Here is a 57,671-nt window from a genome sequence, read left to right as displayed (position 1 = left end):
GTACCTGTCGGTGTCGCGGCGTTTGCCACTGCCTTCGCCAACAGCACGGAAGGCTATTTCCCGCAACCGGCCCAGCTCACGCAAGAGCGGCGCATCCTCCTGCCCCTGACGCTGCCAGAGATAAATGATTTTTCCGTCGGGGGTGCGCCCAAGGCACTCGGCTCGTGTCAGCTCCCGGCGCAGCATGGCCCGGTCTTCCGGTCGGGCGATCGCACTCTCGGTTTTAAACAGGCCTGGCGCTTTTTTGCCCAGTCGACGCACGTGCTTGCGACATCTGTCCGCCACATCGCGGGCGGAGAGTGAGGGGGATTGCCAGCTGTCCCAGGGAATACGCTGACCAATGGTGATGGGCAGCGTGGTTCCGCGGCGGCGAAACATTTGTTGCACCAGCAAAAGCAGCGGCAGCGTGTCCGAGAGCAGTGCGGTGCCATAGAAAAGGGGGCTGTTGCGGGCGTTGATCCAGATGGGAAGCAGCGGTGTGCGGAATTTTTTCGCCAGTTTAACGAAGCCTGGATGCCATTTGCCGTCGCGGATGCCTTTGCGGGTCAGCCGTGACACTTCCCCGGCCGGGAAGAAAATCAAGACGCCACCCCGTTGCAGCTGGTTTTCCATCTGTTGCAGTGAAGTTTTTCGCGTGCGGCCGCCCATGTTGTCCACGGGAATAAACAAGGAGCTGAGAGGTTCCAGATGACAGAGCATCCGGTTGGTTACCACTTTGACATCGCGGCGGACCCGGGAAACAGCATACAGCAGTGCCAGTCCGTCCAGTGTGCCGGTGGGATGGTTGGCCACAATCACCAGTGGGCCTTGCTCGGGGATCTGTTCGATGTCATGAGCGGGGAGGGTACAGTGGATCTGCAGATGCTCCAGGACCTGCTCAACCATGTCCAGCCCTTTAAGATGAGGGTGGCTGGCGGCAAACTGTTGAAACTCTTTTTCGTATACCAGGCGTCTTAGCAGATTTTTTTGCCAGGGGGCGGGTTTGGCCTGGGGCCAGAGGTCATCAAGCACACTATCGAGACTAAACATGGTCACTCCTCCTGCCGTCTTGCGATGACAGTAGAAGTTACGGATGACACTTACATTTCAGCTTTGTGAATTAATGGCAACGCAGGAAAGGGGAGAGAGGTAGCCCGGCAGACACCGCCGGGCCTGATGACTTACAAAATCTTACGTTCAGCGAGGTCGAGGGCGAAGTAGCTGAAGATTAAATCGGCACCAGCACGTTTGATTGCTCCAAGGCTTTCCAGAATCACCTTATCTTCATCAATAGCGCCAGCCCTGGCGGCAAATTTGATCATCGCATACTCGCCGCTGACCTGATAAGCCCCCAGAGGTAAAGCGGTACGTTCACGAATATCACGCAGGATATCGAGATAAGCACCGGCCGGTTTTACCATCAGGCAGTCCGCGCCTTGCGCTTCATCAAGCAGCGACTCACGAATGGCCTCGCGGCGGTTCATGGGGTTCATCTGATAGGTTTTACGATCGCCTTTCAGCGCAGTCCCGGCGGCTTCCCGGAACGGGCCATAGAAGGAAGAAGCAAATTTAGTGGAGTAGGACATGATGGCGGTGTCGGTAAAGCCCGCTGCATCCAGAGCCTGACGAATAGCCTGTACCTGGCCGTCCATTGCCGCTGAAGGTGCGATAAAGTCGGCACCGGCTGCTGCCGCGACGACGGCTTGTTTGCCAAGATTGAGCAGGGTTGCATCGTTGTCGACGCCATGATCGCAGAGTACGCCGCAGTGACCGTGAGAAGTGTATTCACAGAAGCAGGTGTCAGACATCACGATCATCTCCGGTACTGCATCTTTGGCAATACGTGACATGCGCGCCACCAGACCATTTTCCTGCCAGGCATCACTACCGGTTGCGTCCGTGTGGTGAGAGATGCCAAAGGTCATGACCGAGCGGATACCCGCGCTGGCGATACGTTCAATTTCACGAGCAAGGTACTTTTCAGGAATGCGCATCACGCCGGGCATGGCGGTAATCGCTTTGTAATCATCAATCTCTTCTTCAACAAAGATGGGCAACACCAGGTCGTTCAGGCTAAGTGTTGTCTCTTCAAACATGGCGCGAAGCGAGGCAGATTTGCGCAGGCGGCGCGGGCGGGTGATTAAGTCAGTCATGATGTGCCTGAAGTCTTAGGAAACGTGGGGGATAGTGTATCTGAAAAAAGAAGGGTGTGTTTTACCAAAATCGTCTTTAACGGCGAGAAGGCCCGACGGAGTCTACATTGGCATAATCATTAGTTGGTGTGATATTTCTTTTTTGAATTTATAGAGGCATTTTATTGGTTTTATAAATTGCATTTGTGTGTTGAATATTCGTTGGTTTTAATAGGCTTTGCTCTGATGTGTATTTCGTTTTAAACCGTTTCATAAAAGAGAATGTTTTCTTTTTTATCTGGATGAAAAGTATGGCTTTTGCTATTTAATCCCCAGGTGTTAGTGATTGAGAAAAGTAATTTATCCGAATTCGGACTTTACGTGAACTTTAATTGAACCATTTGGTTTATGTACGGCATAATTTTCTCCGCAACGAAACTTGATTGTATTTGATGCATTAATAATTGATGGACCAACGATAATATCCCTGAGGAGGGATGACAAATGCACTCCTGGAAAAAGAAACTTGTAGTATCGCAACTGGCATTAGCCTGCACTTTGGCAATCGCTTCTCAGGCAAATGCGGCGACTTATGATACCTGGAATTACGTTGATAATCCTAAGACAGCGCTGGACTGGAGCGATATGGATGCGCCAGGTACGGTTGATGGCAACTATGTGAATTATAGCGGTTTTGTTTACCACAATAATGCGAACGGCGACTTTGATCAAACATTTAACGGTGATACCGTTAACGGTACGATTTCCACCTATTATCTGAACCATGATTATACTAATGGTGTTGATGGCTCAGATAACATATTGAACATCAATAATTCAATTATCCACGGCTCTATTACCTCTCATCTGCCTATTGGCGTTGGTACTGATGGGCATGCATATCAATATCATGAATACGGTACTGACCGCGTAATCGATAATAACTGGCATGATGGCGATGTGTTCACACTGAACATTTCAAACTCCATCATTGATGACGATTATGAAGCATTATATTTCACTGACTCCTACCTGGACGGTGACGTAACCAAACAAACTCATGAAACCTTTACCACGGCAGCAGGTGAAGGCAAACCATATGGCGCAGGCCTTGGCCTTGCCGTAAATCTTGATGTTGAAAGCAATATCAATATTTCGAATAACTCTCGTGTCGCGGGTATCAGCCTGACTCAGGGCAATACGGCTAACAATACCTACACCACTGAGTCCCACACCTGGGATAATAACATCAACGTTTCCAATTCTACCGTCACATCTGGTTCAGTGACTTCTCTTGAGACTTCTGGCTTCTATGGCCACTCTGCTGAACCAAGTGATTATACCGGTAATGGCGGCGACAACGATGTAGCATTGTATTTCAGCGATAGTGCAGCATCTAACTATTCAATGAAAAACAATGTCAACTTTAACAACTCTACTCTGCTTGGCGATGTTGTTTTCAACAGTACCTGGAATGCGAATTTCTATCCTCATGGTTATGATAGCAACGCTGATGGCGCAAAAGACACCAACGGCGGCTGGGCTGATGATGCGTTAAACGTTGATGAGCTGAACATCACCCTGGATAACGGCTCTAAATGGACGGGTTCTGCAAGTTCCAGTTATGAAGCAATTGCCTCTACCGACTGGTATGACGTAACAGATAATAGTATTTATCCTGGCTCTGTCATCGAAGGGAATGCCTGGAACCGAGTCATTGACGATAAAGTTTTCCAGAGCGGCGTATTTAACGTAGCGTTAAATAATGGTTCTGTCTGGAATACTGTAAATGATTCTAATATTGACACTTTGACTGTGAACAACGGTTCAAAAGTTAATGTTGCTCAATCCAGCCTGCTTTCTGACACCATCGCACTGACTAACAGTTCTTCTTTGAACATTGGTGATGAAGGTTATGTAGCAACCGATCATTTGACCGTAAACAGCTACAGTACAGTTAACGTGTCCAGCGATGATACGACAGATTCTTATGGTGGTTACACTCCGTCTCTGTACGCTAACACCATCACTGTCACAAACGGCGGTCTGCTGAATGTGGATGTTGATGAATTTGATATCAACCCCTTCAAAACAGATACCCTGGAGCTGACCAGTGGAAATATTGCTGACAGCAAAGGTCATGTAGTTTCAGGTGTATTCAATATCAATAGCAGCAACTATGTTCTTGATGCTGACCTGGTCAATGACCGCACCAACGATAAAACCAAAGCTAATTATGGCTATGGTGTCATTGCAATGAACTCCGATGGTCACCTGACTATCAACGGCAACGGCGATATCAATGGTGGTAATGAACTGGATAACAGTTCTACTGATGACGTAACCGCAGCCAAAGGTAACTACAAAGTTCGCGTTGACGACTCAACCGGTGCTGGCCGTATCGCTGACTACAAAGGTAAAGAACTTATCTATGTTAACGATAAGAACACCGCAGCAACCTTTACTGCAGCTAACAAAGCCGATCTGGGTGCTTACACCTACGAGGCTCAGCAGAAAGGCAACACCGTTGTTCTGCGTCAGCGTGAACTGACCGACTATGCCAACATGGCGCTGAGCATTCCTTCTGCGAATACCAACATCTGGAACCAGCAGCAGGATACTCTGTCTACCCGTCTGACCAACGGTCGTCATGGACTGGCAGATAACGGTGGCGCATGGGTTAACTACTTCGGTGGTAGCTTCAACGGTGACAACGGCGTTATCGAATACGATCAAGATATCAGCGGCATCATGGTCGGTGTTGATACCTTCGTTGAAGGTAATAACGCGAAATGGACCGTCGGTGCGGCGGCTGGTTTTGCTAAAGGCGATGTAAGCGATCGTTCTGGCAAAGTCGATCAGGATAGCCAGTCTGCGTACATCTACTCTTCTGCACGTTTCGACAACAACGTCTTCGTTGATGGTAACCTGAGCTACAGCCGTTTCAGCAATGACCTGTCTGCAACCATGTCTAACGGTCAGTATGTTGACGGTGATTCTACTACGGATGCATGGGGCTTTGGTCTGAAAGCCGGTTACGACTGGAAAGTGAACGACAACGGCTATGTTACTCCGTATGCTGCTATCTCTGGTCTGTTCCAGTCCGGTGATAACTACCGTCTGAGCAACAACATGAAAGCGGGCGATCAGGATTACGATAGCCTGCGTTATGAACTGGGCGTGGATGCAGGTTACACCTTCTCCTACGGCAGCGATCAGGCTCTGACCCCGTACTTCAAACTGGCTTACGTCTACGATGACTCCAATAACACGGCGAAAGTGAATGGTGACTCTATCGACAATGGCGTTGAAGGTTCTGCGGTTCGTGTTGGTCTGGGTACGCAGTTCAGCTTCACCAAAAACTTCAGTGCTTACACTGATGCAACCTATCTGGGCGGCGGCGACGTTGAACAGGATTGGGGTGCTAAAGTTGGCGTGAAATACACCTGGTAATAAAACTGGCAGGGAAGATATCTTCCCTGCTATTTTGATTTATACAAATTCCCGCTATGGATTGGTGGGAATTTTTACATACAAGGACAGTTAATGATTTCACTGAATAAACCGCTTGCGGAATATTATTTACTAGATCAATGTTTTTCACCTCACGGTACGTTTTTCGAACTGCCAGAAAATACGCTTCTCACTTTCAAAAACATAAATCCTAATGAGGTGGCTATTTTTCTTCAGCAGGGTGAAATTGCTATCAGCCGAAAATATAATGATGTTCTGCTGGGGATTGCCCAGGGGCCTTTTATAAACGGCCTCAGTACAAGCATGATTGCCCGCCCTGTGGAGTACGTTTACACCACACAAAGCATATGTACGGGTTATTATTTACCTTCTGAAAAGGTATTAACCATACTTGAAGATAATCAACTCTGGCGTGAAGCCTTTGCCTGGTTGACCTGGTGGCACCGGCTTGCTGAAAGCCGCGACAGTCAGCTTATAGGAAGTAGCACTTATGATCAGATTCGTTCAACGCTACTAACCATGGCAGACTGGGATGAAACGCTACGCTCACGAATAGGCGTGATGTATTACATTCAACGGCGAACGGGTATTTCCCGCTCGGTGATTGCCGAGGTCCTTTCTGCATTGCGTAAGGGTAATTACATTGAAATGTATAAAGGCAAGCTATTAAAAGTTAATCGCTTGCCCTACGAATATTAAATGAACGGGAATGATATCAGGAGGATGGCACGATGATGGGCTTATTACTGCTCATTTCACTGACCAACTCGTTCACCCCATCACTCATGTTAGTAAATTTCGTTAACGGCGAGCGAGTGACGACAACAAATACCCCGACATTACTTTGTGGAATCATTGCCATATAGGTGATAAAACCGCCGCCGCCGCCTGTTTTTTGAATAATACCCGGGCGCCCCTCTTTGGGTGCCATATAGACCCATCCCATGCCCAAAGCATCAGCTCTGCCTGGCACATCCATACCGATAACACGGGTAAGCTGGTTGCGTTGATAAATCAATGTCTGCATCCGATCGGCCTGGTTATTTCGATGATAGAAATCCGACGAAAGGAACTGCTGCATCCAACGCATCATATCGCCTGGCGTGGAGTAAACCCCGCCACTGCCAATGGCAGCGAGCGTGTTATTACACGGACTGGCTCCCTTCTCGGCGATCATCAGTCGCTTGCATTGATCGGGTGAGGGGGTGAACGTCGTATCTTTCATGCCAAGCGGGCGGGTGATCTGCTCTTCGAAAAGCTGCGGATAAGGTTTACCTGCTGCTCTCGCCAGCGCATCTGCCAACAGATCAAACGCCAGATTGGAATAGGCGGCCTGCGTACCGGGGCCAGCTTTAAGTTTAGCCGTAGAGAGCCAGTTCCATCGTTGTTGCTGGGTAGGCCAGACAAAAACGTCTCTGTGCGCGGCTCCCCCGGGTTGTTCACGAGGCAGGGCACTCGTATGGGTGGCCAGATTCAGTAACGTAATCGGCGATCCCTGCCATGTCGGCACGACAGCGCCAGGCGGGGCATACTTACTCAGGGGATCGTTCAGTTTAACTATCCCCTGATCGTACATTTTCACCAGCATTTCACTGGTCATCAGTTTGGAAATCGACGCGATACGGATAACGGAATCGAGTTGAGGGCGTACGTTGGTGCCCGGGCGCGTTTCACCAAAGCTTCTGAAAACGCGCTGATTGCCATCAATGGCTACCAGAGCCATCCCCGTCGCGCCGCTGCCATAAAAAATATGGTTAGCGTAACGATCAACGATATCAGACGCAAAAGCCGGGTCGGGTGACGTCTGAGCTGCATGGGCTGGTGCCAACGTGAAGGCGTACAGCGCCGCAGAAAAAAGCAAACAACGTTTCAACGAAAGCATCCGTATATGAAAGAAGTGGATAGTGCGTATTTATACTATCTGGCGGGGTATTTCAAAGCACAGAAAAAGGCATAATTTCTGAAATTTACGTAACGATGCGTAAACATGAACTTTTTTCCTGAACCCCAAAGGAATAAAGGGCTGTGGTACCCTCACTTATTAGCAATGATAGCCAGTGATGAGGGGGGATGATGTCGGGCAGACGGATAGTGATGGTAGTGGATATGCAGCAAGGGGTATTCGCCACCCCGCGCTTTCAACGAGAAGAGTGTGTGCGGCAGATAAACCGGCTCATACATGCTGCGGACACGGTGATTTTTATCCAGCACTGTGAGGCGGGTGGCCTCGAGGAGGGCAGTGAAGGGTTCCAGTTACTTCCAGAACTTTACCAGCCGGACCATGCGCTCTATGTCATGAAAACAGCCTGTGACAGTTTCTATCAAACGCGACTGGAAGCGGTGCTCACTGAACATCACATTACACACTTCGTGATGTGCGGTTGCGCCACCGATTATTGTGTCGACACTACGCTGAAAAATGGGGCCAGTCGGGGGTATGCCATCACCGTTGCAGGCGATGCCCACACCACTGCGCATCGACCGGCAGCCAGAGCGGATACGCTCATCGCCCATTATAACGAGGTGTGGCGTACCCTCATACTTCCCGGTAATCCCGTTTTCGTGAAATCCGTCGAAACAATTCTTAACGAGTGGCAGGCGAACTAAGGCGCTACCCTCAGGTCTGATTATCCGCTCTGTAACACCTACCCCGGAAATTCTATATCCGGGGTGAGCTGTGTCGTGTAAGCAATGCAAAAAATAAGAAAGCGCAGGAGAGTATAATGTTTAAGTCTTTTTTCCCAACGCCGAAGTTATTTTTCCTCTCGGCGTTTATTTGGGCATTGATCGCCGTGATATTCTGGCAGGCCGGCGGGGAAGCCTGGCTGTTGAGAATGACCGGCGCCTCATCCGAAGTTCCAATCAGTGCCGCCCGTTTCTGGTCGCTCAATTTTCTTCTTTTTTATGCTTACTACGCCTTCTGTACCGGCATTTTTGCGCTGGCCTGGTTTTTCCTCTCGCCCCATCGCTGGCAGCGCTGGTCTATTCTGGGAACGGCGCTGATTATTTTCGTCACCTGGTTTTTGGTTGAAGTGAACGTTGCGATAAACGCCTGGTACGCCCCGTTCTATGATCTTATTCAGACTGCGCTCAGTGCCCCCAACAAAGTCAGCATCAGCCAGCTTTATCATGAGATTGGCACTTTTCTGTGGATTGCACTGATCGCCGTCTCCGTGGCGGTATTAAACAACTTCTTCGTGAGTCATTATGTTTTCCGCTGGCGTACGGCGATGAACGAATATTATATGGCGCACTGGGAACAGCTCCGCCACATCGAGGGTGCCGCCCAGCGTGTGCAGGAAGACACGATGCGTTTTGCCAGCACTCTGGAGGACATGGGGGTAAGCTTTATTAATGCCATCATGACCCTGATTGCCTTTTTGCCGGTGCTGGTTGCGTTATCGCCTCATGTCCCGGAACTGCCGTTGGTTGGGCATATTCCTTATGGCCTGGTGATTGCTGCGATCGCATGGTCTCTTTTGGGCACGTTTTTACTGGCAGCGGTGGGGATCAAACTTCCTGGCCTGGAGTTTAAAAACCAGCGCGTGGAAGCGGCTTACCGCAAAGAGCTGGTTTACGGTGAGGATGACGCAGAGCGGGCAAAACCAAATACCATGCGCGAACTGTTTGCCGCCGTTCGCCGTAACTATTTCCGTCTCTACTTCCACTATATGTATTTCAACATCGCACGTATTTTGTATCTTCAGGTGGATGTGGTTTTCGGTTTGATTGTGCTGTTTCCGACCATTGCTGCGGGTGCGATCACCTTTGGGTTGATGCGTCAAATCACCAACGTCTTTGAACAGGTTCGTAGCTCATTCCAGTATCTTATTGCTTCCTGGACTACGCTGGTTGAACTGATGTCTATCTATAAACGTTTGCGCAGTTTTGAACACGAACTGGACGGGCAGCCGCTAACGCAAATGACCAACCACTTTAGCTAACGCAAGGAACATTATGTCAGTTTGCGCGCCGCGTCTTTTCGCGACCACAATGACCCTGCTGGCGGGATGCATTCTCGCTGGCTGTACCACCGGCAAGAACACCACGGCGACCAGAACTGCTGGCCCGGCGGCCGTGTCTGAAGCAGAAAAACCACAGGATGTGGAGAGCGTTGTCCGACGCAAAATGCCCGCCAGTGTAAAAGACAGAGATGAATGGGCAAAAGCACTGGCTACGACCTTCTCAAGCCAGGGGCTGGACCCGACGCTGGAAAATATCTGTTCCGTGCTCGCTGTAGCGCAGCAGGAGTCGAATTATCAGGCCGATCCTGCGGTTGCCGGGCTGAATAAGATTGCCTGGAAAGAGATTGACCGACGGGCTGCACGCCTGCATATCCCTGAGATCCTCGTCCACACCGCGCTGAAAATTAACTCGCCGAACGGTAAGAGTTACAGCGAGCGCCTGGATAACGTCCGTACGGAAAAACAGCTGAGTGAAATTTTTGATGACTTCATTGGTACGGTGCCGATGGGGCTGACGTTATTCGGCTCTTATAACCCGGTGCGCACCGGCGGTCCGATGCAAATCAGTATTGCGTTTGCTGAGCAGCATACGGATGGCTACCCGTGGAAAATGGCGGGTACGGTACGTCAGGAAGTCTTTACCCGGCGTGGCGGCTTATGGTTTGGAACCTATCACTTGCTCAACTACCCGGCTAACTACAGCGCACCTCTCTACCGTTTTGCCGATTTCAATGCGGGATGGTACGCCAGTCGTAACGCTGCTTTCCAGAATGCAGTCAGCAAAGCGACAGGGGTGAAGCTGGCGTTGGATGGTGATGTTATTCTCTATAACAGTAGCGAGGCGGGCAGCACGGAACGCGCAGTACAAAAACTGGGGCCAGCGTTAGGGATGAGCGATCGGGATATTCATCGTCAGCTGGCCACGGGCGACAGCATAGCTTTCGAAAAAACTGCCTTGTATCGGGAGGTTTATCGCCTGGCAGAGCAGAAAACCGGTAAAAGCTTGCCCAGAGAAATCCTGCCGGGTATCCAGCTTGAAAGCCCGAAAATCACGCGCAACCTCACCACCGCATGGTTTGCGAAGCGCGTCGACGATCGTCGGGCTCAGTGTATGCGCGGTCAGTGATGACGTCGCCAGCGCAGTATAAGGCCAATAACGCCTAAAATTGCACTACCCACCAGAAACGGCACCAGACCAAAGAGGGTGCCGACGCCGAAGCCGATTTCAACCTGAGGTCGGTTTGCATCCTGCACCTGTACCAGATGTTCAAACACCCCCGGTGCATGGACCAGCAGATTCAGTAGCTGTGCCCCGGCCCAAAAGCAGAGAAGCACAAATACCGCATAGGCAATATTTCCTGGCGTGGAGGCGTCGCGGGTTTTCTTCCCGGTAAAGGGTTTCGACAGTGTAAAGTCAGCCATAGAGACCTCCGCTTGATTCAGTTTTCCGGCAAAAAGCCAGTGACACTGAGTGATTTTGACAGCAGGATGAAATTGTCAACATCGGAATGGTGATAATTTCATTGCGGGAAGGTTTCCAGTTGGGTAAATTTTGTCGATGCTCACATTTTTGTAATATTTTGGTTACGTAATTAACATTTAAGAATTTCCGCATAGGCCACAGACGGGATAACGGGAATATGCGAGGATATATTTTTTATTGCCGGAGTTGTCATGAAGCTGCCCACGAAAATACGCCGTGACTGGCATTATTATGCGTTTGCGATTGGTTTGATTTTTATTCTGAATGGAGTGGTGGGGCTATTGGGTTTTGAGGCCAAAGGCTGGCAGGAATATGCCGTCGGTCTGGTCACCTGGGTTATCAGTTTTTGGCTCGCCGGGCTCATTATTCGCCGCCGCCCTGAGGATGAGCCTGAAGCGACGGCGAAAAACGAGGAAGAAAAGCCGCTGGATTAACGTCCCATTGAGGACTTGAGTGCGCTATCTGCCTGATGGCGCGCCAGCGCCAGTTCAATAAGCTGCGTGATCAAATCGGTGTAGCCGATACCACTGGCCTCCCACAATTTGGGGTACATGCTGATATTGGTGAAGCCCGGCAGCGTATTGATTTCGTTAATAATGACTTCATTTTCTGGCGTGAGGAATACATCGACACGCGCCATCCCCGCGCACCCCAGTGTCTGATAAGCCTGAACGGCAATCTCGCGAATACGGTCATTCACTTCCGGGGTAATATCGGCAGGTACAACGACCTGTGCGCCATTATCATCAATATATTTGGTGTCATAGGCGTAGAAATCGCTGTTTAATACAATTTCACCGCAGGTACTGGCTCTCGGACGATCGTTCCCAAGTACCGCACACTCAATTTCACGCCCTTTTATGCCCGTCTCAACCACCACTTTATGGTCGAACTCAAAGGCCAGGCTGACGGCCGCAGCGTATTGCGCTTCGCTGGTGACTTTACTGACGCCGACCGATGAACCCTGGTTTGCCGGTTTAACAAACAGCGGCAGCCCAAGCTTTTCCTGAACCTCGTGGAAAGCGAAACGATCGCGGTTGCCGCGCGTCAGGGTGATAAAAGGCGCGATGGCAAGCCCGGCATCACGCAGCAGACGTTTGGTGACGTCTTTGTCCATGCAGGCTGCAGAGCCCAGCACATCAGAACCGACAAAGGGCAACCCGGCCATACGCAACAAGCCCTGGAGTGTGCCGTCTTCACCCTGGGTACCGTGAACGATAGGAAAGATAACATCCACCGGTGCCAGGGGGAGGCCGTCGTGAGCATTAATCAGTTGCCCGGACAACTGGCCCGGCACCAGGGCGACGGTTTCTTCTGAAGGGTTGAGGGCAATGCGCGCCGGATCGCTGGCATTTTGCAGGTAATTATTCGCATCATTACAGTGCCACTGTCCCTGCTTATCTATTCCCAGCAGGACGACCTCGAAACGCGATTTATCCATTGCATCAACAATATTTTTTGCCGATTGCAGCGACACTTCATGTTCAGCCGATTTACCGCCAAACACGACTCCTACCCGCAGTTTTGCCATCACACCTTTCACTCACATCAATCAGAAAGCACATACCATATCACTTCTGCCATACTGTTTTCAGTGATAAATGGAGGGGATACGTGAAAGGGAAAAGCCTGTTAGTTCTTGGTATTTTGGTGGCAGCAGGCGGGGCGGGATACCGCTATCTGCCATCTTATTACAACCCCTTTGCTCCGCTTACGCTGCGCGATCCGCCGGGGCGAATAACGCAATATAAATTACGTCACCTTTCGCCTGAACAGTGTTCAGCTCTCCTTGTGCAGGCTAATCAGCAAAAGTTAATCTCCGCATCGCCGGTTGCTGACAGCCAGGGCGAGTGTCCTTTAACCAACGTGGTACGGGTTCGCGACTTTGGTGCGGTGAAGTTGAGCAGCAGTTTTTTAGCCAGTTGTCCGCTGGCGCTGAGTTCGGCACTTTTCGTTGAACAGCAGGCGCGTCCGCTCACCCGGCAGTTCACCAACCAGGCACTGGTGCGTATTGATCATCTGGGCAGCTATGCCTGCCGTAATATTTATAACCGGGCAGAAGGACGGCGCAGCGAACACGCCACCGCGGATGCGTTAGATATCAGCGGGTTCAGGCTGGCAAATGGTGAAGTGGTAACGGTATTGCGTGGCTGGCCGGCGCCTGCCACACAACCCTGGCTGCGCGCGATGTTGAGCGCAAGCTGCCACTATTACGGCAATGGACTCGGCCCGGAATACAACGCCGCGCACGCCAACCATTTCCATCTCGGCATGCGTGGGTTCGGACTTTGCCGGTAAGTATAAACTGCGGATATTATTCGCGTTCTTGCTGTCCTCTGCCGCCAGCGCTGATTGTCAGGGGATAAAACACTAAAATAGGGGTAAAAGCACCACGGGTAGCTCTTCGCTCCGGCCTTCTTGTTACTCTGTGTCTAATTTGTCAAAAAATGAATCATTACTGCTATCTATGGAATCCTGGAAGGTCAATCTCATCTCGGTCTGGTTCGGCTGCTTCTTTACCGGCCTGGCAATCAGCCAGATCTTACCGTTTTTGCCGCTCTATGTTGCTGAACTCGGTGTCACGTCGCACGAGGCGCTGTCGCTATGGTCAGGGCTGACCTTTAGCATTACCTTTCTCGTTTCTGCTATTGTTTCGCCCCTCTGGGGCAGTCTTGCTGACAGAAAAGGGCGCAAATTAATGTTGCTGCGCGCGTCCCTCGGCATGGCGGTGGCTATCCTGCTTCAGGCATTTGCCACGAACGTCTGGCAACTGCTTATCCTGCGTGGCGTGATGGGGCTGACCTCAGGTTACATCCCCAATGCGATGGCGCTTGTGGCGTCGCAAGCGCCACGGGAGCGAAGTGGCTGGGCGTTGAGTACACTCTCTACTGCGCAAATTAGCGGCGTCATTGGCGGGCCGCTGATGGGAGGCTTCCTGGCCGATCATTTTGGTTTGCGAACGGTCTTCTTTATCACGGCTATTTTACTGGTTATTAGTTTCCTGGTGACCCTGTTTCTTATCAAAGAGGGGGGACGTCCCAAAATTACTAAGGCGCAGCGGTTAAGCGGCAGGGCCGTATTCTCGACGCTGCCTTACCCGGGACTGGTCATTAGCTTGTTTGTGACCACAATGGTCATCCAGTTATGTAATGGTTCGGTGGGGCCGATTCTGGCGCTTTTCATCCAGTCCATGACCCCTGACAGCAGCAACGTTGCGTTTCTTAGTGGCCTGATTGCGGCTGTTCCCGGTGTCTCTGCACTCATGTCTGCGCCCCGGCTCGGTAAACTTGGCGACCGTATCGGCACCGCGCGCATTTTAATGGCCACGCTGGTGTGTGCCGTGGTTCTGTTTTTTGCCATGTCCTTCGTAACCACACCCTTTCAACTGGGGGTACTGCGCTTTCTGCTGGGGTTTGCCGATGGCGCAATGTTACCCGCCGTGCAAACGCTGCTGCTCAAGTACGCGAGCGATCAGGTGACGGGACGTATATTTGGCTATAACCAGTCGTTTATGTATCTGGGAAACGTCGCAGGGCCGCTGATGGGGGCTTCGGTATCGGCAATGGCTGGATTCCGATGGGTCTTTGCCGCGACGGCGCTGGTTGTGTTGTGCAATATCTGGCAACTTGCCATCGCGCTTCGTAAGGTAAAAAAATAAACAGATGACTTGTCACGGGTCTATTACCCAGGCAGTTCGATAAGTTTTTTTATATAAAAGGTCGGTTTTTAGCCGTTATTTTTTCAGCGTTGAGTTGGCCATTGTACGCTTTTGTAGCAGAGAAACGTTTCGCTAATACGCTTTTAATATTATGAGTTGCAAGTCACGGATTTTGACTAAAAATAGTAGTTGCATCTGCTTTGCAACTACTAATGAGAATGCTAACTTCAGCGGATCTCACATAAGGAAATAGCACTATGAAAAATCTCATTGCAGAATTATTAGTGAAACTTGCCCAAAAGGAAGAAGAGTCCAAAGAACTGGTTGCGCAGGTGGAGGCGCTTGAGATCGTCGTAACGGCACTGTTACGACAGATGGCGCAACCGGAGCAGCAGGCGCTTATCGACAGCATCGAAGGTGCAATGGATGATATTTCGCCGGATTCAGAGGTTCCCCCGCAGGATAGGGAGTTACTTCAACAATACTTAAAAAAGCTTTTAAGGCACCCGCGCAACCAGGTTGGTAAGGAAGGTCAGATTGTCATCTGACTGTCATGCGCGCTGCCTATAGTCGCTCTGTTTTTTATTTCTTTTAAGTATTTTTACACGGAGAAAATAAATTGAAACAGAGCGCATTATTCCTTGCCTTATTTCCGATGCTGTTTACCCCTGTTATTTATGCTGAGACCTCTTCGACGGCAGTATTGGAAACGCGTGCCGCGCAAGGCGATATTACGGCCCAGGGCGGCGCTCGCCGTTTAAGTGGCGATCAGACCGATGCTATTCGCGCTTCACTGAATGATAAGCCCGCTAAAAATATCATTTTGCTCATTGGCGATGGGATGGGCGACTCCGAAATTACCGCTGCACGAAATTATGCTGAAGGTGCGGGTGGCTATTTCAAAGGTATAGATGCCCTACCGCTGACGGGGCAATATACGCACTATGCGCTCGATAAAAAAACGGGCAAACCTGATTATGTTACCGACTCGGCCGCGTCTGCGACCGCATGGTCTACCGGCGTGAAGACCTACAATGGCGCGCTGGGTGTCGATATCCATGAAAAAGATCATATGACGATTCTGGAAATGGCAAAGGCCGCAGGCCTGGCAACCGGCAACGTCTCGACAGCGGAGTTACAGGACGCCACCCCCGCAGCCCTGGTTTCCCATGTTATTTCGCGTAAATGCTACGGCCCGAGCGTGACCAGCGAAAAATGCGCTGCTAACGCACTGGAAAAAGGTGGCAAAGGATCAATTACGGAACAACTGCTCAACGCCCGTGCGGACGTCACGCTGGGTGGCGGCGCAAAAACTTTCAGCGAAGCGGCCACGGCAGGTGAATGGAAAGGTAAGACACTGCGTGAGCAGGCGCAGGCGCGCGGCTACCAACTGGTAGGCGATGCTGCTGGCCTTGCCGCCATTACTGATGCCAGTCAGGATAAACCGCTGTTGGGTCTGTTCTCTGAAGGCAATATGCCGGTACGCTGGGAAGGACCAAAAGCCTCTTTGCACGGCAATACCGATAAACCCGCCGTAACCTGTACGCCGAATGCTAAACGCAACGACACCATTCCGACTCTGGCGCAAATGACCGATAAGGCCCTTGAGCTGCTGAGCAAAAATGAGAAAGGCTTCTTCCTGCAGGTCGAAGGTGCTTCCATTGACAAACAGGATCACGCTGCCAATCCATGTGGTCAGATAGGTGAAACGGTCGATCTTGACGAAGCGGTACAAAAAGCACTCGCGTTCGCGAAAAAAAAGGGCAACACGCTGGTTATCGTAACCGCTGACCATGCGCATGCCAGCCAGATCATCCCTGCTGATACCAAAGCGCCGGGCCTGAGCCAGTTGCTCAATACCAAAGACGGCACGGTGATGGCGATGACATATGGCAACTCTGAAGAAGAGTCTATGGAACATACCGGCACGCAGATACGTATTGCTGCCTATGGTCCTCATGCCGCCAACGTGGTTGGCCTCACCGATCAGACTGACCTGTTCTTCACTATGAAAGCAGCGCTTGGTCTGAAATAAGAGCCGCCCGGCGGGAATTTCTTCCGTCGGGTGGTTTTTTTACCCGTACAGACCATTCTTAAGAAGCAAACTTCAAGAAGGATGGTGCTATGAAAATAACCTTACTGGTCACGCTCCTGTTCGGTCTTGTGTTCGTCACGGCGCTTAGCGCTGCTGAAAAACCTCTTACTCCTCAACAACAACGAATGACCCTGTGTAATCAACAAGCGAACGTCCAGACGCTCTCCGGCGATGCCCGCAAGCAATACATGAGTGACTGCCTGAAAAATACCCACACTGAACCTGGTCAAAAAAGCCTGTCACCGCAGCAGCAAAAGATGCGCGAGTGCAATTCACAGGCCACTCAGCAATCGCTTAAAGGTGAAGATCGCAGCAAGTTCATGAGTGCCTGTCTGAAAAAAACCGGCTAAGCCGAACGGGTGAGCGGCATCCTTCGCTCACCCGAAATTTCATACTTTCTCCCCACACCCCCTCTCTATAATTTGGGAAATTGTTTCAGAATGTTCCCAAAAATTATGAGTGATAATAGCTTTTATACCGACGAAGAGGCGGGCAAGGAGGGCAACGTCAAGCGTCGCGACGAGGATCGTTACAGCGACGGTCTGCATTTCGCGCGACGGGAGAGATTGCCTCGTGCCGTAGGGCTTGCATGTCTGTTCTTCCCGCTGGCCGCCGAACTGGTATCCAGGCCGACGGCGGGAGGCTGGTGGGTACTACTGGTGCTCTGGACGTTCGTCTGGCCCCATCTGGCCTGGCAGCTTTCCTCGCGATCCAGCGATCCGCTCACCAGCGAAATACACAACCTGAAGGCAGATGCCATCTTCGCAGGGGTCTGGATGGCGTTAACCGGCCTGAACCTGATGCCGTCGCTGGCGCTCGCCATCATGGTCATCACCACCACCATGTGCGCGGGGGGCACGCGTCTTTGTATCGCAGCCGTGATTCTGACTTTGGTATCTGGTCTGACAACGCTCAAACTCACCGGTGTGGCCGTCAACCCGGTCAGTTCGCCATTTACCGTCTGGCTGACTGTGCCAGTCCTGCTTATCTATCCGCTGCTCTTTTCCTGGGTGAGCTACCGGACTATGGCGCGCATGGAGGAGCACCGGCGACGGCTTCAGGAGATGAGCATCCGTGATGGCATGACAGGGGTTTATAACCGGCGTCATTGGGAAACGTTACTGCGCAGCGAGTATGATCACTCCAGACGGCACCAGCGCGTCGCAACGCTGTTACTTATCGACGTTGATCATTTTAAGTTGATCAATGATACCCACGGTCACGATATTGGCGATGAAGCGATCATTGCGATCACGCGTCATCTCCAGCTCAGCCTGCGGGGAAGTGATGTGATTGGTCGTTTTGGCGGCGACGAGTTTGCCATCATTATGGGCGGCACTTCCTCCGAAAATGCTATCGCAGCCATGGCGCGGGTGCACGATCGCCTGGCGACCTTCCGCCTTACCAGTGTCCCCCAGCTTGAACTGCACATCAGCGTAGGCATTGCCTCGCTGACCGAAGAGATGACCCATCATCGTGAATGGCTAAAATCTGCCGATCTGGCCCTTTATAAAGCGAAAAAAGCGGGGCGCAATCGTACTGAAGTGGCTGCCTGAAACCTCCCGTCTTGTTGCTCAACGTCTAATCTCTGCCAGGCTTAAAGCGTCACCATTACCTTTTGTGTGTCTTTATTTTTCCTCGTGGTGTGCGCTGTCTGGCGTTACGACCCTTTTCCCACACTGGTACGAGAGCACTGTTATGAGCTATCAATTTGTAACTGAAATCAATAAATTACCCGAAGGTCAGCCGGTAAAATTTGAAGTATCTGGTACCTCGATTATCCTCATTCGTACTCTGGCCCAGGTGCGGGCGTTTCAAAGTAAATGCCCGCATGCAGGCGCGCCGCTGGAGCAAGGGGCGGTATGTGAAGGTCGCCTTGTCTGCCCGTGGCATAAGGCAGAGTTTGACATCCGAAACGGACAGTGGCTGGAGCCGTTAGCCCTCTCCAGCCTGAAACAGTACCCGGTTCTGATTGAGGAAAATCGGGTGATGGTCAACCCGCGCCCGATGTCTCCTGCACGTTTTCCCCAGATCCGTGGCGATGAAGAAGAGACCACCGTTATTGTGGGAACGGGGGCGGCTGGCAGTGCGGCAGCCATCACCCTGCAGGATGAAGGTTATAAGGGGCGGCTGATCCTGATTGATAAAGAGGATGATGCACCTTATGACCGTACAGCACTGAGCAAATTTGTCCCGGCGGGAAAGATGAAGATCGGCGAAGTGCCGCATATTCTGGATGAAGCCTTTTATCATCAGCCTGGCGTTGAAAGCGTGCGTGGGGAGGTCACCCAGCTCAACAGCCGCGAGCACCTGCTGACATTGAGCAGTGGCAATACTATCCGTTATGACAAGCTTCTGCTGGCGACGGGCGGGCAGCCCGTGTGGCCTGAAACCGAAGGCAGAGAGCTGGGCGGCGTGCATGTCCTGCGTGATATACACCAGGCGGAGCAGTTGTTAAATGACGTTGAGCGTGAGCAACAGCTGGTGATTATCGGTAACAGCTTTATTGCTATGGAACTGGCGGCAGCATTACGTAATCAGGACATAAATGTCACCGTCGTCTCCCGCCATGAACTCCCTTTTGTTCCGCAGTTTGGCGAGGAAATGGGGCGTCACTTCTTTGAACTGCACAAACAAAATGGTGTGAAATTCGTGACCGGTGAGCCTGCTGCTCTGCAGGGGAACGGGCAGGTGCATAGCGTGGTGCTTAAAAATGGCCGCACCCTGCCTGCGCATGTGGTGGTATTTGCCACGGGCGTTACTCCCTCTACGGCGTTCGTCCATGATCTTCATCGTGAAGAGGATGGCAGCCTGACTGTCGATGAAATGCTTACGGCTGCGCCGGACGTTTGGGCCGTAGGGGACATTGCGAGCTATCCTGCTCCCGAAGGGCGTCGGCGCATTGAACACTGGCGTGTTGCGCAGCAGCAGGGCCATCTGGCGGCGCTGAATATGATGGGCGCGCAGCACCGCTTTACTCAGGTGCCCTTTTTCTGGACGACCCACTTTGGCACCCGATTTGAGTACCTGGGCTACGCCGCAGACTGGGACAGCACAAAAATGCTCGGCTCCTTCGACAGCAAGCGCTTTGCGGTGCTTTACGGCGAGGAGGGGATATTAAAAGCTGTGCTGAGCAGCGGAGAGTACACGCAAACCGCGGCACTGCTGCTGAAGATGCAGCGGCCGCTCAGCCTTGACGCGGCCAGCGAAATGTTTGCCTGAGGAGAGGCGCCACCGGTGAACCTGCCTGTGGCGCACTCCTTTATTTGCTCAGTGCTTCAGACTTCGCCATACAGGCCTGCATGGCATCCATGATGGCCGCGCGAAAACCTTTCTCTTCCAGCACTTTTACCGCTTCAATGGTCGTTCCTCCTGGCGAGCAGACCATATCTTTAAGCTCGCCGGGGTGCTTACCGGTTTCCAGCACCATTTTTGCCGATCCCATGACCGCCTGCGCCGCAAAGCGGTAAGCTTGCGCACGGGGCATACCGCCAAGCACGGCGGCATCGGCCATCGCTTCAATGAACATAAACACGTAGGCAGGGGCGGAACCACTGACGCCCACCACCGGGTGGATCATGGATTCAGAAACGACTTCCGCTTCGCCAAAACTTCGGAATATGCTCAGTACATCGGCGATATCTGCATCAGTCACCAGCGCGTTGGCGGTGACGGAGGTCATGCCAGCATTCACCAGCGAAGGGGTATTTGGCATGGTGCGGATGATTTTGCGATCGTGGCCGAGCGCGCGCGCCAGTTGATCCAGCGTGACGCCGGCAGCAATGGAGACAACCAGGGTCTCTTTATTCAGGCTGGACGCCACATCGCTGAGGACTTTAATCATGATGTTAGGTTTGACCGCACCGAAGACGATATCCGCAACCTGGGCCACTTCCTGCGCGCTCTGGGCAGCGTTAATCCCATATTCATCATGCAGAGCCGCAACCTTGTCCGGCGACGGGGTGTAGACCCAGATCTGTCCAGGCTGTACCTGACCACTGGCAATAAGCCCACCCAGAATCGCTTTACCCATATTGCCGCAGCCGATAAAACCGATTTTTTTCTCCATTCCCTCTGTCTCTCCGCTGATAGTGTGTTGTGGGCTATAGCTTAACGCATGACGGTGATGCAGGGCTAAATCTTAACGTTATGCTTTGCGTGCCCTGGATTTAACGCCACAATGAACGCAACTAACTGAGAGGTCAGCATGGTGATTTGGGTTGATGCGGACGCCTGTCCGAATGTAATTAAAGAGATTCTTTTTCGTGCCGCCGAGCGCACGCAAACGCCGCTAACATTGGTGGCAAACCAGAATATCCGCGTTCCACCGTCCCGTTTTATACGTTCAGTGAGGGTCGCGGCGGGTTTTGACGTCGCTGATAACGAAATCGTCCGTCTCTGCGGACAAGGGGATCTGGTTATCACCGCCGACATTCCTCTCGCGGCGGAGGTCCTGGCAAAAGGGGGCGAAGCGCTTAATCCACGTGGCGAGCGCTATACCGAGGCGACCATAAAAGAGAGGCTGACCATGCGCGATTTTATGGACACCCTGCGTGCCAGCGGTATTCAGACCGGCGGCCCGGACAGCCTGACCCAGCGCGATCGTCAGCAATTTGCCGCGCAACTGGATAAATGGTTACTGGAGCGGCAACGTCGTCAGGGATAGCCTTCACATTATGACTGTCATGTGAATATGTTACGCTTACTTCGCCCGTAGCCTTGTCAACCGTCATGAGTTTAAGTAAGGTTATCGCTACACGGGTTGCATTAAAATCTTTACGCTCAAACCAGGCGTCGTTTCTGGATTTAGTCGGAGCGGGATGCAAATAATACTTTCATATGTAAAGATTAATTTACGACCGCAAGACACCACGCGGGGTGATCAATCACTTTCATTTTTCATGCACCTTGCAACATCTGAGGGAACATCAGTTCATGACGCTACCCATCTTTCTCATTGGCGCACGCGGCTGCGGAAAAACCACCATCGGTCATGCGCTTTCGCAGTTACAGTCCTGTAAGTTTGTTGACACCGACCACTGGCTGCAGGAACAGGCGCAGATGACCGTTGCGCAGTTGGTTTGTCAGGAAGGCTGGCAGGGCTTTCGGGCCAGAGAGACGCAAGCGCTGGAGGCGGTCACGGCACCTGCTCATGTGGTTGCGACGGGCGGGGGGATCGTTCTGAGCGAATATAATCGTCAGTTCATGCGTGAAAAAGGGCTGGTCTTTTATCTGCACGCCCCGGTTTCGGTGTTGGTGGATCGTCTGGAAGCTTATCCACACGAGAGCCAGCGCCCGACGCTCACCGGTAAGCCGATTCGCGAAGAGGTCAGTGAGGTGCTGGCCGGGCGGGATGCACTCTACCGTGAGACTGCGCATCACGTTGTCGATGCTTCGGCGAGCCTTGATGAGGTTATTGCTGAAATTCGTCACGCGATCGGTATGGCCCGCGCCAGTTAGCGAAACGATTGTCTATACTTAAAGCCTGACTGAAATAAAAGGAAAAGTCATGGCCAGTAAACCACCCTATCCAAGAGAAGCCCGTGTCGTTACCATCGAAAAAGGCGCGACCGGGCAGACTGTTACCTGGTATCAGCTCCGTGCCGATCACCCTAAACCTGATGCCTTGATAAGTGAACATCCTACGGAGCAGGAAGCCCTTGATGCAAAACGTCGCTATGAGGACCCGGAAAAAAGTTGATGCCTGAGGTGCTCCTACTGCTGTTCCGTAAAGGCTGAAAAAGAGGTTTTCGTCACATTATTCACCCTGGTAAAGTGGATGATGACCGATAATAATCAAACGTTATTAAATCATTCTGGAAACTTCCGGAAACTGGAAGAGAGGTGGTTATCCGACGCGAATGCACGGGATGCCACTCAGTTGTACTTCCGGTTTCCGCCGAAGCCTGAATAAACGTGCAGTGTTGCAAGGCGGATATACAATGAGTGCGACCCTGGCAATCCTCACCATCGGTGTGGTGCCTGTAAAAGAGATCTTACCGCTGTTGACCGAACATATTTCTGAACAGCAAATTACCCATGTTAGCTTGCTCGGCAACATGGAACCAGAAGAGGTCCAAAAGGAATATTACCTTGAGCCAGGGCAAACCCCCCTGCCAACCCGGCTGAGTGACGAGAACATCGTCAGTGTTTCACGCGAGAAAGTGGAACGCGATCTGCAAAGTGTCATTGAAGTGCTTGATAACCAGGGCTACGACGTCATTTTGCTGATGAGCACTGCGCCGATTCGTGGCCTGAGTGCGAGAAATGCCATTCTTATCGAACCGCAACGCATTATTCCGCCGCTGGTCGCCTCTATTGTTGACGGACACCAGGTCGGGGTTATTGTGCCTATTCCGGAGCTGATGGCTCAACAGAGACAAAAGTGGGCGCTGCTTGAGAACGAACCCTACTATGAACTGGCCCACCCCTTCCAGGCGACGGAATATGAGCTGGTAGAAGCAGGAAAAAGCCTGATCGACCAGGGGGCCGATGTTTTAATGCTTAATTGCCTTGGCTTTCATCAATGGCACCGCGATTTATTCCAGAAAGCCCTCGATGTGCCGGTATTACTCTCTAACGTGCTGGTGGCGCGGCTGGCGTCGGAACTGCTGGTATAGGTCTTTTTCGCGTGACAGAGATGAAGTCTGGCCTCTATAGTGGTTTTCCATACGTTTTCTTAAAATAAAAGGGCCAGTACATGCTTCAGAGTAATGAATACTTTTCCGGTAAAGTGAAATCCATTGGTTTTACCAGCAGCAGTACGGGTCGTGCCAGCGTTGGCGTGATGGCTGAAGGGGAATATACCTTTGGGACCGCACAACCTGAAGAGATGACGGTGGTAAGTGGTGCGTTACATGTCCTGCTGCCAGGCGAAACTGAGTGGAAAACTTATGCTGCCGGAGAGGTGTTCCATGTGCCGGGCCACAGTGAATTTCATCTGCAGATTGCAGAGCCTTCTTCCTATCTCTGCCGCTACCTGTAAGCCAGATTCAAAAAAATGCCCGGACAGACCGGGCTTTTTTTATGCAGAGTCAGCGGTCAGCGCTGGGCTTCGCCGCCAAGCCCTTCCACCAGACTATGAATCAGCGTCGAGAGTTCACCGGTCATCAGAATAAAGTCAGCATCGAAACGCTGAGCCACGTCATCCCGGTCAATGTCCTGATTCTGGTCACGAATTTCATCGCCAAATTTCAGCCGTTTGATAGATCCATCGTCGCAGACAACAAACTGCACGCGCTGTTGCCAGTCGAGGGCCAGTTTCGTCACTACTTTTCCGGCTTCGATGTGCACGGCGATTTCGTCACTGACCAGCTCCTGCTTTTTACAGCGAATCACGCCGCCATCTTCCAGCATCGCCTTAAGCTCTGCTTCATCAAGCAGCTGGAAACCCTGGGCAACGGTGCCGGAGCGTACCCATTCAGTCAGCGTCAGTTCAATGGGATTTTCCATAGTGAGCGGAACCACCGGCAGGGAGCCAAGGCTTTTACGCAGCAATGCCAGCGTATCTTCAGCCTTTTTCGCGCTTGCGCTGTCGACCATAATCAGCCCGTTGACCGTATCAATCCACATCATGGTCTGGCTGAAACGGCTGAAAGCGCGAGGCAGCAAAGAGTGCAGCACTTCGTCTTTCAGCGAGTCTTTTTCAGTTTTCTTCAGTTTGCGGCCCTGATCGGCTTCCAGGCGGGAAATTTTTGCTTCCAGCGCCTGTTTCACCACCGGAGAAGGGAGAATTTTTTCTTCTTTGCGGGCGCAAATAATAATCTGGCCGTTGGCAGTGTGGGTCAGCGCATCACTGTGTGAACCCATCGGTGGAACCCACCCGGTTTTCGCCATATCCTGACTACCGCATGGGGTAAACGATAGTGGGGCAAGCTGTTTTTCCATCTCTTCCGCCTGCAACGCAACATCGCGGCTGAGACGGTATACCATTAAATTTTTAAACCACAGCATGATTTTTTCCACGGCCTTGTCGTTAAATGCAGCGGGCATGATACCCAATTGTCGCCACGCTTGCATGTGAATGCGTTGTCCAACTATGAGGAGCATTGTGTGCGTATTGGTATTGATTTAGGTGGCACGAAGACAGAAATTATCGCGCTGAGCGACGGCGGGGAGGAGTTGTTTCGCCACCGCCAGGCAACCCCGCGTGATTATCATCAAACCATTGAACTGATTGCTTCTCTTGTTTTTCTTACCGAAAAAGAGACCGGCCAAACCGGCACGGTGGGAATGGGCATTCCGGGCTCAATTTCCCCTTATACCGGCGTGGTGAAGAATGCCAATTCGACCTGGCTGAACGGTAAACCTTTTGATAAAGATCTGAGCCAGCGTCTGAATCGCGAGGTGCGACTGGCAAACGATGCCAACTGCCTGGCGGTGTCAGAAGCCGTGGACGGCGCAGCGGCAGGGGCGCAAACCGTCTTTGCGGTGATCATTGGCACGGGGTGCGGATCGGGCGTGGCTCTCAGCGGCCGATCCCATATCGGCGGCAACGGCACGGCCGGAGAGTGGGGCCATAATCCCCTGCCGTGGATGGATGAAGATGAGCTGCGCTATCGTGCCGAGGTTCCCTGTTATTGTGGCAAACAGGGCTGCATTGAAACCTTTATTTCCGGCACCGGCTTTGGCACCGACTACCAGCGTTTAAGTGGTAAATCACTCAAAGGGAACGAGATAGTTCGTCTGGTAGAGGAACAGGACCCGGTTGCTGAACTGGCGTTAAGCCGTTACGAGTTGCGTCTGGCCAAGTCGCTGGCCCATGTGGTGAATATTCTTGACCCGGATGTCATTGTGCTCGGCGGTGGCATGAGCAACGTTGAGCGTCTCTATAAAACAGTACCTGGTCTGATAAAGCATTGGGTCTTTGGCGGGGAGTGTGAAACGCCGATTCGCAAAGCGCTTCATGGTGACTCCAGCGGCGTTCGCGGCGCCGCCTGGCTGTGGCCACAGGCGTAGCGCAAAGCATGTACCCGGCGATCGTCACACCGCCGGGTACATGCGTCATTTCTCTACCGCAAAAACCTTATCCAGCTTGCTGTACCCCAGCCCGTTGATTTTTCGCACTTTGATCTGCACCGGGATCCGCTCCTTCATGGCCTCGACGTGGCTGATGACCCCAATGGTCTTCCCGGTCGCGTTCAGCGCATCGAGGGCATCCAGTGCCGTATCCAGCGTTTCGCTGTCGAGGGTGCCAAAACCTTCATCAAGGAACAGCGAATCGATACGGGTTTTATGACTGACCAGGTCCGAGAGCGCCAGCGCCAGCGCCAGACTGACAAGAAAACTTTCCCCGCCGGAAAGCGTTCGTGTATCACGCACTGCATCTGCCTGCCAGGTATCGATCACCTCCAGTTCGAGGGCTTCACTCGCTTTACGTTTAAGCAGATAACGTCCATGCAGGCGGTTAAGCTGGTTATTGGCGAGCCAGACCAGGTTATCAAGCGTTAACCCCTGGGCGAACTTACGGAATTTATCGCCATCCCTGGAGCCGATAAGCTGGGAAAGATGGCTCCAGTCCTCGCAGCGGGCCGAGATGTGATGGATCTCCTGCATCAGCGACTGCAGGCGCTGGCGATTATCCGCATCCTGTTTGATCTGCTGGCGAAGCGCGCCCTGACGGGTAGTGTTTTCGCGAAGCTCACCGGCAAGCACCGTCTGCGCCTGCTGACTTTTCTCCCTGGTGGCGTCCTCATCCAGTCCGGCGGGTGGCCGGGCAGTATGCATATCCAGAGCCTGAGCGGCGCTGGAGACCAGCGTCCGGGTTTGCTGAAGGTCGCTCTCCAGCCGCTGGCGTAACTGCTCCAGCCGCAGACGCTCGGCATCATCCAGCAGGGCGGCAAGGAACGACTGCTCATCAACAAACTCACTGTCTGCCAGCGCACCGGCAAACTGTTTTTCCAGCGCGCTCAGGCGCTCTGCTTCCTGGGCGAGTTGCTGTTGCAGGGTCTGCCACTGGCTTTGCAGTGAGACGCACTCGTTATGCACCTGCTGCCAGTTCTCCAGCGGGGCGGTCGTAGTGGCGTCGTCGCAGGCCTCGTCCGGCAGCGTATCGATAACCGGCGCGAGTCGGGCAATATTTTCATGCAGGGCGGTAAACGCCGCCTGTTTCTCCTGCCATTCTTCCGCTTCCCGGGTGCGTTCGGCCAGCCATGCTGTTGCTTCTCCTTCAGCTGGCAGGGTCAGCCCCAGTGGCTCCAGCAAGGCTGCCAGCGTGGCGCGACGGGCATCCGCGCTCTCCTGATACTGTGCCACCTGCTGACGAAGCTCGTTTATCTGAGTCTGTAACGACTGGCGCTGACCGAGCTGATAGAGCTGATGTTCATACGCATCCTGCGCGGCCTGCCAACTGGTAAGATCGTGCCGGGGCGGCATGTCAATGTTCAGCGCCGCGCAGAGGGTTGCCCACTCCTCACGCAGCGTCTGCTCATCCTGCTGCAAAATTTTGGCTTCACGCTCCTCTTTTTCATACCGCTCCGCCAGTCCCTTGAGGCGTTCGCTGAGGGCCACGCCCTCTTCCTTTATTGTGCGGACTTCACTGTCCAGCGCATCGCGGCGAGCCTGATTGACGCCTGGCACAATGGCCTGATAGTCGGCAATAGCCGGGTGGCTGGTCGAGCCGCAAAGCGGGCAGGGAGTATCGGGCTGCAGCCGGGCACGTTCATTTTCCAGACGATGGATACGTTCCTCAAGTTCGCAAAGGGTACGAATGTCGGTCAGGAGCTGATTTTTTTCTTTATATTGCGCCCGTTTTTGCGCCAGTTCTTCCTCATACTTTTTACGCTGCGCATCCAGTTCAGTAAGGCTTTGCTGCCGCCGGGAGAGATGGTTTTGCAATGGTGCAAAGCGGGCGTGAAGCGCGTGCAGACGCTGGCGCAATGGGCGCTGTTGTGCGCTGTGTGACATCGCAGCAGCCACCTCTTCCGCGGTCATTTCCAGCGAAACAGTCGTCAGCGTGCGTAACTTCTCTTCATTTTGCGTGAGTCGGGATTGCAGGGCCTGCCAGGGTTTTTTATCCTCTTCCTGCTGACTGAGCATGGCGCGCCAGCCTGCCAGCTCATTCTGCCAGCGCTGGAAACGGGCGTTATCGGCAAGCCAGGTTTTTAGGGATATCTGGGATGCCATTAACTGTGCATGCTGGTGCACCGCTGTCGCGCGAATGCGCCCACGCAGCGTGCGACTGGCATGTAAGCGAGTGTTCACTTCTTCGCTCTGACGATGGCCGTTTTGCCACTGCAGACGCTGTTCCTGAAGGCGAGACCAGACCGGTTGTAGCGCCAGCGCGGGCTGGGCGCGGCTGAGCAGGGCCAGTTGAGGCTGGGCATCGGTGTAAGCCTGGGTAGCCTGCGCGTTTGCAGCCTGCGCCCGATGCAGATCGGTTTGCAATTCATGGCTGCGGTTAAGCCAGTTCAGCTGCGTCTGCGCGGCCTGCTGTCTCGTCAGCAGACGCGCTTCCTCGTCAGTGAGCGCCTGCAAACCTGTGGTGAGCGCCTGACGTTGCTCCTCATTGAGCAGCACAACGCCTTCGGCCTGTGCCTGGTACTTTTCCAGTTCCGTTCTGGCGAGTTTGTGTTTTTCAAACACGCTCGCGGAAATCTGCCCGTAAATCTCAGTGCCCGTCAGTTCTTCCAGCAACTCCGCCCGCTCTTTGGGTCTGGCGTTGAGAAACGCAGCAAATTGCCCCTGCGAAAGCAGCATTGAACGGGTAAAGCGGCCATAGTCCAGACCGGTCAGGGAGGCGGTGAGCTCCAGCTTGTCTTTGACTTTATCGGCGAGGATCCGGCCATCAGCACATTGCGCCAGCTCGACACGCGGCACCTGCAAATTACCGTCCGGCTGATTGCGGGCACGGGTCTGGCTCCAGAAAGCGCGATAGGCTATGCCTTTCACCTCAAATTCCACTTCCGCAAGACAGTCAGCGGTGTCACGGGTCATCAAGTCATTCTGCGACTGTGAAACGTTATTCAGGCGCGGTGTTTCGTGATACAGCGCGAGACAAATGGCATCCAGCAGAGTGGTTTTCCCGGCCCCCGTCGCCCCGGTAATGGCAAACAACCCATTGCTGGCAAAAGGCTCGGCGGTGAAATCAATCTTCCACTCCCCTTTCAGGGAGTTGAGGTTTTTCAGGCGCAGGCTAAGAATTTTCATGCATCATGCTCCTGATGTAATTCATGCAGTGTTTCGCTAAACAGCGCCTGTAATCTGCTCTGCTGCGATGCATCAAGCTCTTCCAGTGCCAGGCGACGGGCAAAGACATCCTCAACGTTCAGTTCGCTCAGCGTTTCGCGTAGCTCGCCTGCGAGAATGCGATCCCTCTGTTCCCGACTGCGGCGGACCAGCAGCACCTCGACGGGCAATTCGGCCGTCAGCTGTTGAATTTTGCGCTGCATATCGCCGAGGTAGTCGTCGGTGGCAATTTCAATATCAAGCCAGACAGGACGCGCAGCATCATGATGCCGCCACTGTTCAAGCTGCTGCCGGATGGCATCAAGATCGCCCTTGATGACGCCAAGTGACTGAGTCACTGGTACTTCCAGGGGAGTCACCTCGCTCAGTGTTCCCTCGCTGAAGGTCACCAGATTGACATATTTGTTTTTGCCGGTTTCATCAAAGCTGAGGGCGATAGGGGATCCGCAGTAACGGATATGCTCATGTCCGCCAATTTTTTGTGGCCGGTGAATATGGCCTAATGCGATGTAATCGGCAGGGGGGAAATTCTGTGCGGGGAAGGCGTCAAGGGTACCTATGTAGATCTCGCGCACGGCATCGCTCTTGCTGGCCCCGACGGTGGTGAGATGGCCGCTGGCAATAATGGGAATGGCTTTATCACCGCGAAGTACGCAGGCTGCATCATGTTGTTGCTGATAATAATCGGTAATGGCCCTTAACAGCTGCTGCTGCTTTTGCTGCCCCGATAGCCCTGCCTGGCTGGTGACGATATCGCGCGGACGTAAAAACGGTACCGGGCAGAACACCGCACCAGGCGTACCATCGCGCAGCGGTAAATAGAATGGGGCGCTTCCCGCACTGGCCACGACGGTGGTTTTCAGCCAGGCCAGAATATCTTTTGATTCATTGAGGGTGGCAACTGAATCGTGATTACCTGCCAGCACCACCAGCCGGCAGCCGGTACTCTGCAGCTTCACCACAAACTGGTTGTAGAGTTCGCGCGCATAACTGGGGGGCGAGCCGGTATCAAAGATGTCACCTGCGACAATAATCGCGTCGACCTGATGTTCTTCCGCGGTGATCAGGAGCCAGGAGAGAAAAGCGTCGTGCTCTGCGGCACGGCTTTTACTGTAAAAGTTCTGACCGAGGTGCCAGTCCGAGGTATGAATGATGCGCATAGCGGTTCCGTGGCAAAAAAGCGTAAACGGGATTATAACATTCAAGGGCCTATGAGCCGCCAGCGAAAGCGCTTAGCTGCTGTCATATAACGAAATGATGCGTCATCTGTTGGTCATTTGTTTCATAAATCTGTCACAAAAGTGACGCATACTGGCGCCGCGATTGACTGATGACTTTAATTAAACAGGGCAAATTATGGCAAGACGCATTCTGGTCGTAGAAGATGAAGCTCCCATTCGTGAGATGGTCTGTTTCGTGCTTGAGCAAAACGGCTTTCAACCTGTCGAAGCGGAAGATTATGACAGCGCGGTGAACCAACTGAATGAACCCTGGCCAGACCTGATTTTGCTGGACTGGATGTTGCCAGGCGGCTCTGGCATCCAGTTTATTAAACACCTCAAGCGTGAGGCCATGACCCGGGAAATACCGGTGATGATGCTGACCGCGCGTGGCGAAGAAGAAGACCGTGTGCGTGGCCTGGAAACCGGTGCCGACGATTACATCACCAAACCCTTTTCCCCTAAAGAGCTGGTCGCGCGTATCAAAGCGGTCATGCGCCGTATCTCGCCGATGGCGGTAGAAGAAGTTATCGAAATGCAGGGGCTGAGCCTCGACCCGAGTTCGCATCGCGTGATGACCGGTGAAAATCCGCTGGACATGGGGCCGACGGAGTTTAAGCTGTTGCACTTCTTTATGACCCATCCCGAACGCGTCTACAGCCGCGAGCAACTGCTCAACCACGTCTGGGGTACCAATGTGTACGTAGAAGATCGCACGGTGGACGTGCATATTCGCCGCTTGCGAAAAGCGCTGGAAACCAGCGGCCACGATCGTATGGTGCAGACCGTTCGCGGCACGGGTTATCGGTTCTCGACCCGTTTCTGAAATCTGACAGGAGTGTGACGCGTGCTCGAACGGCTGTCATGGAAAAGGCTGGTACTCGAACTCATCCTATGTTGTCTACCTGCTGCGCTGCTTGGCGCATTCTTCGGTTATCTGCCCTGGTTTTTACTGGTGGCCGTTACCGGCTTACTGGCCTGGCATTTCTGGAATTTAATGCGTCTGTCCTGGTGGTTATGGGTCGATAAAAGCATGACCCCGCCGCCGGGCACCGGAAGCTGGGAGCCACTGCTTTATGGTCTGCATCAGATGCAGATGCGTAATAAAAAACGGCGCCGTGAGCTGGGTAATCTCATTAAGCGTTTTCGCAGCGGTGCGGAGTCATTACCGGATGCCGTGGTGCTCACCACGGAGGAAGGCGCCATTTTTTGGTGTAACGGTCTTGCCCAACAGCTTCTCAATTTACGCTGGCCGGATGATAACGGGCAAAACATCCTCAACCTCCTGCGTTACCCGGAATTTACCCGCTATTACAAAGCAAAACAGTTCGATCGCCCATTGAACCTGGTGCTGAACAATGGCCGTCATCTCGAAATGCGCATGATGCCTTACAGCGAGCAGCAGCTGCTGATGGTGGCGCGTGATGTAACGCAGATGCATCAGCTTGAAGGGGCGCGACGTAATTTCTTTGCTAACGTCAGCCATGAACTGCGCACGCCGTTAACGGTTTTACAGGGCTATCTGGAAATGATGCAGGAGCAGACGCTGGAAGGGCTGCCGCGTGAAAAAGCGCTGCATACCATGCGGGAGCAAACCTCGCGGATGGAAGGTCTGGTAAAGCAATTGCTAACGCTTTCAAAAATCGAAGCCGCGCCAATTACGCCGCCCAATGAAATCATTGATGTGCCGATGATGCTACGGGTGGTAGAGAGAGAAGCGCAAACCTTAAGCCACAATAAGCACGAACTGGAATTTGTGGTCGATGGCGCCCTCAAAGTGCTGGGCAACGATGAGCAACTGCGAAGTGCAATATCAAACCTGGTTTATAACGCGGTGAACCACACGCCGCCTGGTACACATATTACGGTGCGCTGGCATCGGGTGGCGCAGGGCGCGCAGTTTAGTGTGGAAGATACCGGGCCGGGAATTGCCGCTGAGCACATTCCACGCCTGACGGAGCGGTTTTACCGTGTGGATAAAGCCCGTTCCCGACAGACCGGCGGCAGTGGTCTGGGTCTGGCGATTGTGAAGCATGCGGTCAGCCACCACGACAGCAAACTCGCCATTGAAAGTACGCCGGGTAAAGGCACTCGCTTTAGCTTTACGCTGCCGGAACGACTGGTGAAGAACGCAGGCTGACACTAAGGTGTCAGCTTTTCTTTCCATTCCTCTCTGCGGGGGTTCATTTTTCACTCCCCCTTTCCATCTATTCATCCACAGAATATGGCTTCGCTGCTTTTTTGTTCGCATGATTAGCCATCCGTTTTTCTTATATACAGCATCATCCTCTGGACTTTTTTTTAGATCTGGAATAACCATCTGGTTTTGCGATCCCTTATTGCCTTTAAACGTTATAAGCGTTTAAATTGCGCCCCGGTGGTCGTCAGACCCACTGTATTTGCGTGGTAAATCGAAAAACTATTCTCCGCCACGTGATGAGGGAAGTATTTCCCGCTTCGTTTCAGGACCTTGCCGCTGTAATGTTCCGCACGACAAGGCGAAAATTTCAACATTTGCATCACCACATCCACAGGCAGTAAACGTTTATGACCCATCATTTAAAACCACGAGACATTGTTGCTCTGGGCTTTATGACCTTTGCGTTGTTTGTCGGCGCAGGCAATATCATTTTTCCTCCCATGGTCGGTTTGCAGGCAGGCGAGCACGTCTGGACTGCATCAATTGGCTTTTTGATTACTGCCGTAGGTCTGCCGGTGCTGACCGTGATAGCGCTGGCCAAAGTCGGCGGCGGAGTGGACAGCCTCAGCACGCCTATCGGTAAAGTTGCGGGCGTACTGCTGGCGACGGTGTGCTATCTGGCCGTTGGGCCATTGTTTGCCACGCCGCGCACGGCGACCGTCTCGTTTGAAGTCGGCATTGCACCGCTGACCGGTGAAGGCCCTCTGCCTTTGCTTATCTACAGCGTTATCTATTTTGCGCTGGTGATTCTGGTGTCGCTCTATCCGGGCAAGCTGCTGGATACCGTAGGTAACTTCCTGGCACCGCTGAAAATTATTGCGCTGGTGATCCTCTCTGTTGCGGCGATTGTCTGGCCGGCAGGCCCGATCAGCCACGCGATGGAGGCATACCAGCATGCGGCCTTCTCCAATGGCTTCGTCAATGGTTACCTGACGATGGACACCCTGGGGGCAATGGTATTCGGTATTGTGATTGTTAACGCCGCCCGTTCTCGCGGTGTCACCGAAGCGCGTCTGTTGACCCGTTATACCGTCTGGGCTGGTCTGATGGCCGGTGTGGGCCTGACGCTGCTCTATCTGGCCCTGTTCCGCCTGGGTTCAGATAGCTCTTCACTGGTGGATCAGTCTGCTAACGGCGCAGCCATTCTGCATGCCTATGTTGCTCACACCTTTGGTGGCGCAGGTAGCTTCCTGCTGGCGGCGCTGATCTTTATTGCCTGCCTGGTAACGGCAGTTGGCCTCACCTGTGCCTGCGCGGAGTTCTTTGCTCAGTACCTGCCGCTCTCCTATCGCGCGCTGGTGTTTATCCTCGGTATCTTCTCAATGGCGGTGTCGAATCTGGGTCTGAGCCATCTGATTCAGATCTCTATTCCGGTACTGACAATGATCTATCCGCCCTGTATCGTCCTCGTCGTGTTGAGCTTCACCCGCTCGTGGTGGCATAATTCGTCCCGCGTCATTGCTCCGGCGATGTTTATCAGCCTGCTGTTTGGCGTGCTGGACGGCATTAAAGCTTCTGCATTCAGCGATATGCTGCCGGCCTGGACCCAGCGTTTGCCGTTGGCAGAGCAGGGACTCGCCTGGTTGATGCCAACGCTGGTGATGGTGGTTCTGGCCGCAGGCTGGGATCGTGCAGCCGGTCGTCGGGTGACCTCCTCCGCACATTAATCAGCGCGGCATGGTTTGCTAACCACGGGACTTCTGGTCCCGTGGTTTTTTGTTTTTTTAAATCCTGGAACGGGAAACGATGGAAAGTACGAACAAACTAAAGCGAGGGTTGAGTACCCGACACATCCGCTTTATGGCCCTTGGGTCGGCGATTGGCACCGGGCTGTTTTACGGCTCGGCAGATGCTATCAAGATGGCGGGGCCGAGCGTCCTGCTGGCTTACATGATTGGTGGCGTCGCAGCCTATATCATCATGCGCGCGCTGGGCGAGATGTCCGTGCACAATCCTTCCGCCAGTTCGTTCTCCCGTTATGCCCAGGAAAACCTGGGGCCGCTGGCCGGTTATATCACCGGCTGGACCTACTGCTTTGAAATTCTGATTGTTGCCATCGCTGATGTGACGGCCTTTGGGATTTATATGGGAGTCTGGTTCCCGACGGTGCCGCACTGGATATGGGTACTTAGCGTGGTGCTTATCATCTGCGCCATCAACCTGATGAGTGTCAAAGTGTTCGGCGAGCTGGAATTCTGGTTCTCCTTCTTCAAAGTCGCCACCATTATCATCATGATTGCTGCCGGATTTGGCATCATCATCTGGGGTATCGGGAACGGCGGTCAGCCCACCGGGATCAGCAATTTGTGGACTAACGGCGGCTTCTTCAGCAATGGCTGGATGGGCATGGTGATGTCGCTGCAGATGGTCATGTTTGCCTACGGCGGCATTGAGATCATCGGTATCACCGCCGGCGAAGCGAAAGACCCGGAGAAGTCCATTCCCCGCGCCATTAACTCCGTGCCGATGCGTATTCTGGTGTTCTATGTCGGCACACTGTTTGTGATCATGTCTATTTACCCGTGGAACCAGGTGGGCACTAACGGGAGCCCCTTTGTGCTGACTTTCCAGCATCTCGGCATTACCTTTGCTGCCAGTATCCTGAACTTCGTGGTACTGACCGCATCGCTGTCGGCCATTAACAGCGATGTCTTTGGCGTGGGGCGTATGCTGCACGGCATGGCAGAGCAGGGCAGTGCGCCGAAAATCTTCGCTAAAACATCGAGCAAGGGCATTCCTTGGGTGACGGTACTGGTGATGACGCTGGCGCTGCTGTCGGCGGTATATCTCAATTACATCATGCCGGAAAATGTCTTCCTGGTGATCGCCTCGCTGGCAACCTTTGCCACCGTCTGGGTCTGGATAATGATCCTGCTTTCGCAGGTGGCCTTCCGCCGCCGTCTCTCTGCCGATGAAGTTAACGCCCTGAAATTTAAAGTCCCCGGCGGCGTGGCGACCACGATAGCGGGTCTGCTTTTCCTGGTCTTTATTATCGCGCTGATTGGCTGGCACCCGGAGACGCGCATCTCGCTGTACGTGGGTTGCGCCTGGATTGTACTGTTGCTGGTTGGCTGGATGTTTGTACGCAAGAAGCTCGCATAGCATGCGATCCCATGCCCGGTGCGCCTGTTCGCGCCGGGCATAGAGAGTAAAGAGTTAACACGACGGTGAGGGGCCACCTCATGTCCCTGCTTTGCCACTTACCTTACCTTTCCTGAACTTACTGCGTGCCTGACCTGTGCACCAGCAGGCTCCTGTCTGCGAACGACGGTTATGCCTCGCGCTCTGCGCCCTGGCCCTCACCCCCATAAAAAAACAGAAAAGATGAGTCTGCAAGACTACATTTGTGCAAGAGTGACGCCATTTTTGACGAAGGGGAAAGTCGATGTTGCATGCCTGGCATTTGCCTGTTGCGCCGTTTGTGAAGCAGAACAAAGATCAACTGGTCATTACCCTCTGGCTCACCGGAAATACACTCCCGGCCCGCGTCACACTTCGGGCAGATGTTGATAACGAAGAGACATCATTCATCATGCGCCGGGTGCGTATCGCCCCGAAACCGGGCGTAACGGCGTGGCGGGCAACCCTCTCACTGGAGAGTGGTCAGCCACGTCGCCGCTACAGCTTTAAGCTGCTGTGGGAGGACCGCCAGATGTGGTTCGGCCCGCAGGGGCTGACGCGCTTCCCGCCGGCACGACTGGAACAGTTTGCAGTGGACTGCCCGGATTTGGGGCCGCAGTGGGTGGCAGAACAGGTATTTTATCAGATCTTTCCGGATCGTTTTGCCCGCAGCGAGAAGGGCAACGATCAGCACGATAAGGTCTATTTTCACCATGCGGCGAAACAGGAGATTGTGCTTCGTGAGTGGGATGAGCCGCTGACGGGAGAAGCCGGAGGATCCACCTTTTATGGCGGCTGCCTTGAAGGCATCAGCGAAAAGCTGCCTTATCTGCGCAAACTCGGAGTGACCGCACTCTACCTTAACCCCATTTTTGTTGCCCCCAGTGTGCATAAGTACGATACGGAAGATTACCGTAGGGTCGACCCGCGCTTTGGTGGCGATCAGGCGCTGCTTCGTCTGCGCCGCAATACCCACAAACTCGGGATGCGGCTGGTGCTGGACGGCGTGTTTAACCACAGCGGCGACTCTCACGCCTGGTTTGACCGGCATAACCGGGGCACTACCGGGGCATGCCATAACCCGGCCTCGACCTGGCGTGAGTGGTACAGTTTCCACGAGGATGGCCGCGCCCGCGACTGGCTCGGCTACCCCAGTCTGCCCAAGCTGGATTATCAGGCGCAAACGCTGGTAGAGGAAATTTATCAGGGTGAAGACAGTATTGTTCGCCACTGGCTGAAAGCCCCGTGGAACATGGATGGCTGGCGACTGGATGTGGTGCATATGCTCGGTGAAGCAGGGGGGGCGCGCAACAATTTGCAGCATGTTGCGGGCATTACCAGAGCGGCGAAAGAGACGCAGCCGCAGGCCTATATTGTGGGTGAGCATTTTGGTGACGCACGGCAGTGGCTACAGGCGGATGTGGAAGATGCCGCCATGAACTACCGGGGATTCACCTTTCCGGTCTGGGCGTTCCTTGCCAGTACCGACATCTCTATGGATCCGCAACGCATCGATGCCCAGACCTGCATGGCATGGATGGATAACTACCGGGCCGGGCTCTCCCATGAGCAGCAGATTCGCATGTTCAATCAGCTCGACAGCCATGATACGCCGCGTTTCAAAACCGTACTGGGTAAAGAGGTGGCGCGCCTGCCGCTGGCGGTGATCTGGCTGTTTACCTGGCCTGGCGTACCCTGCATCTATTATGGTGATGAAGTGGGGCTGGACGGCGCGAACGATCCTTTCTGCCGCAAACCTTTCCCCTGGGACAAAGCAAAGCAGGATAGTGTCCTGCTGGCCTTATACCAACGCATGACGAAGCTTCGGCGGCGAAGCCAGGCGCTGTGTTACGGAGGGTGTCAGGTCGTGTACGCAGAGGAGAATGTGGTGGTATTCCTTCGTCTCTGGCAGCAGGAAAGGGTGCTGGTTGCCATCAACCGGGGCGAACCCTGTGAGGTTGTGCTGGCTGACTCTCCACTGTTAGATGCCAGAAGCTGGCACGGTAAAGAGGGCAAAGGCACGCTGACCGATGGGGTGTTGTCACTTCCCGCGGTGTCGGCAACCGTCTGGCAGGGGAATTAATCACTATGGCCTTAACCAGGCCATATTTATTTCTTGAATAGAACAATCAATTATATTTTCATCAGTGATGAAAATAGCGGGGGTTCACTATTGTTAATACTTTAATCTGCATTTTATGCCGCCAGCGACGTATACTCTCCTTCCCTTGAGGATGTTATATGTTCAATTAAAAGGATTTTGAACGGCATGGAGGCTGTTAATGCTAAAGCATTTATTTTTATTCCTTATTTTAATTTCCAATGTGGCCTTTGCGAATACCGTAGCCTGTTCTGCAGACAGCGGTTTACCCGAAAGAACGATTCATGTGCCGCTCGGCGATATTAAAGCTTCAGCTTCAATGTCGCTGTACAATCAACCGATCTACATTGCCCTCTATACCTACCGTGCGTATTTCATTGGCAATACTACGCTGAACTGTAGTTCATCAAACGGGCAGCCTGTCCCTGCTTCGCGCCAGGTGTATATTTCACCGCCAACAGAAGCAACCCACGGTGTGGCTATTAATTCAGCTGGATATCCGAGTTATGTTTTTCCAACCTCAGTTCGTGGCATTGGTGTTTCATTCGATTATTCTTCCGGCGCATCGGGGATCCCTGATAAATCAGCCTCATTAACCCTGGCCCCCTCTTTTGATATTAATCAGGGTTATTCCGGTGTTGACAGAGTTGATATTACTTTGTGGGCAACGCCAGAGTTTAAAAATAATAATAATGCTGACGGCAGGTATCAGCTAAATGATTCATTTACGTTTACCCATGCCATAACTTTAAACAATGGCGGTGATAATTTTAGTTCAGTGCCTTATCCGGACTCCTCCATTGCTAATGGCTGGGCAATGAATCGCGTTAAGCTGAATCTCAACGGGGTCATGGAAGTGCAAAATGGCACCTGCAATTTTCAGAGCAAAACGGTGCCGATGGGCAATCATCCAGTGGAGAGTGGTGCGCAACCTTCAGCATGGCGGGATGCCAGCTTTACGGTAACCTGCCCCGCAGCCTGGGGGCGGGGAGCGATTGCTGACTATAACGATAGTCATGGCTATATCGGAACCGCGGAAAAATTCAATGAATGGGGATTTAGCGTCATGGTCATCCCGCGAACGGACGTTATCGACAATAGCAGAGGCATTATAGGATTAAAAAATGGCGGTGCTTCGGGGTACGGTATCCAGCTTGCCTGGGGAAAACCCTCGGCACAACTCACCTCGGGCGAGCCTGCTAATCCGGTCGCATTCAACGCCTTAATCTATGGCATGTTTATCCCTGATATTGGTTTTCCCATGTTTGATTTTGGCGCAACGCCACAGCAGGAATTTGCGCTTTCGGCTCGCTATGTTCGATTACCCGTCGGGGTGGCTGCACCCGGCGCTGCCGACGCCAGTATTGAGGTGATTGTCACCTACCTTTAAGCCATACTGTCCTTGATGATCATGGATAAACTGAAAGGGACTCAACATCTGAGTCCCTTTCTTTTATTTTGATCGTGCGTCGGTAAATTTTTGTGCCAAAGTATAAGCACGCTACGAAATGAAGGTGAGATCATGGATGAACTGGTGCTGTTAGCCTGTGCCGTGCTTTTTATGTTGCTGGTGGTCTGTCCGGCCCTGGCGGTGATTGCATATCGAAGAAGTTCTGCTGCTCAAGATGAGCTGTGGCAGTTGCGCCAGCGGGTGGTGGCACTTGAACAACGTCTGACTGCTGAGCCGGCAACACCGTTGCCAGAGCCCCGGGCTGCGGCGCCTGCTGCTGTTCACACCGCCACTGAACCAGAGCCCCAGGCTGTTCACACAGCCACTGAACCAGAGCCTCAGGCTGTTCACACTCCCATTGAGCCAGAGCCTCTCCCGGAACCTGAGAAACCCGTTGTGGTTGAACCGGCACCTGCTAACGTCTGGGCCAGGGGGACACCGGTGACGGCGAAGCCTGTTAAGGTTTCTGCGCCCGCCACGGATGCGGCGAAAACCGCAGGCTCATCAGGCGGCATGGTTACCTCGCTGGTGCGCTGGTTTATGCAGGGCAATCCGCTGGCAAAACTGGGGATTGTGCTGCTTTTCCTCGGGCTGGGATTCCTCTTTCGCTACAGCGTTGAAAATGCGCTCTTCCCGTTATCTCTGCGCCTGATTTTTGCCGCAGTGGCGTCGATGGTATTGCTGTTTGTTGGCTGGCGGTTACGGCGTAAACAGCTGGTCTTTGCATTAATCCTGCAAGGCGGTGCCACGGGTGCGCTTTATATGACAGTGTTCGGTGCCTTCCGGCTCTGGCAGATGTTACCGATGCCCCTGGCGTTCGGTCTGTTGCTGATTATCTGTGCGGCAAGCGTTGGCCTGGCGGTGCTGCAGCGTGCACTGAGCCTGGCGATGCTGGCAAGCCTGGGAGGGTATGCGGCACCGCTGTTACTCTCTACGGGTGGCGGTAGTCACATCGCGCTCTTTTCATTCTATCTTCTGCTCTCCGTTGGCATTCTGGTCATCAGCATCTGGCAACACTGGCGCGAACTTAATCTGCTGGGGATGTTGTTTACCTTCGGTGTGGCGGGTATCTGGGGCGTTGCCGACTATCGCCCGGACTATTACCTGAGTTGCCAGCTGTTCCTGATAGCGAACCTTCTCATTTTTGGCGTCCTGAGCGTGGCGTTGTCTTTGCGGGCGCAGAAGCGTGGCGAGCGGATTGTGGACGGCGTCCTGCTGTTTGCTCCTCCGCTGATTGGCTTTGGTATGCAATATGCCATCACGCAGCATCTGACCTATGGCCCGGCGTTTAGTGCGCTGGGTTTCGGTGCCTTCTATCTGCTGCTGGCATTTGGCGCGCTGAAACGTTTTCCCTCTGCGGGCAGACCGCTGGTGCTGGCAGCGCTGGCGCTGGGGGCGGCTTTCGTCACTCTCGCTATTCCGCTGGCGCTGTCCGCCCGTTGGACCGCAATGGCATGGGCGCTGGAAGGGCTTGGCATTCTCTGGCTTGGCGTCATGCAGGGCCAACGACGCATGAGCTACAGCGGCACGGGCCTGCTGGTGCTGGCGCTGGCCAGCGCGCTGTGGGCGCTTACTGCTTCCCTGACGGCGCTTTCCCTGTTTGTCATTTTCACCGTGCTCAGCGGGACCTGGCTTGCCGCTGCCTGGCTGTGGCGTGGTATTCAACGTATCGGCAGCGAGGTGTTGCTCGCCGGTGGGATTATCTACTGGCTTATTGCGCTGTGGGGATTGTCCTGGCTTGCGCAGCCGCTCGGTGTCGAAAAGGCCTTTGGTACGCTTGCACTGCTGAGCCTGACGGTCTGGATCTGGCGTGGCGCCAGCCAGCGATTGGGCTGGCAGGCGCTCCATATTGCCGTGTGGTTATTATGGCCTGCCATGATGGTTCTTCTGTTCTGGATGCTGGCGAATGCGTCCCATCTGCTGGCCGCGGGCTGGCAAAATCTGGCCTGGTGCCTGGTTCTGCCTTCGGCGCTGTTGCTGCTGCATCGGGATCAGAAATCCTTACCGGCACCGCTCGCGGGGGGATTACATCTTTCCCTTGCGTGGATGGTGCTGCTGGCAGTCAGTTCAGAACTGTACTGGTATGTTGACGAACTCCCCTGGGGGATGGAGGCGTGGCGTAGCGGCGTGCTGATGGCGGCAGGTGGTGGCGTGATACTCCTCCTCCTTGCGGGGATTCGCCGTGCCATCTGGCCACTGCGGGTATGGCCTGCACTTTATGGCACTCTGGTGCTCCTGCCGCTTATTCCGCTGCTCGCCCTCCTGCTGGTGATGGCGAATCTCCAGGACGCACGCGCGGTTAATCTGTTCTATCTGCCACTGATTAATCCGCTCGAAGAGGGGGCTGCTTTTGCTCTCGTGGGATTATGGGCCTGGGCGCGGTTTAGTATGCCGCGGTTGACGCCTTATCTGCCCTCGGCCCCGCGCGCTATTCCGATGGCAGTGGCGGCACTGAGTTTCTGGTGGATTAATGGTCTGCTGCTGCGGGCGCTGGCAAATTATGCGGGCATAGACTGGGATAGCGAGGCGCTCTGGCATTCCCGCTTAATTCAGACCACCTTCGCGCTGTTCTGGATGCTGGGGGCACTGGTCATCATGTTGATGGCCAGCCGCCGTGGTTCCCGGCGCGGCTGGTTTTGCGGTGCAGCACTACTGGGTGTGGTCATCATCAAACTTATGCTGGTGGACAGCGCAGGTGGAGGAGGCCTGGCGCGTGCCGTGGCCTTTATTGGCGTGGCGGTGCTGGTACTGATAGTGGGCTATTTTTCGCCCTTACCACCAAAAAAGACAACAGGGTTCAATGAGGAAGAAAAACCATGAAATGGATGAGATATATTGCCGTTGGCGCACTCCTCAGCGTGGCATCAAGTGGATTCGCCCGCACGGAAGACACGCCTGAAACGCCTCAGGATTATGGCTGGGGTAAGGCGCTGGCGACGACCGAATCTTCTCCCTGGTATCGCGTAAACCTGCCTGTAGAGGTTTATGAACAAAGCGCATGGCCCGATCTTCGTGATGTGCGAGTGTTCAATCATCAGGGTGAGCGCGTCCCTTTCTCACTCGAAAAGCAGAAACTGGCACCGGCGAACGCTAAGACCACCGAACTTCGCATCTTTCCGCTCACCACCTCTCCTGTTGAGTCTGTAGAGAGCGAGGGGGCAAAGGGTGAACGGATCTGGTTACGTTCGCCAAATGGCTATGAAATCACGCTGGAAGGCGAGCGTGTTGAGGGCATCGGCAAAAGCTATCTTCTGGCGTTACCCGATAGTACCGATGATCCCTTCACTGTTTCACAGCTGCGGCTTGGCTGGGATAAACCGACGGTGAACTGGCAGGGAAAAGCCTCAGTCTACAGCAGTAGCAATATGCAGGAGTGGGTGACGATGAAGTACGATGTTCCGTTAATGGACATCGCCAGCGGGGATGACCGTCTCGCGCTGGATAAAATCAACCTTGACCTTCGCATGGGGGGCGACAGCCCGCGCTATTTGCTGGTGGTGTTTGATAAGCCGCAGCTTCCTTTCACCCTGACCCAGGCATCGGTTGTTGAAGAGCAGTTGCAGGAGAAGCCCGCGCAGGTCAGTTTACCGGGCTGGGCGACGAAAGTTTCGGCCGATGAGGTGCACTATCAGTGGACACAGCCGCAGCCGCTGACGGCGCTATCCGTCAGACTGGATTATGAAGGTGTGTTACCCGTGGCGATTGCATGGCGCCCCACGGCACAGGATGCGTGGCGGCCTCTAAAGAAAGAGCTGATTTTTAATCTTAACAATCAGGTTTCAGATGACATTGTCCTTCCCGGCCAACCGGTACAGGCAATACGCCTGACGACAGTAAATGCGCATCTCCCCGAAGCACTGCCGCAGGTGGAGGGGCTACGCGAAAGGCAGGATCTTATTTTCAACGCGCAGGGCAACGGGCCCTTTATTCTGGCCTGGGGTAATAAAGCGGCAACAGAGGCCGCTTTACCGCTCGATAGCCTGATTCCCGCCCGCCTGCGTTCACAACATGCGCCGGATACGTTGCCACAGGCTATGGGGCGCGAAGCGGTCAAACTGGGAGGCGAATCTCGTCTTAGCGCAGTGTCGCCAGCGGAAAGAGAGAGTCAGTGGTACAGGTTTTTAGTCTGGGGTGTGCTGGTGTTTGGCGCACTGGCCCTGGGCTGGATGGCGCTGCGGATCTGGCGTGACGTCCAGAAAGACAAGGCGTCCTGAGTCAGAGCGTGCGGGCTTTTGCCTGCGCCATCATGCGCGGGTAAAACTGCCAGAACAGCTGTTCCAGCGCCGCATAGTGGTCATCCAAATCCTGCCAGGAGTCGCGCAAGGCATCAAGCTTAGGGCGACGACTGGCCATACCGTTTAGTACCCGCTGAATAAACGCCATCTCCCGGTAGCGCTCCAGCCAGCGTTCAGACCATAAGTAGTCGTTAAGGTTAACAAAGCGGGGCGGGGCGTCCGGGAGGATGACACTCACCTGGGCCTGGGCATAGGCAACAAACTCAGCGAGTGGCGTTTGCGGCGAAATTTCAGCCCAGTGACGCGAGAGGAAGTGATCCCACATTACGTCGAGCGTAATCGGGGCCACACGGCGAGTGTGCGGTCGAAACCATTGGCGTGCTGCTTTCACTTCCGGCAGGTTGTCGGTCAGGACGTCTATACGTCGGTGCATGTGAATGCCTGCGACCACGTCCGCCGGGTAGAGCGCGTCGGGGTTTCCGCGCACAAAATCAGCCAGTAAATTGCCGGACAGGGAGCTGTTGGCAAGGTGAGCCAGGTGCAGGTGAGCCAGAAAATTCATTTAATTACTCGTTATAATTCCAGTTGCAGATACGCTGGCTTCTTTCGTTCTTACCGGTCACGAGGTTAATTAACGTTCCCGTTATTCTCTGGGTTACCGCGGTTCTGCAACGCGAATTATTTAGAGTATATGAACTATCCAGAGGGGTAAAGGTTGCAGGGAGAACGCCCCGGCACTAGACTACCCGCCTCTTAATTATGTCTCGAGTTAGTGTCATGCGCGTTGCCGATTTTTCCTTTGAGTTGCCAGAATCCCTGATTGCCCACTATCCCCAGCCTGAGCGCAGCAGCTGTCGCTTGCTGTCACTGGATGGGCCAACGGGCGCGCTGACGCACGGTACGTTCACCGATTTGCTCGATAAGCTCAACCCCGGCGATCTGCTGGTCTTTAACAATACCCGCGTGATCCCGGCCCGTCTGTTTGGCCGTAAAGCCAGCGGTGGCAAGATCGAAGTGCTGGTGGAGCGTATGCTCGACGATAAGCGTATTCTGGCACACATTCGTGCGTCCAAAGCGCCGAAGCCGGGAGCGGAACTGCTGCTGGGCGATGACGAGAGTATCAATGCCACGATGGTGGCGCGTCATGACGCGCTGTTTGAAGTTGAATTCAATGATGAACGTCCGGTTCTCGATATCCTCAACGCCATCGGCCATATGCCGCTGCCGCCCTACATAGACAGGCCGGACGAAGAGGCTGACCGTGAGCTTTATCAGACCGTTTACAGTCAGAAGCCGGGCGCGGTGGCCGCGCCGACCGCCGGTCTGCACTTTGATGAACCGTTGCTTGCACGCCTGCGTGAAAAAGGCATTGAGATGGCCTTCGTCACGCTGCACGTGGGGGCAGGGACCTTCCAGCCGGTGCGCGTAGATAGCATCGAAGATCACATCATGCACTCCGAATATGCCGAAGTACCGCAAGAGGTCGTCGACGCCGTACTGGCTGCAAAAGCGCGAGGTAATCGTGTTATTGCGGTCGGCACCACCTCGGTACGCTCGCTGGAGAGTGCGGCGCAGGCCGCGCAAAACGCGCTGATTGCCCCCTTCTTTGGCGACACGCAAATCTTTATCTATCCGGGTTATCAGTACAACGTCATTGATGCGCTGGTCACCAACTTCCACCTGCCGGAATCGACCCTGATCATGCTGGTTTCTGCCTTTGCCGGTTATAAACACACCATGCACGCCTATCAGGAAGCGGTTGCGCACAAATATCGCTTTTTTAGTTACGGTGACGCGATGTTTATCACGTACAATCCGCAGGCTATTTTTGAGCAACCATAAGAAGGCTATCTTATTTGCCATTTTGTCGCCGGGTTGTGCTCGCCATCCTCACGTACGATGTGTACGCGCCGGTGACAGCGCGCTGACCGAGCCAAACTGGCAGCGCCGGTAACGCCTTTAAGAATCTATTCGCTATGGAATTACGCCGTAGCGGGGTGTTAAACGTCAGACTGTTTTTCTGACGCGGGAGAAAACATGAAATTTGAACTGGATACCACCGATGGGCGCGCCCGCCGCGGCCGCCTGGTGTTTGATCGTGGCGTAGTGGAAACGCCTGCTTTTATGCCTGTCGGTACCTATGGCACCGTAAAAGGGATGACGCCGGAAGAAGTTGAAGCAACTGGCGCACAGATCATCCTCGGTAATACCTTCCATTTATGGCTGCGCCCTGGCCAGGAAATCATGAAACTGCATGGCGATCTGCATGATTTTATGCAGTGGAAAGGTCCTATTCTGACCGACTCCGGCGGCTTTCAGGTCTTCAGCCTGGGGGATATCCGTAAGATCACCGAAGCGGGCGTCCATTTCCGCAATCCGATCAACGGCGATCCCATTTTCCTCGATCCTGAAAAGTCGATGGAGATTCAATACGATCTCGGTTCCGATATCGTCATGATCTTTGACGAATGTACCCCTTACCCGGCTGATTGGGATTATGCTAAGCGCTCGATGGAAATGTCGCTGCGCTGGGCAAAACGTAGTCGTGACCGCTTTGATTCGCTGGAAAACCCGAATGCGCTTTTTGGCATCATTCAGGGCAGTGTTTACGAAGATTTACGTGATATCTCCGTCAAAGGTCTGGTAGAGATTGGCTTTGATGGCTACGCTGTCGGCGGTTTGGCTGTTGGCGAGCCTAAAGCAGATATGCACCGTATTCTGGAACATGTTTGCCCGCAAATTCCGGCAGATAAACCACGATACCTGATGGGCGTGGGTAAACCAGAAGATCTGGTGGAAGGGGTGCGTCGTGGTATCGATATGTTCGACTGTGTCATGCCAACCCGTAACGCCCGTAATGGTCATCTGTTTGTGACTAACGGCGTGGTGAAAATCCGTAACGCGAAATATAAGAGTGATACTGGCCCGCTCGATGCTGAGTGCGATTGCTACACCTGCCGCCATTATTCTCTCGCTTACCTCCATCACCTTGACCGTTGCAATGAGATATTGGGCGCGCGGCTTAATACCATTCATAACCTGCGTTATTACCAGCGCTTGATGGCGGGTTTACGTAAGGCTATTGAAGAGGGTAAATTAGAGAGCTTCGTGACTGATTTTTACCAACGTCAGGGACGGGATGTTCCGGCTTTGAACGTTGATTAATATAATTAATGAGGGAATTTGAATGAGCTTTTTTATTTCTGATGCGGTAGCAGCAGGCGGCGCACCGGCGCAGGGCAGCCCGATGTCTCTGATCCTGATGCTGGTGGTGTTTGGTCTGATTTTCTATTTCATGATCCTGCGTCCTCAGCAGAAGCGTACTAAAGAGCACAAAAACCTGATGAGCTCCATTGCGAAAGGCGATGAAGTTCTGACTACTGGCGGTCTGGTTGGTCGCGTAACCAAAGTAGCAGACACCGGCTACCTGGCTATTGCGCTGAACGATACCACTGAAGTGGTTATCAAACGTGACTTCGTAGCTGCCGTTCTGCCGAAAGGCACGATGAAGGCGCTGTAATTTCTTGTTTTCCCAAAGGGAACTGCCGTGTTAAACCGTTATCCTTTGTGGAAGTACATCATGCTGGTCGTCGTGATTATCGTCGGCCTGCTGTACGCACTTCCCAACCTGTATGGTGAGGATCCGGCTGTTCAGGTCACTGGCGCGCGCGGCGTCGCCGCCAGTGAACAAACGCTGATCCAGGTCCAGAAAACTCTACAAGAAGAAAAAATCAACGCGAAGTCTGTGGCACTGGAAAACGGCGCTATTCTCGCTCGCTTTGACACCACCGATATTCAGCTGCGCGCCCGTGAAGCGCTGGTTAATGAACTTGGCGATCAGTTTGTCGTGGCGCTCAACCTTGCTCCGGCCACCCCGTATTGGCTCACCAAAATCAATGCCGAACCCATGAAACTGGGTCTCGACCTGCGTGGCGGCGTGCACTTCCTGATGGAAGTCGATATGGACACCGCGCTTGGTAAGCTTCAGGAACAAAATATCGACAGTCTGCGTAGCGATTTACGTGAAAAAGGCATTCCTTACACCACCGTGCGTAAGGAAGAGAACTACGGTCTGAGCATTCAGTTCCGTGATTCTGCGGCACGTAATGAAGCGAATACCTATCTTGCTGCCCGCCATCGTGATCTGGTGCTGACTAACCAGGGCGATAACGTCCTGCGTGCGGTCATGACCGATGCGCGTCTGAGCGAAGCCCGTGAGTATGCTGTGCAGCAGAACATCAACATCCTGCGTAACCGTGTAAACCAACTGGGCGTGGCTGAACCGCTGGTACAGCGCCAGGGTGCTGACCGTATTGTGGTCGAACTGCCGGGTATTCAGGACACCGCGCGTGCGAAAGAGATTCTGGGCGCCACCGCAACGCTGGAATTCCGTCTGGTCAACAGCAACGTTGATCAGTCTGCCGCCGCTTCGGGTCGTGTACCGGGTGATTCTGAAGTCAAACAGATGCGTGAAGGTCAGCCGGTTGTGCTGTACAAGCGTGTCATTTTGACCGGCGATCATATTACCGATTCCACCTCCAGCCAGGATGAGTACAACCAACCGCAGGTTAACATCTCGCTCGACAGTGCGGGTGGTAACATCATGTCTAACTTCACCAAGGACAATATCGGTAAACCGATGGCCACCCTGTTTGTGGAGTACAAAGACAGCGGTAAGAAAGATGCCAACGGCCGTTCGGTGCTGGTAAAAGAGGAAGAGGTGATTAACATCGCCAATATCCAGTCTCGCCTGGGTAACAGCTTCCGTATTACCGGTATCAATAACCCGAACGAAGCGCGTCAGCTCTCTCTGCTGCTGCGTGCCGGTGCGCTGATTGCGCCGATTCAGATTGTTGAAGAGCGCACTATTGGTCCAACCCTTGGGATGCAAAACATCACGCAGGGTCTGGAAGCCTGTCTGGCGGGTCTCGTTGTTTCAATCATCTTTATGATCTTCTTCTATAAGAAGTTCGGCCTGATTGCGACCTCGGCGCTGATTGCCAACCTGGTACTGATTGTCGGCATTATGTCACTGCTTCCAGGTGCAACGCTCACTATGCCGGGTATTGCGGGTATCGTGTTAACCCTTGCGGTTGCGGTCGACGCCAACGTACTGATCAACGAACGTATCAAAGAAGAGTTGAGTAACGGACGTACGGTGCAGCAGGCGATCGACGAAGGTTACCGAGGGGCGTTCAGTTCCATTTTTGATGCCAACATCACGACGCTTATCAAGGTTCTGATCCTGTATGCGGTCGGTACCGGTGCCATTAAAGGGTTTGCCATTACAACCGGTATCGGTGTGGCGACCTCAATGTTTACCGCTATCGTCGGCACCCGTGCCATCGTGAACCTGCTGTACGGCGGCAAGCGCGTTAAAAAGCTGTCTATCTGAGGAGTGCGTTGTGGCACAGGAATACACTGTTGAACAATTGAACTACGGCCGTAAAGTCTGGGACTTTATGCGCTGGGATTACTGGGCTTTCGGTATCTCAGGTCTGCTGTTAATCGTCTCTATCGCCATTATGGGCGTGCGCGGTTTTAACTGGGGGCTTGATTTCACCGGCGGTACGGTCATCGAAATTACGCTGGAAAAACCAGCGGACATGGACATGATGCGCGAAGCGTTGCAGAAAGCGGGTTTTGAAGATCCACTGCTGCAAAACTTCGGCAGCAGCCGCGATATCATGGTGCGTATGCCCCCTGCTCAGGGTGAAACCGGTGGGCAGGAGCTGGGAAGCAAGGTGCTTCGCGTCATCAATGACGCCACCAGCCAGAACGCATCGGTAAAACGTATTGAGTTCGTCGGGCCGAGTGTAGGGGCTGATTTGGCGCAAACCGGGGCGATGGCGTTGATTGTGGCGCTGATCTCCATCCTGGTTTACGTTGGCTTCCGCTTTGAGTGGCGACTGGCTGCTGGTGTAGTTATTGCCCTTGCGCACGACGTGGTGATTACGATGGGGGTGCTGTCGCTGTTCCACATCGAAATTGACCTGACCATCGTCGCGTCACTGATGTCCGTTATCGGCTATTCGCTTAACGACAGTATCGTGGTCTCGGACCGTATTCGTGAGAACTTCCGCAAGATCCGTCGCGGCACGCCTTATGAGATTTTTAACGTGTCCCTGACCCAGACGCTGCATCGTACATTGATCACCTCTGGTACGACGTTAGTGGTTATCCTGATGCTGTATCTGTTTGGTGGCCCGATTCTGGCTGGCTTCTCACTGACCATGCTGATTGGTGTTTCCATCGGTACTGCCTCGTCCATTTACGTAGCGTCCGCGCTGGCACTGAAGCTGGGTATGAAGCGTGAACACCTGATCCAGCAAAAAGTGGAGAAAGAAGGGGCGGATCAGCCGTCCATTCTGCCTTAATCACCTTTTAGAACTGAAAACCGTGGCTTGCAGGCCACGGTTTTTTTTCGCCTGGCGATCGCTCCTGACAGTATGCTGTCAGGAGGGGGGTGGCAGACTCTCTTTGTCGAAAACACAAAGAGGGCACCACAATGAACAACATTATCAACTGGTTTGAAATCCCGGCAGCGGACCTTGAAAGAGCGACTCACTTTTACGAATACTGCGTGGGGGCAACGTTCCGTCAGGAGCATGTCGCAGGAATATCGATGGCGGTCTTTGAGTATAACGCGCCATCCATCGGCGGGGCGTTGGTTAAGTCGCCGATGTTTCAGCCTTCGACCAGTGGCACGGTGGTTTATCTTTTCACACCTGACATAACGGCCTCTCTGAAGAAAGTGTCGGAGAAAGGTGGAACCTGCTGCTTCGGCCCGGAGATTTTGCCGGAGGGTATTGGCACCATTGCGCTTATCATTGACAGTGAAGGCAACCGGGTTGGGTTGCATCAACCAGCCTGATACAAACAACACACCGTAACGGAAAATTTACCATGAGCCGCCGTGCCGATCGCCTGTTCCAGATAGTGCAAATTCTTCGCACCCGTCGTCGCGTGACGGCGGCAATGCTCGCAGAGCGACTGGAGGTCTCAGAGCGGACGGTTTATCGGGATATCCGTGATTTATCCCTCTCGGGTGTACCGATTCAGGGAGAAGCCGGGAGTGGTTATCGTTTGCTGCCCGGCTTCGATCTTCCCCCGCTGATGTTTACCGGGCTGGAGGTGGAAGCCCTGATTGCTGCCATTGGGATGTTACAAACCTGGAGCGGCGATGTACTGGCGCAGGCTGCGGGCTCGGCGCAGGAGAAGTTGCTCGGCGTGTTGCCCACCGACAGGCGCATTCTGGCGGAAAGTAACCGGATTATCACGCCGAACATGGGTAAATATTCGCAGGTCCGGCGTTGGTTTGATGTGCTGCATCAAGCGATGCGTCAGCATGACGTTGTCTACATACGTTATGAAAATGAAAAAGGTGAAGCTTCTCAGCGGGCCATTCATCCGCTGGGGCTTTCCTTCTGGGGCGAGGTCTGGGTACTGGTCGCCTGGTGCGAGCTGCGTGGCGATTACCGCTGTTTTCGACTGGATCGCTGTCAGGCGGTCGCGATCACCGGCAACGTGTTCAAGGAAAGGCCGGATCGTTCATTTGAAGATTTTATCCGCCGCCAGAAGCGCGGGGATTAAATGGGGCAACAGCGCAGTGGTAATCATTGATAAAGCAGCCAGAGCGCGCGAAACTAACGTTAATTCACCACTTACCTGGGTATCGACTTACTGATGGCTATTATCCCTAAAAACTATACGCGGCTGGAAAGCGGTTATCGCGAAAAAGCACTCAAACTCTTTCCGTGGGTATGCGGTCGCTGCTCACGTGAATTCGTCTATTCGAATCTTCGTGAACTCACGGTTCACCATATGGATCACGACCATACCAATAACCCTGAAGATGGCAGCAACTGGGAGTTATTGTGCCTGTTCTGTCACGATCATGAACATGCTAAATATACCGAGGCAGACCAGTATGGTTCGACAGTGATTGCAGGAGAGGATGCGCAGAAGGATGTCGGCGAAGCGACTTATAACCCTTTTGCAGATCTGAAAGCGATGCTTAACAAGAAAAAATAATCCCGCTACCGGCCTTACATCAGCCTCAGGAGTGTGACATAACCTGAGGCATCAAAAAAAAGCACCGACGAGAGCCTCGTGCGGTGCTTTTTTATTGCCATCCTGGATCGCCAGGGCGTGATGATGATCTGTCTTAGAAGTTGTAACCGACCACCAGGTAGCCACCCCAACCGGTAGAGCGTACGCTGAAATCGCCGTTACCGAAGTTCAGACTTGCATCGTCGTTCCACTGACCGCCGTTGTGCCAGTAACGAGCCACTACGGAGTAATGCCAGTGATCGTAGCCCAGAGAGAGGATGTGGCTGGAGGCAATAGAATCATTGGTACGGGCACGTTTGTTGTTCAGATCGTGGAAATCTTTATCGCCCAGCTCAGAACCCCAGTCGAAGTTAGTAAAACCGATGTAGCTTAACTGACCGCCCCACAGGGAGGTGATCGGAACGAAGTATTTCACTTTGAAACGGTAGCCGTCCCACTCGTTTTCGTTCGCCGCTTTGTAGTTCTGCCACTGGTATTTCGCGTAGACGTTCAGGGAAAGGCTCATCGGCAGGCCAGTGTCGATGTCGGTACCCAGACCCATGTACCAGGTGCTCTGACGACCGGATTCGTTACGACCCATATCGTAGATATAGTTGTTGGCAAAATACCACTCTTTGAACGGGCCGAAGCTCAGATCGGTACCGGTCAGCTTATCAATAGAGAAGCGCGGCTCAATTTCCATGAACAGCGGAGAGCCGTGGTTCCAGATACCTCTTGCATCAGTGTTACCGCCGAAAAACACCGGGGCGTCCAGGTAGCCATAGAAATCAAACCACTCTTTCTTGGCAAAGGCTTCATATTCCAGGTAGGTATCGTTGTGGATCTGCGGTCCGAAGCGGGTGTGATAGCTGCCGACAACGTTAACGCTCTGATGCCACCAGTCTGAGACATATTCAGGTTTGTCGGTTTCTGCCGCGTTCACGGTAAAAGACGTCGAGATCGCCAGCGCAGCGCCAGCTGCAAGTAATGTATTTTTCATAATTATGCCACTAATAAAAGATCCCTTACGGGAATGAAAGAATGCACGCATTGCGTTTCTAAATGTTTCATATTTCTGCGAGGCTATTATAAGTATCCTTGTTCACAAAAATATGTGTTGTTTCACATAACTGACACATACGTAATCGATTGCGTTCACGTTTGCGTCCAATAAACAGCGGGGATTATAATGATGAACCTCAGTGTTGCCAATAAATGAAAGCCGCCTGATATCACCCAGACGGCGTAAAAGAGATGACAACGTATGAAAAAGGGCGACAGCGCCCCAAAATTACTCAGGCGTGGCGGGCTGAATATCGTGAATGCGAACAAAGCCCAGTTGTTCAGGGGTAAGGCCATCAAGCTGGAGTGTAACCTCAACGTCGCTTGGGGCGAGGGTACTGGCAGGGGCGCTCATCAACTGGTTACGGACGTTCACCTCCTGATAATGTTCAGTGGTGCCCTGAATCTGACCCCATTCCACGGTGCCGTTGAAGGCCGGTAAAGGGTCGTTTGACTCACCCTGAATACGCAGCGTGACGCGTGTGCCATCTGCATCAGGAGCAATATTTTTCAGTGACATACGTAGCATTCCTACCTGGCTGTTCAGCCTGGCGGGAGTATTAGCCCCGGGCAGCAGGTACACGCCGCTGCTGGATTTCGCATTGAGGGCATTTTGCTGCGTTATCTTCACGGTCTCCTGATTCAGCTTGCTCATCTCTTTATTCAGCGTGCTCACGCTCTGATGCAGTTGTCGCACTTCACTTTGCTGTGCGCAGGCGCTGAGGGCAAAAACGCTTCCCAGCAACAGGGATCTTAGGTAACGTCTTGTCATTGTGTCTGTTTCCTTGAAAATGAAGATATTCTTAATGGTAGCCAGCAACCACTGCGTTGCCATCTATCCATTGTCTCAAAATCGGTCCGTCTTTGTTGTCACGCCAGTTCAGGGTAAAATAGATTTTAATTAACTCACACGTCAGGACGTCGTATGCATTGCCCATTCTGTTTCGCCGTGGATACCAAAGTAATCGATTCTCGCCTTGTGGGGGAGGGCTCCTCTGTTCGCCGCCGTCGTCAGTGTCTGGTATGCAACGAACGTTTCACAACCTTTGAAGTTGCTGAACTGGTGATGCCGCGTGTCGTCAAAAGCAATGACGTGCGTGAACCCTTCAATGAGGACAAATTGCGCGGGGGCATATTAAAAGCGCTCGAAAAGCGTCCGGTGAGCGCGGATGACGTTGAAATGGCATTGAATCATATCAAGTCACAATTACGGGCGACCGGCGAACGTGAGATTGCCAGTAAAATGATTGGTAATCTGGTGATGGAACAGCTTAAAAAACTCGATAAGGTCGCTTATATCCGTTTTGCTTCGGTATACCGCAGCTTTGAAGACATCCGCGAATTTGGCGAAGAGATCGCTCGCCTACAGGACTGATCATGCAGGACGACATCTACATGGCACGTGCGCTGAAGCTGGCGCAACGCGGTCGTTTTACCACGCATCCGAATCCAAATGTCGGGTGCGTTATCGTTAAAGACGGCGAAGTGGTTGGCGAAGGTTTCCACTATCGTGCCGGAGAGCCCCACGCCGAAGTACATGCGCTGCGCATGGCGGGTGGCAATGCAAAAGGGGCTACTGCGTATGTCACTCTGGAGCCATGCAGCCATCATGGACGCACCCCACCGTGCTGTGAGGCGCTGATCGGCGCCGGGGTAACGCGTGTCGTGGCTGCGATGCAGGATCCTAACCCGCAGGTGCAGGGGCGCGGCCTCTATCGCCTGCAGCAGGCAGGCATAGAAGTGAGCCATAGCCTGATGCTGCCAGAAGCGGAAGCCCTGAATAAAGGTTTTCTTAAACGTATGCGCACGGGGTTTCCCTACGTACAGCTTAAGCTGGGTGCCTCACTGGACGGCCGAACCGCGATGGCCAGTGGCGAAAGTCAGTGGATAACCTCGCCACAGGCGCGCCGGGATGTGCAGCGTCTTCGTGCGCAGAGCCATGCGATCCTCACCAGCAGCGAAACGGTGCTGGCAGATAACCCAAAACTGACGGTACGTTGGGATGAGCTCGGTGCCGACATTCAGGCGCATTATCCGCTGGAAAACCTGCGCCAGCCGCTGCGCGTCGTGGTGGACAGCAAAAACCGCGTGACCCCTGAGCACGCGCTGGTGCATGAAGCGGGTGAGACCTGGTTTGCACGCACGACGCCTGACAGCCGTTCATGGCCAGCCTCAGTTCGCGACCTCCCGGTGCCGGACTATAACGGCCATGTCGATCTGGTTTCGTTGATGATGCTGCTCGGCAAACAGCAAATAAACAGTATCTGGGTCGAGGCGGGAGCTCATCTGGCCGGCGCGCTGTTACAGGCGGGTCTGGTGGATGAACTTATTGTTTATCTTGCGCCAAAACTGCTGGGCACGGATGCCAGAGGGCTTTGCGCTCTGCCGGGTCTTCAGGCACTTGCCGATGCCCCCGCTTTCAAATTCAATGAGATTCGTCAGGTCGGCCCCGATCTCTGCCTGCATCTCACGCACGCGTAGCGGCGCCTGTAAAAGGGAAGCAGCGCGTCAAATATTATGATAAAATCCGCCCCCCTGCGGGGTCTGAACTGAACCTGTAAAGGAAGAGTATGAACATTATTGAAGCTAACGTTGCTACCCCGGACGCTCGCGTCGCCATCACCATCGCGCGTTTCAACAACTTTATCAATGACAGCCTGCTGGAAGGTGCGATTGACGCCCTGAAACGTATCGGCCAGGTTAACGATGACAATATTACCGTTGTTTGGGTTCCAGGTGCTTATGAGCTGCCGCTGGCGGCAGGCGCACTGGCTAAGACCGGTAAATATGACGCGGTGATTGCGCTGGGTACGGTAATTCGTGGCGGTACGGCTCACTTTGAATATGTGGCTGGTGGCGCAAGCAATGGCCTGTTGCACGTTGCACAGGACAGCGAAATCCCGGTCGCTTTTGGTGTACTGACCACTGAAAGCATTGAACAAGCTATCGAACGTGCTGGCACCAAAGCCGGTAACAAAGGTGCGGAAGCTGCATTGACCGCGCTTGAAATGATTAATGTATTGAAAGCCATTAAGGCCTGATTTTTTGTAAGGGGAAATCCGTGAAACCTGCTGCTCGTCGCCGCGCCCGTGAGTGTGCTGTCCAGGCACTCTACTCCTGGCAGTTGTCCCATAACGACGTCGCTGATGTCGAATACCAGTTCCTGGCGGAACAGGACGTTAAAGATGTTGACGTCGCGTACTTCCGTGAACTGTTAAGCGGGGTGGCGACTAACAGCGCGTATCTCGACGGCCTGATGAAGCCGTATCTGTCCCGCCTGCTCGAAGAGCTGGGCCAGGTTGAGAAAGCGGTACTGCGTATTGCGCTGTTCGAACTGTCCAAACGTTCAGACGTGCCGTACAAAGTGGCCATTAACGAAGCTATCGAACTGGCGAAAACGTTCGGCGCTGAAGATAGCCATAAGTTCGTTAACGGTGTGCTTGATAAAGCCGCCCCTGTGATTCGTCCTAACAAAAAATGATCCTCAAGCCGGAGTGGAGTGCGATGTCAAACCGCACGCTGCCCGGCTTTTTCTTTTCTACGCTGAGGCATAACGTATGGCATGCGGCGAATTTTCCCTGATTGCCCGTTATTTTGATCGTGTCAAAAATGCACGTCGCGATGTTGAAACCGGCATTGGCGATGATTGTGCACTGCTCAATGTTCCTGAGAAACAGACGCTGGCAATCAGCACTGATACCCTGGTATCAGGCATCCATTTTCTTCCTGATATCGACCCTGCCGATCTGGCCTATAAGGCGCTGGCGGTAAACGTAAGCGATTTGGCTGCGATGGGCGCGGATCCGGCATGGCTCACGCTGGCATTGACGCTTCCGGATGTTGATGAAGCCTGGCTTAAAGCCTTTAGCGACAGCCTGTTTGAACAACTCAATTATTACGATATGCAGCTTATTGGCGGCGACACCACCCGTGGCCCGCTCTCAATGACGCTGGGTATTCACGGCTATGTGCCGGTTGGCCGAGCGCTCAAGCGCACCGGTGCAAAGCCGGGTGACTGGATTTACGTGACCGGTACGCCAGGAGACAGCGCCGCCGGGCTGGCTATTTTGCAGGATCGTTTGCAGGTGAAGGATGCCACGGATGCCCGTTATCTGCTGCAACGCCACCTGCGCCCCATGCCGCGTGTGCTGCACGGTCAGGCGCTGCGTGGTCTGGCGACCTCCGCAATTGATCTTTCTGACGGACTGATTTCCGATCTCGGGCATATCCTCACCGCAAGCGAATGCGGCGCGCGTATTGATCTGGACGCACTACCTTATTCAGAAGCGATGAAGCGACATGTGGATGCGGAGCAGGCGCTGCGCTGGGCGCTGTCGGGTGGTGAAGATTACGAACTGTGCTTTACCGTACCGGAGCTTAACCGTGGTGCGCTTGAGGTCGCGGTCGGCCATCTTGGCGCACCGGTGACCTGCATCGGCCAGATGAGTGCGGATGTAGACGGTATACATTTTACTCGTGACGATAAAACCGTGACGCTTGACTGGAAGGGATACGATCACTTTGCCGCTCTTTAAGAAAGACATTGCCAAAAGCCGTCTCAAAATGAGTAACCCGTGGCACCTGCTGGCCACAGGATTTGGTAGCGGGCTGAGCCCTGTCATACCCGGGACGATGGGGTCGCTTGCGGCGATCCCCTTCTGGTACCTGATGACACTGCTCCCCTGGCAGCTCTATTCCTTACTGGTTATGTTGGGAATCAGCCTCGGGGTTTACCTCTGTCATCAAACCGCGAAGGACATGGGTGTTCACGACCACGGCAGTATCGTCTGGGATGAGTTTATCGGTATGTGGATAACCCTGATGGCGTTACCGACCAACGACTGGCAGTGGGTTGCTGCGGGATTTGTCATTTTCCGCATTCTTGATATGTGGAAGCCGTGGCCGATTCGCTGGTTTGACAGAAACGTGCATGGTGGGATGGGTATCATGGTTGATGATATTGTCGCCGGGATTATCTCCGCAGGTATTTTGTATGCGGTAGGACATCACTGGCCGCTGGGGCTCATTTAACCCGTTTCCCTCTCCCGCCGGGCTGAAGAATTCCCAGTAATATGACGTTTTGCAGCGATATCACAGTCCCATGAGAATAAAACCGTCACCGCGATGACAGGGTCCGGCTGAAAATCGATGAGGCGTTGACGGCTGACCGGGGCCGCCCGCAGGGAAGCGGGCGGAGGGGATAGCCTGCAGGGAGGCAGGCTGGTCCCCGACCCGATAGTCAGACGACATAAGACGACA

53 protein-coding genes (1 of these 53 running past the window's edge) are annotated in these 57,671 nt (G+C 53.5%); 41 read left to right on the top strand and 12 right to left on the bottom strand.

Features of this window, described 5'->3' with window-relative positions; translation table 11 throughout:
• Nucleotides 1-1,029, bottom strand: the 5' portion of a protein-coding gene (locus tag KXR87_RS19280; protein WP_437433822.1) for a lysophospholipid acyltransferase family protein. 687 nt of this gene lie to the left of the window's left edge; the window shows 1,029 of its 1,716 coding nt (coding positions 1-1,029); the start codon lies at nucleotides 1,027-1,029; its stop codon lies off the left edge, out of view.
• 131 nt (nucleotides 1,030-1,160) lie between these two features.
• Complete coding sequence (gene hemB / locus KXR87_RS19275; RefSeq protein ID WP_437433821.1) at nucleotides 1,161-2,132, bottom strand: porphobilinogen synthase; 972 nt, start codon at nucleotides 2,130-2,132, stop codon at nucleotides 1,161-1,163.
• Between the two features lie 483 nt (nucleotides 2,133-2,615).
• Here hemB and KXR87_RS19270 point away from each other — a divergent pair, with 483 nt between their 5' ends.
• Both KXR87_RS19270 and KXR87_RS19265 read left to right on the top strand, forming a co-directional pair.
• A complete protein-coding gene (locus KXR87_RS19270; protein WP_437433820.1) occupies nucleotides 2,616-5,564 on the top strand; it encodes an autotransporter outer membrane beta-barrel domain-containing protein in 2,949 nt (982 codons plus the stop codon).
• Between the two features lie 93 nt (nucleotides 5,565-5,657).
• A complete protein-coding gene (locus KXR87_RS19265) occupies nucleotides 5,658-6,284 on the top strand; it encodes a helix-turn-helix domain-containing protein (protein WP_437433819.1) in 627 nt (208 codons plus the stop codon).
• A gap of 16 nt (nucleotides 6,285-6,300) precedes the next feature.
• Here the strand turns inward: KXR87_RS19265 and ampH are convergent, their stop codons facing one another.
• The gene (gene ampH / locus KXR87_RS19260; RefSeq protein WP_437433818.1) at nucleotides 6,301-7,458 is read right to left on the bottom strand and encodes a D-alanyl-D-alanine-carboxypeptidase/endopeptidase AmpH; all 1,158 of its coding nucleotides are present in this window, start codon (nucleotides 7,456-7,458) and stop codon (nucleotides 6,301-6,303) included.
• Nucleotides 7,459-7,658: 200 nt separating this feature from the next.
• Here ampH and KXR87_RS19255 point away from each other — a divergent pair, with 200 nt between their 5' ends.
• From KXR87_RS19255 to KXR87_RS19245, 3 genes are all read left to right on the top strand, one after another.
• Nucleotides 7,659-8,192 (top strand): isochorismatase family protein, encoded by a 534-nt coding sequence (locus tag KXR87_RS19255; protein ID WP_437433832.1) that lies wholly within the window; start codon nucleotides 7,659-7,661, stop codon nucleotides 8,190-8,192.
• Nucleotides 8,193-8,308: 116 nt separating this feature from the next.
• On the top strand, nucleotides 8,309-9,529 hold the full coding sequence (sbmA, locus tag KXR87_RS19250; RefSeq protein ID WP_437433817.1) for a peptide antibiotic transporter SbmA: 1,221 nt from the start codon (nucleotides 8,309-8,311) through the stop codon (nucleotides 9,527-9,529).
• 13 nt (nucleotides 9,530-9,542) lie between these two features.
• Nucleotides 9,543-10,676 carry a DUF1615 domain-containing protein gene (locus KXR87_RS19245; RefSeq protein WP_437433816.1) on the top strand — a complete coding sequence of 378 codons (1,134 nt, stop codon included), beginning with the start codon at nucleotides 9,543-9,545 and terminating at the stop codon, nucleotides 10,674-10,676.
• Here KXR87_RS19245 and KXR87_RS19240 read toward each other — a convergent pair.
• Nucleotides 10,670-10,972 (bottom strand): DUF2755 family protein, encoded by a 303-nt coding sequence (locus tag KXR87_RS19240; RefSeq protein WP_437433815.1) that lies wholly within the window; start codon nucleotides 10,970-10,972, stop codon nucleotides 10,670-10,672. The genes KXR87_RS19245 and KXR87_RS19240 overlap by 7 nt on opposite strands.
• Nucleotides 10,973-11,224: 252 nt before the next feature.
• On the opposite strand from KXR87_RS19240, the gene KXR87_RS19235 reads away from it, so the two are divergent.
• Nucleotides 11,225-11,467 carry a DUF2754 domain-containing protein gene (locus KXR87_RS19235; protein WP_437433814.1) on the top strand — a complete coding sequence of 81 codons (243 nt, stop codon included), beginning with the start codon at nucleotides 11,225-11,227 and terminating at the stop codon, nucleotides 11,465-11,467.
• Here the strand turns inward: KXR87_RS19235 and ddlA are convergent.
• Nucleotides 11,464-12,564, bottom strand: a complete 1,101-nt coding sequence (gene ddlA, locus KXR87_RS19230) for a D-alanine--D-alanine ligase (RefSeq protein WP_437433813.1) — start codon at nucleotides 12,562-12,564, stop codon at nucleotides 11,464-11,466. The genes KXR87_RS19235 and ddlA overlap by 4 nt on opposite strands.
• A gap of 83 nt (nucleotides 12,565-12,647) precedes the next feature.
• On the opposite strand from ddlA, the gene KXR87_RS19225 reads away from it, so the two are divergent.
• The 7 genes from KXR87_RS19225 to KXR87_RS19195 all read left to right on the top strand — a co-directional run bounded on the left by KXR87_RS19225 (nucleotide 12,648) and on the right by KXR87_RS19195 (nucleotide 20,008).
• Nucleotides 12,648-13,331: an extensin-like domain-containing protein gene (locus KXR87_RS19225; protein ID WP_437433812.1), complete on the top strand. Its 684-nt coding sequence runs from the start codon at nucleotides 12,648-12,650 to the stop codon at nucleotides 13,329-13,331.
• A 169-nt stretch (nucleotides 13,332-13,500) separates the two neighbouring features.
• Entirely contained in the window at nucleotides 13,501-14,691 is a 1,191-nt protein-coding gene (locus tag KXR87_RS19220) for a multidrug efflux MFS transporter (RefSeq protein WP_437433831.1), read from the top strand.
• Between the two features lie 257 nt (nucleotides 14,692-14,948).
• Nucleotides 14,949-15,239, top strand: coding sequence for an anti-adapter protein IraP (iraP, locus tag KXR87_RS19215; RefSeq protein ID WP_437433811.1), 291 nt, complete (start codon nucleotides 14,949-14,951; stop codon nucleotides 15,237-15,239).
• 71 nt (nucleotides 15,240-15,310) lie between these two features.
• Nucleotides 15,311-16,726 carry an alkaline phosphatase gene (gene phoA, locus KXR87_RS19210; RefSeq protein ID WP_437433810.1) on the top strand — a complete coding sequence of 472 codons (1,416 nt, stop codon included), beginning with the start codon at nucleotides 15,311-15,313 and terminating at the stop codon, nucleotides 16,724-16,726.
• Between the two features lie 89 nt (nucleotides 16,727-16,815).
• A complete protein-coding gene (psiF, locus tag KXR87_RS19205; RefSeq protein ID WP_437433809.1) occupies nucleotides 16,816-17,136 on the top strand; it encodes a phosphate starvation-inducible protein PsiF in 321 nt (106 codons plus the stop codon).
• Nucleotides 17,137-17,226: 90 nt separating this feature from the next.
• A complete protein-coding gene (adrA, locus tag KXR87_RS19200; protein WP_437433808.1) occupies nucleotides 17,227-18,342 on the top strand; it encodes a diguanylate cyclase AdrA in 1,116 nt (371 codons plus the stop codon).
• Nucleotides 18,343-18,484: 142 nt separating this feature from the next.
• Complete coding sequence (locus KXR87_RS19195; protein ID WP_437433807.1) at nucleotides 18,485-20,008, top strand: FAD-dependent oxidoreductase; 1,524 nt, start codon at nucleotides 18,485-18,487, stop codon at nucleotides 20,006-20,008.
• 40 nt (nucleotides 20,009-20,048) lie between these two features.
• Here KXR87_RS19195 and proC read toward each other — a convergent pair whose 3' ends face one another.
• Nucleotides 20,049-20,855 (bottom strand): pyrroline-5-carboxylate reductase, encoded by an 807-nt coding sequence (gene proC, locus KXR87_RS19190; protein WP_437433806.1) that lies wholly within the window; start codon nucleotides 20,853-20,855, stop codon nucleotides 20,049-20,051.
• 138 nt (nucleotides 20,856-20,993) lie between these two features.
• On the opposite strand from proC, the gene KXR87_RS19185 reads away from it, so the two are divergent.
• From KXR87_RS19185 to ppnP, 5 genes are all read left to right on the top strand, one after another.
• Nucleotides 20,994-21,452: a YaiI/YqxD family protein gene (locus KXR87_RS19185; RefSeq protein ID WP_437433805.1), complete on the top strand. Its 459-nt coding sequence runs from the start codon at nucleotides 20,994-20,996 to the stop codon at nucleotides 21,450-21,452.
• 269 nt (nucleotides 21,453-21,721) lie between these two features.
• Nucleotides 21,722-22,246 (top strand): shikimate kinase AroL, encoded by a 525-nt coding sequence (aroL, locus tag KXR87_RS19180; RefSeq protein ID WP_437433804.1) that lies wholly within the window; start codon nucleotides 21,722-21,724, stop codon nucleotides 22,244-22,246.
• A gap of 49 nt (nucleotides 22,247-22,295) precedes the next feature.
• Nucleotides 22,296-22,487 carry a protein YaiA gene (gene yaiA / locus KXR87_RS19175; RefSeq protein ID WP_437433803.1) on the top strand — a complete coding sequence of 64 codons (192 nt, stop codon included), beginning with the start codon at nucleotides 22,296-22,298 and terminating at the stop codon, nucleotides 22,485-22,487.
• Between the two features lie 241 nt (nucleotides 22,488-22,728).
• A complete protein-coding gene (locus KXR87_RS19170; RefSeq protein ID WP_437433802.1) occupies nucleotides 22,729-23,406 on the top strand; it encodes an AroM family protein in 678 nt (225 codons plus the stop codon).
• A gap of 80 nt (nucleotides 23,407-23,486) precedes the next feature.
• Nucleotides 23,487-23,771: a pyrimidine/purine nucleoside phosphorylase gene (ppnP, locus tag KXR87_RS19165; RefSeq protein ID WP_437433801.1), complete on the top strand. Its 285-nt coding sequence runs from the start codon at nucleotides 23,487-23,489 to the stop codon at nucleotides 23,769-23,771.
• A 56-nt stretch (nucleotides 23,772-23,827) separates the two neighbouring features.
• On the opposite strand, the gene rdgC is transcribed toward ppnP, so the two are convergent.
• Nucleotides 23,828-24,739, bottom strand: a complete 912-nt coding sequence (gene rdgC, locus KXR87_RS19160; protein WP_437433800.1) for a recombination-associated protein RdgC — start codon at nucleotides 24,737-24,739, stop codon at nucleotides 23,828-23,830.
• Between the two features lie 99 nt (nucleotides 24,740-24,838).
• Here rdgC and mak point away from each other — a divergent pair, with 99 nt between their 5' ends.
• The gene (gene mak, locus KXR87_RS19155; protein WP_437433799.1) at nucleotides 24,839-25,744 is read left to right on the top strand and encodes a fructokinase; all 906 of its coding nucleotides are present in this window, start codon (nucleotides 24,839-24,841) and stop codon (nucleotides 25,742-25,744) included.
• A gap of 45 nt (nucleotides 25,745-25,789) precedes the next feature.
• Here mak and sbcC read toward each other — a convergent pair whose 3' ends face one another.
• Both sbcC and sbcD read right to left on the bottom strand, forming a co-directional pair.
• On the bottom strand, nucleotides 25,790-28,933 hold the full coding sequence (gene sbcC / locus KXR87_RS19150) for an exonuclease subunit SbcC (RefSeq protein WP_437433798.1): 3,144 nt from the start codon (nucleotides 28,931-28,933) through the stop codon (nucleotides 25,790-25,792).
• Complete coding sequence (gene sbcD, locus KXR87_RS19145; RefSeq protein WP_437433797.1) at nucleotides 28,930-30,132, bottom strand: exonuclease subunit SbcD; 1,203 nt, start codon at nucleotides 30,130-30,132, stop codon at nucleotides 28,930-28,932. Before sbcD ends, sbcC begins: the two co-directional genes overlap by 4 nt.
• 196 nt (nucleotides 30,133-30,328) lie before the next feature.
• Here sbcD and phoB point away from each other — a divergent pair, with 196 nt between their 5' ends.
• The 8 genes from phoB to KXR87_RS19105 all read left to right on the top strand — a co-directional run bounded on the left by phoB (nucleotide 30,329) and on the right by KXR87_RS19105 (nucleotide 43,277).
• Complete coding sequence (gene phoB, locus KXR87_RS19140) at nucleotides 30,329-31,018, top strand: phosphate response regulator transcription factor PhoB (protein WP_437433796.1); 690 nt, start codon at nucleotides 30,329-30,331, stop codon at nucleotides 31,016-31,018.
• 21 nt (nucleotides 31,019-31,039) lie between these two features.
• Nucleotides 31,040-32,332 (top strand): phosphate regulon sensor histidine kinase PhoR, encoded by a 1,293-nt coding sequence (phoR, locus tag KXR87_RS19135; RefSeq protein WP_437433795.1) that lies wholly within the window; start codon nucleotides 31,040-31,042, stop codon nucleotides 32,330-32,332.
• A gap of 407 nt (nucleotides 32,333-32,739) precedes the next feature.
• On the top strand, nucleotides 32,740-34,059 hold the full coding sequence (gene brnQ, locus KXR87_RS19130) for a branched-chain amino acid transporter carrier protein BrnQ (RefSeq protein WP_437433794.1): 1,320 nt from the start codon (nucleotides 32,740-32,742) through the stop codon (nucleotides 34,057-34,059).
• A gap of 79 nt (nucleotides 34,060-34,138) precedes the next feature.
• A complete protein-coding gene (gene proY / locus KXR87_RS19125; RefSeq protein WP_437433793.1) occupies nucleotides 34,139-35,494 on the top strand; it encodes a proline-specific permease ProY in 1,356 nt (451 codons plus the stop codon).
• 283 nt (nucleotides 35,495-35,777) lie between these two features.
• Nucleotides 35,778-37,595 carry a maltodextrin glucosidase gene (gene malZ / locus KXR87_RS19120; RefSeq protein WP_437433792.1) on the top strand — a complete coding sequence of 606 codons (1,818 nt, stop codon included), beginning with the start codon at nucleotides 35,778-35,780 and terminating at the stop codon, nucleotides 37,593-37,595.
• 199 nt (nucleotides 37,596-37,794) lie between these two features.
• Entirely contained in the window at nucleotides 37,795-39,003 is a 1,209-nt protein-coding gene (locus KXR87_RS19115; protein WP_437433791.1) for a hypothetical protein, read from the top strand.
• A gap of 132 nt (nucleotides 39,004-39,135) precedes the next feature.
• Nucleotides 39,136-41,883, top strand: a complete 2,748-nt coding sequence (locus KXR87_RS19110) for a DUF2339 domain-containing protein (RefSeq protein WP_437433790.1) — start codon at nucleotides 39,136-39,138, stop codon at nucleotides 41,881-41,883.
• A complete protein-coding gene (locus tag KXR87_RS19105) occupies nucleotides 41,880-43,277 on the top strand; it encodes a DUF3999 domain-containing protein (RefSeq protein WP_437433789.1) in 1,398 nt (465 codons plus the stop codon). Before KXR87_RS19110 ends, KXR87_RS19105 begins: the two co-directional genes overlap by 4 nt.
• Nucleotide 43,278: 1 nt before the next feature.
• Here the strand turns inward: KXR87_RS19105 and acpH are convergent, their stop codons facing one another.
• On the bottom strand, nucleotides 43,279-43,860 hold the full coding sequence (gene acpH, locus KXR87_RS19100) for an ACP phosphodiesterase (protein ID WP_437433788.1): 582 nt from the start codon (nucleotides 43,858-43,860) through the stop codon (nucleotides 43,279-43,281).
• A 215-nt stretch (nucleotides 43,861-44,075) separates the two neighbouring features.
• Between acpH and queA the strand changes: the two genes are divergently transcribed.
• The 8 genes from queA to yajD all read left to right on the top strand — a co-directional run bounded on the left by queA (nucleotide 44,076) and on the right by yajD (nucleotide 51,332).
• Nucleotides 44,076-45,140: a tRNA preQ1(34) S-adenosylmethionine ribosyltransferase-isomerase QueA gene (queA, locus tag KXR87_RS19095; RefSeq protein ID WP_437433830.1), complete on the top strand. Its 1,065-nt coding sequence runs from the start codon at nucleotides 44,076-44,078 to the stop codon at nucleotides 45,138-45,140.
• Between the two features lie 195 nt (nucleotides 45,141-45,335).
• A complete protein-coding gene (gene tgt, locus KXR87_RS19090) occupies nucleotides 45,336-46,463 on the top strand; it encodes a tRNA guanosine(34) transglycosylase Tgt (RefSeq protein WP_437433787.1) in 1,128 nt (375 codons plus the stop codon).
• Nucleotides 46,464-46,485: 22 nt separating this feature from the next.
• Nucleotides 46,486-46,818: a preprotein translocase subunit YajC gene (gene yajC / locus KXR87_RS19085; RefSeq protein WP_437433786.1), complete on the top strand. Its 333-nt coding sequence runs from the start codon at nucleotides 46,486-46,488 to the stop codon at nucleotides 46,816-46,818.
• Between the two features lie 27 nt (nucleotides 46,819-46,845).
• Nucleotides 46,846-48,693 carry a protein translocase subunit SecD gene (gene secD / locus KXR87_RS19080; protein WP_437433785.1) on the top strand — a complete coding sequence of 616 codons (1,848 nt, stop codon included), beginning with the start codon at nucleotides 46,846-46,848 and terminating at the stop codon, nucleotides 48,691-48,693.
• Between the two features lie 10 nt (nucleotides 48,694-48,703).
• Nucleotides 48,704-49,675 (top strand): protein translocase subunit SecF, encoded by a 972-nt coding sequence (gene secF, locus KXR87_RS19075; protein WP_437433784.1) that lies wholly within the window; start codon nucleotides 48,704-48,706, stop codon nucleotides 49,673-49,675.
• 131 nt (nucleotides 49,676-49,806) lie between these two features.
• Entirely contained in the window at nucleotides 49,807-50,172 is a 366-nt protein-coding gene (locus tag KXR87_RS19070) for a VOC family protein (RefSeq protein ID WP_437433783.1), read from the top strand.
• Between the two features lie 32 nt (nucleotides 50,173-50,204).
• Nucleotides 50,205-50,891 (top strand): helix-turn-helix transcriptional regulator, encoded by a 687-nt coding sequence (locus KXR87_RS19065; protein ID WP_437433782.1) that lies wholly within the window; start codon nucleotides 50,205-50,207, stop codon nucleotides 50,889-50,891.
• A gap of 93 nt (nucleotides 50,892-50,984) precedes the next feature.
• Nucleotides 50,985-51,332: an HNH nuclease YajD gene (yajD, locus tag KXR87_RS19060; RefSeq protein ID WP_437433781.1), complete on the top strand. Its 348-nt coding sequence runs from the start codon at nucleotides 50,985-50,987 to the stop codon at nucleotides 51,330-51,332.
• Nucleotides 51,333-51,465: 133 nt separating this feature from the next.
• Here yajD and KXR87_RS19055 read toward each other — a convergent pair whose 3' ends face one another.
• The gene (locus tag KXR87_RS19055) at nucleotides 51,466-52,350 is read right to left on the bottom strand and encodes a nucleoside-specific channel-forming protein Tsx (protein WP_437433780.1); all 885 of its coding nucleotides are present in this window, start codon (nucleotides 52,348-52,350) and stop codon (nucleotides 51,466-51,468) included.
• Between the two features lie 291 nt (nucleotides 52,351-52,641).
• Nucleotides 52,642-53,184 carry a DUF3251 domain-containing protein gene (locus KXR87_RS19050; RefSeq protein ID WP_437433779.1) on the bottom strand — a complete coding sequence of 181 codons (543 nt, stop codon included), beginning with the start codon at nucleotides 53,182-53,184 and terminating at the stop codon, nucleotides 52,642-52,644.
• Between the two features lie 153 nt (nucleotides 53,185-53,337).
• On the opposite strand from KXR87_RS19050, the gene nrdR reads away from it, so the two are divergent.
• The 6 genes from nrdR to pgpA all read left to right on the top strand — a co-directional run bounded on the left by nrdR (nucleotide 53,338) and on the right by pgpA (nucleotide 57,443).
• On the top strand, nucleotides 53,338-53,787 hold the full coding sequence (nrdR, locus tag KXR87_RS19045) for a transcriptional regulator NrdR (RefSeq protein WP_437433778.1): 450 nt from the start codon (nucleotides 53,338-53,340) through the stop codon (nucleotides 53,785-53,787).
• A gap of 2 nt (nucleotides 53,788-53,789) precedes the next feature.
• Nucleotides 53,790-54,893: a bifunctional diaminohydroxyphosphoribosylaminopyrimidine deaminase/5-amino-6-(5-phosphoribosylamino)uracil reductase RibD gene (gene ribD, locus KXR87_RS19040; protein ID WP_437433777.1), complete on the top strand. Its 1,104-nt coding sequence runs from the start codon at nucleotides 53,790-53,792 to the stop codon at nucleotides 54,891-54,893.
• Between the two features lie 89 nt (nucleotides 54,894-54,982).
• On the top strand, nucleotides 54,983-55,453 hold the full coding sequence (gene ribH, locus KXR87_RS19035) for a 6,7-dimethyl-8-ribityllumazine synthase (RefSeq protein WP_437433776.1): 471 nt from the start codon (nucleotides 54,983-54,985) through the stop codon (nucleotides 55,451-55,453).
• A 20-nt stretch (nucleotides 55,454-55,473) separates the two neighbouring features.
• The gene (gene nusB / locus KXR87_RS19030; RefSeq protein ID WP_437433775.1) at nucleotides 55,474-55,893 is read left to right on the top strand and encodes a transcription antitermination factor NusB; all 420 of its coding nucleotides are present in this window, start codon (nucleotides 55,474-55,476) and stop codon (nucleotides 55,891-55,893) included.
• 76 nt (nucleotides 55,894-55,969) lie between these two features.
• Nucleotides 55,970-56,947, top strand: coding sequence for a thiamine-phosphate kinase (gene thiL / locus KXR87_RS19025; protein ID WP_437433774.1), 978 nt, complete (start codon nucleotides 55,970-55,972; stop codon nucleotides 56,945-56,947).
• Nucleotides 56,928-57,443: a phosphatidylglycerophosphatase A gene (gene pgpA, locus KXR87_RS19020; RefSeq protein WP_437433829.1), complete on the top strand. Its 516-nt coding sequence runs from the start codon at nucleotides 56,928-56,930 to the stop codon at nucleotides 57,441-57,443. Before thiL ends, pgpA begins: the two co-directional genes overlap by 20 nt.
• Nucleotides 57,444-57,671 lie beyond the last annotated feature (228 nt).

The organism is Yokenella regensburgei, from assembly GCF_051486985.1.
In the GTDB taxonomy this organism is placed as follows: Bacteria; Pseudomonadota; Gammaproteobacteria; order Enterobacterales; family Enterobacteriaceae; genus CBFFRJ01.
Note: the sequence above shows the minus strand (reverse complement) of the source record. Positions and strands in the feature narration are given on the sequence as shown.

Coding starts and splice junctions, on each gene's coding strand:
- KXR87_RS19050 (WP_437433779.1), bottom strand. CDS start 53,184: ATGACAAGACGTTACCTAAGATCCCTGTTGCTGGGAAGCGTTTTTGCC.
- nrdR (WP_437433778.1), top strand. CDS start 53,338: ATGCATTGCCCATTCTGTTTCGCCGTGGATACCAAAGTAATCGATTCT.
- queA (WP_437433830.1), top strand. CDS start 44,076: ATGCGCGTTGCCGATTTTTCCTTTGAGTTGCCAGAATCCCTGATTGCC.
- ddlA (WP_437433813.1), bottom strand. CDS start 12,564: ATGGCAAAACTGCGGGTAGGAGTCGTGTTTGGCGGTAAATCGGCTGAA.
- ppnP (WP_437433801.1), top strand. CDS start 23,487: ATGCTTCAGAGTAATGAATACTTTTCCGGTAAAGTGAAATCCATTGGT.
- tgt (WP_437433787.1), top strand. CDS start 45,336: ATGAAATTTGAACTGGATACCACCGATGGGCGCGCCCGCCGCGGCCGC.
- KXR87_RS19065 (WP_437433782.1), top strand. CDS start 50,205: ATGAGCCGCCGTGCCGATCGCCTGTTCCAGATAGTGCAAATTCTTCGC.
- KXR87_RS19265 (WP_437433819.1), top strand. CDS start 5,658: ATGATTTCACTGAATAAACCGCTTGCGGAATATTATTTACTAGATCAA.
- psiF (WP_437433809.1), top strand. CDS start 16,816: ATGAAAATAACCTTACTGGTCACGCTCCTGTTCGGTCTTGTGTTCGTC.
- thiL (WP_437433774.1), top strand. CDS start 55,970: ATGGCATGCGGCGAATTTTCCCTGATTGCCCGTTATTTTGATCGTGTC.
- KXR87_RS19115 (WP_437433791.1), top strand. CDS start 37,795: ATGCTAAAGCATTTATTTTTATTCCTTATTTTAATTTCCAATGTGGCC.
- aroL (WP_437433804.1), top strand. CDS start 21,722: ATGACGCTACCCATCTTTCTCATTGGCGCACGCGGCTGCGGAAAAACC.
- yajC (WP_437433786.1), top strand. CDS start 46,486: ATGAGCTTTTTTATTTCTGATGCGGTAGCAGCAGGCGGCGCACCGGCG.
- sbmA (WP_437433817.1), top strand. CDS start 8,309: ATGTTTAAGTCTTTTTTCCCAACGCCGAAGTTATTTTTCCTCTCGGCG.
- KXR87_RS19055 (WP_437433780.1), bottom strand. CDS start 52,350: ATGAAAAATACATTACTTGCAGCTGGCGCTGCGCTGGCGATCTCGACG.
- acpH (WP_437433788.1), bottom strand. CDS start 43,860: ATGAATTTTCTGGCTCACCTGCACCTGGCTCACCTTGCCAACAGCTCC.
- sbcC (WP_437433798.1), bottom strand. CDS start 28,933: ATGAAAATTCTTAGCCTGCGCCTGAAAAACCTCAACTCCCTGAAAGGG.
- KXR87_RS19245 (WP_437433816.1), top strand. CDS start 9,543: ATGTCAGTTTGCGCGCCGCGTCTTTTCGCGACCACAATGACCCTGCTG.
- malZ (WP_437433792.1), top strand. CDS start 35,778: ATGTTGCATGCCTGGCATTTGCCTGTTGCGCCGTTTGTGAAGCAGAAC.
- hemB (WP_437433821.1), bottom strand. CDS start 2,132: ATGACTGACTTAATCACCCGCCCGCGCCGCCTGCGCAAATCTGCCTCG.
- KXR87_RS19170 (WP_437433802.1), top strand. CDS start 22,729: ATGAGTGCGACCCTGGCAATCCTCACCATCGGTGTGGTGCCTGTAAAA.
- brnQ (WP_437433794.1), top strand. CDS start 32,740: ATGACCCATCATTTAAAACCACGAGACATTGTTGCTCTGGGCTTTATG.
- KXR87_RS19220 (WP_437433831.1), top strand. CDS start 13,501: ATGGAATCCTGGAAGGTCAATCTCATCTCGGTCTGGTTCGGCTGCTTC.
- KXR87_RS19235 (WP_437433814.1), top strand. CDS start 11,225: ATGAAGCTGCCCACGAAAATACGCCGTGACTGGCATTATTATGCGTTT.
- KXR87_RS19270 (WP_437433820.1), top strand. CDS start 2,616: ATGCACTCCTGGAAAAAGAAACTTGTAGTATCGCAACTGGCATTAGCC.
- KXR87_RS19110 (WP_437433790.1), top strand. CDS start 39,136: ATGGATGAACTGGTGCTGTTAGCCTGTGCCGTGCTTTTTATGTTGCTG.
- KXR87_RS19195 (WP_437433807.1), top strand. CDS start 18,485: ATGAGCTATCAATTTGTAACTGAAATCAATAAATTACCCGAAGGTCAG.
- ribD (WP_437433777.1), top strand. CDS start 53,790: ATGCAGGACGACATCTACATGGCACGTGCGCTGAAGCTGGCGCAACGC.
- ribH (WP_437433776.1), top strand. CDS start 54,983: ATGAACATTATTGAAGCTAACGTTGCTACCCCGGACGCTCGCGTCGCC.
- iraP (WP_437433811.1), top strand. CDS start 14,949: ATGAAAAATCTCATTGCAGAATTATTAGTGAAACTTGCCCAAAAGGAA.
- KXR87_RS19105 (WP_437433789.1), top strand. CDS start 41,880: ATGAAATGGATGAGATATATTGCCGTTGGCGCACTCCTCAGCGTGGCA.
- yaiA (WP_437433803.1), top strand. CDS start 22,296: ATGGCCAGTAAACCACCCTATCCAAGAGAAGCCCGTGTCGTTACCATC.
- adrA (WP_437433808.1), top strand. CDS start 17,227: ATGTTCCCAAAAATTATGAGTGATAATAGCTTTTATACCGACGAAGAG.
- rdgC (WP_437433800.1), bottom strand. CDS start 24,739: ATGCTGTGGTTTAAAAATTTAATGGTATACCGTCTCAGCCGCGATGTT.
- KXR87_RS19240 (WP_437433815.1), bottom strand. CDS start 10,972: ATGGCTGACTTTACACTGTCGAAACCCTTTACCGGGAAGAAAACCCGC.
- proY (WP_437433793.1), top strand. CDS start 34,139: ATGGAAAGTACGAACAAACTAAAGCGAGGGTTGAGTACCCGACACATC.
- proC (WP_437433806.1), bottom strand. CDS start 20,855: ATGGAGAAAAAAATCGGTTTTATCGGCTGCGGCAATATGGGTAAAGCG.
- KXR87_RS19070 (WP_437433783.1), top strand. CDS start 49,807: ATGAACAACATTATCAACTGGTTTGAAATCCCGGCAGCGGACCTTGAA.
- sbcD (WP_437433797.1), bottom strand. CDS start 30,132: ATGCGCATCATTCATACCTCGGACTGGCACCTCGGTCAGAACTTTTAC.
- KXR87_RS19255 (WP_437433832.1), top strand. CDS start 7,659: ATGTCGGGCAGACGGATAGTGATGGTAGTGGATATGCAGCAAGGGGTA.
- KXR87_RS19185 (WP_437433805.1), top strand. CDS start 20,994: ATGGTGATTTGGGTTGATGCGGACGCCTGTCCGAATGTAATTAAAGAG.
- phoB (WP_437433796.1), top strand. CDS start 30,329: ATGGCAAGACGCATTCTGGTCGTAGAAGATGAAGCTCCCATTCGTGAG.
- yajD (WP_437433781.1), top strand. CDS start 50,985: ATGGCTATTATCCCTAAAAACTATACGCGGCTGGAAAGCGGTTATCGC.